General features: G+C 44.7%; 49 protein-coding genes and 4 tRNA genes (2 of these 53 cut by a window edge). 35 read left to right on the plus strand and 18 right to left on the minus strand.

Features of this window, described 5'->3' with window-relative positions:
• From AC23N5_RS15920 to AC23N5_RS15930, 3 genes are all read left to right on the plus strand, one after another.
• Positions 1–30, plus strand: partial view of a HupE/UreJ family protein gene (locus AC23N5_RS15920; protein ID WP_487756347.1) — the final stretch only. Its footprint begins 579 nt before the window's first position; 30 of the gene's 609 nt are visible here — the last part of the coding sequence; the start codon falls outside the window, past its left edge; it ends in the stop codon at positions 28–30.
• A gap of 90 nt (positions 31–120) precedes the next feature.
• Positions 121–2,505: a M1 family metallopeptidase gene (locus AC23N5_RS15925; protein WP_487756348.1), complete on the plus strand. Its 2,385-nt coding sequence runs from the start codon at positions 121–123 to the stop codon at positions 2,503–2,505.
• 151 nt (positions 2,506–2,656) lie between these two features.
• Entirely contained in the window at positions 2,657–4,033 is a 1,377-nt protein-coding gene (locus AC23N5_RS15930) for a thioredoxin-like domain-containing protein (RefSeq protein WP_487756349.1), read from the plus strand.
• Here the strand turns inward: AC23N5_RS15930 and AC23N5_RS15935 are convergent.
• Complete coding sequence (locus AC23N5_RS15935) at positions 4,015–4,686, minus strand: outer membrane beta-barrel protein (RefSeq protein ID WP_122933093.1); 672 nt, start codon at positions 4,684–4,686, stop codon at positions 4,015–4,017. The two genes, AC23N5_RS15930 and AC23N5_RS15935, sit on opposite strands and share 19 nt — an antisense overlap.
• A gap of 86 nt (positions 4,687–4,772) precedes the next feature.
• On the opposite strand from AC23N5_RS15935, the gene AC23N5_RS15940 reads away from it, so the two are divergent.
• On the plus strand, positions 4,773–6,815 hold the full coding sequence (locus AC23N5_RS15940; RefSeq protein WP_487756350.1) for an FAD-dependent oxidoreductase: 2,043 nt from the start codon (positions 4,773–4,775) through the stop codon (positions 6,813–6,815).
• 108 nt (positions 6,816–6,923) lie between these two features.
• Here the strand turns inward: AC23N5_RS15940 and AC23N5_RS15945 are convergent, their stop codons facing one another.
• Positions 6,924–8,156: a serpin family protein gene (locus AC23N5_RS15945; protein WP_487756351.1), complete on the minus strand. Its 1,233-nt coding sequence runs from the start codon at positions 8,154–8,156 to the stop codon at positions 6,924–6,926.
• A gap of 166 nt (positions 8,157–8,322) precedes the next feature.
• Here AC23N5_RS15945 and AC23N5_RS15950 point away from each other — a divergent pair, with 166 nt between their 5' ends.
• The 23 genes from AC23N5_RS15950 (at position 8,323) to AC23N5_RS16060 (ending at position 35,528) form a co-directional block, all read left to right on the plus strand.
• Positions 8,323–8,889 carry an RNA polymerase sigma factor gene (locus tag AC23N5_RS15950; protein ID WP_487756352.1) on the plus strand — a complete coding sequence of 189 codons (567 nt, stop codon included), beginning with the start codon at positions 8,323–8,325 and terminating at the stop codon, positions 8,887–8,889.
• Positions 8,890–8,901: 12 nt separating this feature from the next.
• Positions 8,902–9,729 (plus strand): hypothetical protein, encoded by an 828-nt coding sequence (locus tag AC23N5_RS15955; protein ID WP_487756353.1) that lies wholly within the window; start codon positions 8,902–8,904, stop codon positions 9,727–9,729.
• A 50-nt stretch (positions 9,730–9,779) separates the two neighbouring features.
• Positions 9,780–10,823: a hypothetical protein gene (locus tag AC23N5_RS15960; protein ID WP_487756354.1), complete on the plus strand. Its 1,044-nt coding sequence runs from the start codon at positions 9,780–9,782 to the stop codon at positions 10,821–10,823.
• Positions 10,824–11,001: 178 nt separating this feature from the next.
• Positions 11,002–11,084: transfer RNA gene (locus AC23N5_RS15965), tRNA-Tyr, on the plus strand.
• A 21-nt stretch (positions 11,085–11,105) separates the two neighbouring features.
• Positions 11,106–11,178, plus strand: a tRNA-Gly gene (locus tag AC23N5_RS15970).
• Between the two features lie 152 nt (positions 11,179–11,330).
• Positions 11,331–11,402 (plus strand) — tRNA-Thr (locus AC23N5_RS15975).
• A gap of 146 nt (positions 11,403–11,548) precedes the next feature.
• Complete coding sequence (gene tuf, locus AC23N5_RS15980; RefSeq protein ID WP_028522379.1) at positions 11,549–12,733, plus strand: elongation factor Tu; 1,185 nt, start codon at positions 11,549–11,551, stop codon at positions 12,731–12,733.
• 201 nt (positions 12,734–12,934) lie between these two features.
• On the plus strand, positions 12,935–14,707 hold the full coding sequence (locus tag AC23N5_RS15985) for a sensor histidine kinase (protein WP_487756355.1): 1,773 nt from the start codon (positions 12,935–12,937) through the stop codon (positions 14,705–14,707).
• A gap of 37 nt (positions 14,708–14,744) precedes the next feature.
• Positions 14,745–15,953 carry a TCR/Tet family MFS transporter gene (locus AC23N5_RS15990; RefSeq protein WP_183978844.1) on the plus strand — a complete coding sequence of 403 codons (1,209 nt, stop codon included), beginning with the start codon at positions 14,745–14,747 and terminating at the stop codon, positions 15,951–15,953.
• Between the two features lie 75 nt (positions 15,954–16,028).
• A tRNA-Trp gene (locus tag AC23N5_RS15995) sits at positions 16,029–16,099 on the plus strand.
• A 15-nt stretch (positions 16,100–16,114) separates the two neighbouring features.
• Positions 16,115–16,306 (plus strand): preprotein translocase subunit SecE, encoded by a 192-nt coding sequence (secE, locus tag AC23N5_RS16000; RefSeq protein ID WP_122933100.1) that lies wholly within the window; start codon positions 16,115–16,117, stop codon positions 16,304–16,306.
• A 34-nt stretch (positions 16,307–16,340) separates the two neighbouring features.
• A complete protein-coding gene (gene nusG, locus AC23N5_RS16005) occupies positions 16,341–16,895 on the plus strand; it encodes a transcription termination/antitermination protein NusG (RefSeq protein ID WP_028522383.1) in 555 nt (184 codons plus the stop codon).
• Between the two features lie 99 nt (positions 16,896–16,994).
• Complete coding sequence (gene rplK / locus AC23N5_RS16010; RefSeq protein ID WP_028522384.1) at positions 16,995–17,438, plus strand: 50S ribosomal protein L11; 444 nt, start codon at positions 16,995–16,997, stop codon at positions 17,436–17,438.
• A gap of 31 nt (positions 17,439–17,469) precedes the next feature.
• Positions 17,470–18,168: a 50S ribosomal protein L1 gene (gene rplA, locus AC23N5_RS16015; protein ID WP_028522385.1), complete on the plus strand. Its 699-nt coding sequence runs from the start codon at positions 17,470–17,472 to the stop codon at positions 18,166–18,168.
• A 2-nt stretch (positions 18,169–18,170) separates the two neighbouring features.
• Entirely contained in the window at positions 18,171–18,704 is a 534-nt protein-coding gene (gene rplJ / locus AC23N5_RS16020) for a 50S ribosomal protein L10 (RefSeq protein WP_183978846.1), read from the plus strand.
• Between the two features lie 114 nt (positions 18,705–18,818).
• A complete protein-coding gene (rplL, locus tag AC23N5_RS16025) occupies positions 18,819–19,199 on the plus strand; it encodes a 50S ribosomal protein L7/L12 (RefSeq protein ID WP_487756356.1) in 381 nt (126 codons plus the stop codon).
• 340 nt (positions 19,200–19,539) lie between these two features.
• Positions 19,540–23,397 (plus strand): DNA-directed RNA polymerase subunit beta, encoded by a 3,858-nt coding sequence (gene rpoB / locus AC23N5_RS16030; protein ID WP_183978848.1) that lies wholly within the window; start codon positions 19,540–19,542, stop codon positions 23,395–23,397.
• A 109-nt stretch (positions 23,398–23,506) separates the two neighbouring features.
• Positions 23,507–27,838 carry a DNA-directed RNA polymerase subunit beta' gene (gene rpoC / locus AC23N5_RS16035; protein WP_487756357.1) on the plus strand — a complete coding sequence of 1,444 codons (4,332 nt, stop codon included), beginning with the start codon at positions 23,507–23,509 and terminating at the stop codon, positions 27,836–27,838.
• Positions 27,839–28,114: 276 nt separating this feature from the next.
• Positions 28,115–28,630, plus strand: coding sequence for a hypothetical protein (locus AC23N5_RS16040; RefSeq protein WP_487756358.1), 516 nt, complete (start codon positions 28,115–28,117; stop codon positions 28,628–28,630).
• Between the two features lie 191 nt (positions 28,631–28,821).
• Positions 28,822–29,313, plus strand: coding sequence for a hypothetical protein (locus AC23N5_RS16045; protein ID WP_487756359.1), 492 nt, complete (start codon positions 28,822–28,824; stop codon positions 29,311–29,313).
• A gap of 374 nt (positions 29,314–29,687) precedes the next feature.
• Entirely contained in the window at positions 29,688–31,997 is a 2,310-nt protein-coding gene (locus tag AC23N5_RS16050) for a glycoside hydrolase family 20 protein (RefSeq protein ID WP_487756360.1), read from the plus strand.
• A gap of 235 nt (positions 31,998–32,232) precedes the next feature.
• The gene (locus AC23N5_RS16055; protein WP_183978855.1) at positions 32,233–34,590 is read left to right on the plus strand and encodes a TonB-dependent receptor; all 2,358 of its coding nucleotides are present in this window, start codon (positions 32,233–32,235) and stop codon (positions 34,588–34,590) included.
• Between the two features lie 5 nt (positions 34,591–34,595).
• Positions 34,596–35,528, plus strand: a complete 933-nt coding sequence (locus AC23N5_RS16060; RefSeq protein WP_487756361.1) for a DUF4249 domain-containing protein — start codon at positions 34,596–34,598, stop codon at positions 35,526–35,528.
• A gap of 3 nt (positions 35,529–35,531) precedes the next feature.
• Here AC23N5_RS16060 and AC23N5_RS16065 read toward each other — a convergent pair whose 3' ends face one another.
• Entirely contained in the window at positions 35,532–36,989 is a 1,458-nt protein-coding gene (locus tag AC23N5_RS16065) for an ATP-binding cassette domain-containing protein (protein WP_487756362.1), read from the minus strand.
• A 74-nt stretch (positions 36,990–37,063) separates the two neighbouring features.
• Here AC23N5_RS16065 and AC23N5_RS16070 point away from each other — a divergent pair, with 74 nt between their 5' ends.
• Positions 37,064–38,278 (plus strand): acyl-CoA dehydrogenase family protein, encoded by a 1,215-nt coding sequence (locus AC23N5_RS16070; protein ID WP_487756363.1) that lies wholly within the window; start codon positions 37,064–37,066, stop codon positions 38,276–38,278.
• A 4-nt stretch (positions 38,279–38,282) separates the two neighbouring features.
• Here AC23N5_RS16070 and AC23N5_RS16075 read toward each other — a convergent pair whose 3' ends face one another.
• Both AC23N5_RS16075 and AC23N5_RS16080 read right to left on the minus strand, forming a co-directional pair.
• The gene (locus tag AC23N5_RS16075; protein WP_487756364.1) at positions 38,283–42,026 is read right to left on the minus strand and encodes a sensor histidine kinase; all 3,744 of its coding nucleotides are present in this window, start codon (positions 42,024–42,026) and stop codon (positions 38,283–38,285) included.
• 103 nt (positions 42,027–42,129) lie between these two features.
• Entirely contained in the window at positions 42,130–42,420 is a 291-nt protein-coding gene (locus tag AC23N5_RS16080; RefSeq protein ID WP_122934537.1) for a HesB/IscA family protein, read from the minus strand.
• A 99-nt stretch (positions 42,421–42,519) separates the two neighbouring features.
• Here AC23N5_RS16080 and AC23N5_RS16085 point away from each other — a divergent pair, with 99 nt between their 5' ends.
• Complete coding sequence (locus tag AC23N5_RS16085) at positions 42,520–43,044, plus strand: DUF7935 family protein (RefSeq protein ID WP_183978867.1); 525 nt, start codon at positions 42,520–42,522, stop codon at positions 43,042–43,044.
• Between the two features lie 68 nt (positions 43,045–43,112).
• Here the strand turns inward: AC23N5_RS16085 and AC23N5_RS16090 are convergent, their stop codons facing one another.
• The 10 genes from AC23N5_RS16090 to AC23N5_RS16135 form a co-directional block, all read right to left on the minus strand.
• A complete protein-coding gene (locus tag AC23N5_RS16090) occupies positions 43,113–44,300 on the minus strand; it encodes a T9SS type A sorting domain-containing protein (RefSeq protein ID WP_183978869.1) in 1,188 nt (395 codons plus the stop codon).
• Between the two features lie 110 nt (positions 44,301–44,410).
• Positions 44,411–45,856 carry an anthranilate synthase component I family protein gene (locus tag AC23N5_RS16095; protein WP_183978871.1) on the minus strand — a complete coding sequence of 482 codons (1,446 nt, stop codon included), beginning with the start codon at positions 45,854–45,856 and terminating at the stop codon, positions 44,411–44,413.
• A 216-nt stretch (positions 45,857–46,072) separates the two neighbouring features.
• Entirely contained in the window at positions 46,073–46,660 is a 588-nt protein-coding gene (locus AC23N5_RS16100) for an outer membrane beta-barrel protein (protein ID WP_487756365.1), read from the minus strand.
• 24 nt (positions 46,661–46,684) lie between these two features.
• Complete coding sequence (locus AC23N5_RS16105; protein WP_487756366.1) at positions 46,685–47,239, minus strand: YqgE/AlgH family protein; 555 nt, start codon at positions 47,237–47,239, stop codon at positions 46,685–46,687.
• Positions 47,240–47,299: 60 nt separating this feature from the next.
• Positions 47,300–48,016, minus strand: a complete 717-nt coding sequence (locus AC23N5_RS16110) for a Dph6-related ATP pyrophosphatase (RefSeq protein ID WP_487756367.1) — start codon at positions 48,014–48,016, stop codon at positions 47,300–47,302.
• Entirely contained in the window at positions 48,013–48,603 is a 591-nt protein-coding gene (locus AC23N5_RS16115; RefSeq protein WP_487756368.1) for a DUF6580 family putative transport protein, read from the minus strand. The genes AC23N5_RS16110 and AC23N5_RS16115 overlap by 4 nt, the downstream gene beginning before the upstream one ends.
• A gap of 116 nt (positions 48,604–48,719) precedes the next feature.
• Positions 48,720–48,941 (minus strand): DUF2795 domain-containing protein, encoded by a 222-nt coding sequence (locus AC23N5_RS16120; RefSeq protein ID WP_013927448.1) that lies wholly within the window; start codon positions 48,939–48,941, stop codon positions 48,720–48,722.
• 140 nt (positions 48,942–49,081) lie between these two features.
• Positions 49,082–49,579: an NADH-quinone oxidoreductase subunit C gene (locus AC23N5_RS16125; RefSeq protein ID WP_487756369.1), complete on the minus strand. Its 498-nt coding sequence runs from the start codon at positions 49,577–49,579 to the stop codon at positions 49,082–49,084.
• A gap of 20 nt (positions 49,580–49,599) precedes the next feature.
• Positions 49,600–50,124 carry an NADH-quinone oxidoreductase subunit NuoB gene (gene nuoB / locus AC23N5_RS16130; RefSeq protein WP_028522406.1) on the minus strand — a complete coding sequence of 175 codons (525 nt, stop codon included), beginning with the start codon at positions 50,122–50,124 and terminating at the stop codon, positions 49,600–49,602.
• 56 nt (positions 50,125–50,180) lie between these two features.
• A complete protein-coding gene (locus AC23N5_RS16135; protein ID WP_487756370.1) occupies positions 50,181–50,888 on the minus strand; it encodes a phosphatase in 708 nt (235 codons plus the stop codon).
• Positions 50,889–51,002: 114 nt separating this feature from the next.
• Here AC23N5_RS16135 and AC23N5_RS16140 point away from each other — a divergent pair, with 114 nt between their 5' ends.
• Positions 51,003–51,443 carry a DUF2147 domain-containing protein gene (locus AC23N5_RS16140; RefSeq protein WP_183978883.1) on the plus strand — a complete coding sequence of 147 codons (441 nt, stop codon included), beginning with the start codon at positions 51,003–51,005 and terminating at the stop codon, positions 51,441–51,443.
• A 60-nt stretch (positions 51,444–51,503) separates the two neighbouring features.
• A complete protein-coding gene (locus AC23N5_RS16145; RefSeq protein WP_183978885.1) occupies positions 51,504–52,070 on the plus strand; it encodes a precorrin-2 dehydrogenase/sirohydrochlorin ferrochelatase family protein in 567 nt (188 codons plus the stop codon).
• A 3-nt stretch (positions 52,071–52,073) separates the two neighbouring features.
• On the opposite strand, the gene AC23N5_RS16150 is transcribed toward AC23N5_RS16145, so the two are convergent.
• On the minus strand, positions 52,074–52,397 hold the full coding sequence (locus AC23N5_RS16150; protein ID WP_183978887.1) for a hypothetical protein: 324 nt from the start codon (positions 52,395–52,397) through the stop codon (positions 52,074–52,076).
• 76 nt (positions 52,398–52,473) lie between these two features.
• Between AC23N5_RS16150 and AC23N5_RS16155 the strand changes: the two genes are divergently transcribed.
• Positions 52,474–53,460, plus strand: a complete 987-nt coding sequence (locus AC23N5_RS16155) for a glycosyltransferase family 9 protein (RefSeq protein WP_183978888.1) — start codon at positions 52,474–52,476, stop codon at positions 53,458–53,460.
• Here the strand turns inward: AC23N5_RS16155 and AC23N5_RS16160 are convergent.
• Positions 53,438–53,938 (minus strand): GAF domain-containing protein, encoded by a 501-nt coding sequence (locus AC23N5_RS16160; protein WP_487756371.1) that lies wholly within the window; start codon positions 53,936–53,938, stop codon positions 53,438–53,440. The genes AC23N5_RS16155 and AC23N5_RS16160 overlap by 23 nt on opposite strands.
• Positions 53,939–53,995: 57 nt before the next feature.
• Between AC23N5_RS16160 and AC23N5_RS16165 the strand changes: the two genes are divergently transcribed.
• Genes AC23N5_RS16165 through AC23N5_RS16175 form a run of 3 tightly spaced genes read left to right on the plus strand, consistent with a single transcriptional unit; the run spans position 53,996 to position 57,615 of the window.
• Positions 53,996–56,332 (plus strand): efflux RND transporter permease subunit, encoded by a 2,337-nt coding sequence (locus tag AC23N5_RS16165; RefSeq protein ID WP_487756372.1) that lies wholly within the window; start codon positions 53,996–53,998, stop codon positions 56,330–56,332.
• A complete protein-coding gene (locus tag AC23N5_RS16170) occupies positions 56,329–56,571 on the plus strand; it encodes a DUF4834 domain-containing protein (RefSeq protein WP_183978892.1) in 243 nt (80 codons plus the stop codon). Before AC23N5_RS16165 ends, AC23N5_RS16170 begins: the two co-directional genes overlap by 4 nt.
• Positions 56,572–56,586: 15 nt before the next feature.
• On the plus strand, positions 56,587–57,615 hold the full coding sequence (locus tag AC23N5_RS16175; RefSeq protein WP_487756373.1) for a VWA domain-containing protein: 1,029 nt from the start codon (positions 56,587–56,589) through the stop codon (positions 57,613–57,615).
• Here AC23N5_RS16175 and AC23N5_RS16180 read toward each other — a convergent pair.
• A protein-coding gene (locus AC23N5_RS16180; protein WP_487756374.1) for a S8 family serine peptidase crosses the window boundary here: on the minus strand, positions 57,612–57,671 show its end. It continues 1,134 nt past the right edge of the window; 60 of the gene's 1,194 nt are visible here — the last part of the coding sequence; the start codon falls outside the window, past its right edge; it ends in the stop codon at positions 57,612–57,614. The genes AC23N5_RS16175 and AC23N5_RS16180 overlap by 4 nt on opposite strands.

The following is a 57,671-nucleotide window of genomic DNA, read 5'->3' on the forward strand; positions in this document are numbered from 1 at the left end:
CGTACGCTTATGGGGCTTCCAGTGGAATAATGTCGCAAAAAAGGCCGTACGCGTCTATGCCTTGACCTAATTTTGATTGATTTACCTTATTTTTACTATTCAACTAACAACCAAGTACCAATGAGAAAACAGTTTATTTTTTACTGGCTTATGCTCAGTACGGGCTTACTATTTGCCCAGCCCCCTGCTGCCAACTACCATGCCAATTCGCGTTTTGAGCAATTAGGCGCTCAACTCCCTACCCCAAATACGACTCGTACGGCTTCGGGAGCGCCTGGAAAAGATTTTTGGCAACAACGCGCCGACTACGACATCAAAGCGGAATTGGACGATGAACAACGCAAAATCACGGGAACTGAAACCATTACGTACCACAACTACTCACCCGATGAGTTGAAATTTGTGTGGTTGCAACTTGACCAAAATTTGTTTGCCAAAGGCTCAATCAATGCCCTTTCGCAGCACAATAGCATTCAGCCACAAATGTCGTCAAACGCTGTGCGTGGTTTAAATGCGCCAAGTTCAGTACGGACGAGCATTACTGGTGACAAAGAATATGATTTCAAAATCACGGCCGTGAAGGATGCAAAAACGGGTAAGCCGTTGGCATATACCATCAACAACACCATGATGCGCGTTGAGTTGCCTGCGAGCATCAAAACAGGGCAATCGTACGCGTTTTCGGTTGATTGGAATTACTTTATCAACGAATACTACGGCCGTGCGGGTTACGAGTTTTTTCCAAAAGATGGAAACTCTAACTACTTCATCGCGCACTGGTTTCCACGTATGTGCGTCTATGACGACGTAAACGGTTGGCAACACAAGCAGTTTTTGGGCCAAGGAGAATTTACCTTGACATTTGGTAATTACAAAGTGGCTTTGACAGTGCCTAACGACCATATCGTAGGAGCTACGGGAGAATTGCAAAACGCGGCTCAGGTCTTGACTTCGGAGCAACAAAAGCGTTTGGAACAAGCTAAAACAGCTACTCGCCCCGTGTTGATTGTGAGCCAAGAAGAAGCTGAAAAAGCAGAAAAAGGCAAGCCAACGGGTAAGAAAACGTGGGTTTTCAAGGCCGATAACGTCCGTGACTTTGCGTTTTCTACGAGCCGCAAATTCATTTGGGATGCGATGCAAATCGACCAAGCGGGCAAGAAAGTAATGTGTATGTCGCTTTATTCAAAAGAAGGAAACCCATTGTGGGGTAAATACTCGACGATGGTGGTAGCGCATACGATTAAGTCGTACTCAAAATACACAATTGACTACCCTTATCCAGTAGCGTACTCGTGCCACGCGAGCGGCGGCGGAATGGAGTATCCGATGATTTCGTTCAACGGTGGCCGCCCAGACCCCGATGGTACGTATTCGGAAGGGGTTAAGTATGGGATGATTGGGGTAATTATCCACGAAGTAGGCCACAACTTTTTCCCAATGATTGTCAACTCTGATGAGCGTCAGTGGGGATGGATGGACGAAGGTTTGAATACATTCGTGCAGTATTTGACTGAAAAAGAATGGGACAAAGACTATCCAACGCGTCGCGGTGAGCCTCAGTACATTACAGATTACATGAAGCAAGGAACCGAAAACTTGGTACCAATCATGACGAGCTCGGACAACATTATGCAATACGGGCCTAATGCCTACGCAAAACCTGCGACGGGCTTAAATATCTTGCGTGAAACCGTCATGGGTCGTGAGCTATTTGATTATGCGTTCAAAGAATACGCGCGTCGTTGGGCGTTTAAAAACCCGACTCCTGCCGATTTCTTCCGTACGATGGAAGATGCCTCAGGTGTGGATTTGGATTGGTTTTGGAAAGGCTGGTTCTACGGCGTTGAGCCTGTTGACCAAGATTTAGTGGAAGTTGAATGGTTTGCGCTTGACACGCAAAACCCTGAAATTACCAAAGCAAGCGCCAAAAAAGAAGCGGAAGACAAGCGTAATACCGTGGCTCGTCAGCGTGACAAAGATTTTATCAAAGAATCGGTGGTAGAGAAAAATCCTGACATGAAGGATTTCTACAACTCGTACGACCCATACAAAGTGACGGACGCTGATAAAAAGAAATACGAAACGTACTTGGCAAGCTTAACGGCCGATGAGCGCAAATTGGTCGAGTCAGGTATGAACTTCTATACGTTGAAAGTGAAGAACAAAGGTGGTTTACCAATGCCTGTGATTGTGAAGATGCAGTTTGAAGATGGTACGGATTCGGTAGCGCGCTTCCCAGCGGAAATCTGGCGTTTGAACGACCAACAAGTATCTAAAGTCGTAACGACGAAGAAAAAAGTGGTTCAGTGGACATTAGATCCCTACCGTGAGATTGCCGACATCGACGAAGAGAGCAACAGCTTCCCACGTCAGCCAGCACAACCAACGCGTTTCCAGATGTTTAAAGGCGGAGGTTTTCAACGTGGTGGTTCTAACCCAATGCGTGAAGCTCAGCAGGCGCAACCACCCAAAGCAGGTCAGCAAGGCGGCGCTAAAAACGACTAATATTTTTCAGATCTTAGACCTTCCAAGTTTTTGAAACTTGGAAAGTCTAGTCTAGTCAAACTCAAGCGGGGAATAGCGGGTTTTCAATAACCTGTTGTTCCCCGCTTTTTTGTGGCACAACATTTGCGTTTATTTTTCAAAACTCAAAAATATGCCGAATAAACGCTGGATTCTTTGTGCTTGTATTGTCATTCTGGCAAGTTGGAAACCTTCTTTTGCTCAAAAAAAACTACGAATTGAAGCTAAAATTGCCAATATAAAACCTATGCGGCTGATTTTAGCGCAGTATTTTGCAGGACAACAAATGCCTGTAGATACCGCTATTTTGGGCGCCGACGGCCGTGTAGTTTGGCAGACCGATGCCATTCCCGAAGGCGTTTGTCGGATTGTTGGGTTGGGAAAAGGGCTTGATATTTTTGTGACAGGCTCGCAACAGTTTTCCTTTGAAGCCGATTACAAAGACCTGATTGCTAGTATTCGTTTCAAAAACTCCCCCGAAAATACCCTGTTTTTTGATTACCAACGAGAACTACGGCGGCGCTACCAAGCGGCATTGGCAGAGCGTCAGCGGATGGGGATAAAAGAGGACTCAGACCCGCGCTGGAAAAATCGTTTTCAAGAACTCAATCAACAAGTGAAGAAGTTTGTTGACTCACTTTATCAAAAACACCCTACCTACTTGAGTACGCGTTTTTTGAAAAGTTACCAAGAACCTAACTTGCCCATTTTGCCCGTTCAGAAATTATCGGCCAAAGATTCTCTGTATTTGAGAAACTACGCGTGGGAGCATTTCTTTGATAACGCTTTTCTTTCCGATGAACGAATGGTTTATACCTCCACCGTTCCCGCGCGCTTTGAACGCTTTTTGAAAGCGCTGCCTCAATTTGAAAAAGAGCACCGCCGCAAGTTAGTAGAGGGGCTTATTCAGAAAACCAAAGGAACGACCGAACTTCGCAAATACATCATTGGAGGGCTTGCCCAAAGGGTTGAATTAACATCTAATCCAGATTTTGATCAGCTTTTTGAGCAAATTGTGGATAACTATGTGGAAAACGATACAAAATTGTGGGATGCGAGTACTTTGCAGCGATTAAAAGAACTAAAAACCATAAAGGCCAACGTTGCTATTGGAAACACATTTCCTAAAATACCTCTCTCGACGGTGGACGGAAAGGCGTTTCATTGGGAAGATATCCACAGCGATTACACCCTTCTTTTCTTTTTTGACCCAGGGTGCACACATTGCCGAGAGGCTACGCCAGCGTTGGTGACAATGGCCAAACAATACGCCAATAAAATGAATGTAGTAGCCATTACGCTCGACCCCAACGAGGCGCAATGGAAAACCTTTATTAACGAATTTCAAACGGAAAGCTTCCTCAACGTGAGAGATGCAAATCGTTCGATTGAGTTTCATAAACTAGGGGTCATAGAATACCCCACCATTTATCTGCTCGACCGAGACAAAAAAATAGTGGGGCGCTGGTTGAAAGTAGAAGAACTTCCGTCTTATCTGGTCAGTCGGTAAGAAGCCGTGAGTTGAAGGCCGCTAAAACGCTGTTGGAAACGGCTATCTCGCAATTGTGCTTCTCCAGGCACAGCATACGCAATGTACATATCGCTTACGCCTTGAATGCTGGCCAAATAACGTACGCCAATCGAAAGTTTATTCAGATTGAGCGCAACCCCTGCATGGTAGCCAAACGCATAGCTGCGATAGGGTGAAAAGGTAAGAGGGGTTGAAGAATATTGCGACAAGAAATTTTTGAGGTTGCTGTCGTCAAACAATTGCAACGAAATGAGCGGCCCGCCCGTAAATTCCAAACGTTTGTGCTTGTAGCCTAACGAAAGCGGAATATCCAACTGTCCGTATTGGATGGAAGTTTTATTCGTGCTTCCTGTCGATTCTATTTCACCTCCTTTAATAGAAAGTAAAGCCTCTGCTTGTAAAAAGACATCCTCTGTGCTACGTACATACGCACCTACTACGTAGCCTGCTTTGCTACTTCCTTGGGTGGTTATGGTTTCGGGTGTAGCCGAGCTTGACGTCGCTCGACGTCCAAGAAAATCATCTCCTCTGAGCTGCGAAATCTGTAATCCCGCTTTTAATCCCCACTCTGCTCGTTGGGCGTTTGCCCCCAAGGCCGTCAAAACACAAAAAGCGGCAAGTAATCGTTTCATAAAACTCCTTTTTATAGTTTTAAAATAGATAAGTAATTTTCTAGTTTCAAAGTTCACTATCTTTTGCCCATAAATCCAACAAACGAATGAAAAAACACCTATTGGTCTTACTTAGCGTTCTTATTCAGTGTGCGTATCAAAGCCATGCGCAAGAAGTAGATGTCTGTGTATATGGCGGAACTTCGGCGGGCGTCATTGCCGCTTATACTGCGGCTAAATCAGGAAAAAAAGTCCTTTTAATTGAGCCTAGTCGGCATTTAGGCGGCCTTAGTTCGGGTGGACTGGGTCAAACCGATATCGGAAATAAGTACGCAATTACGGGCGTGGCCCGCGATTTTTACCGTAAAATAGGCCAGCACTATGGTAAGTTTGAACAATGGACGTTTGAGCCACACGTGGCCGAGCAGTTATTTAATGACTACATCAAAAGCGCTAACGTGTCTGTTTGGCTCGAACATCGTTTAGTAAGAGTTCAAAAACAAGGAGAAAAAATTCAGGCCATTGAAGTAACTGCTTCCGAATCAAAAGGGGAAAAAGTACGTCTCGTAAAAGCTAAAATGTTTATCGACTGTACCTATGAAGGCGATTTGATGGCCCAAGCTGGAGTTAGTTACATCGTTGGACGTGAAGCCAATAGCCAATACAACGAAACGTGGAATGGCGTTCAAATGCACGACAAACACCAATTCCCCGAAGGCATTGACCCGTACAAAACCCCTGGTGATCCTTCAAGCGGATTGCTTTGGGGAATTTCCACGGCAGCGCTAGCCCCAACAGGTTCGGGTGATAAGCTATTGCAAGCCTATAATTTTCGGTTGTGTTTGACAAAAGACCCTGCCAATCGAATTCCGATTACCAAGCCAGCGCGCTATGATTCAACGATGTATGAATTGTTGTTGCGTCAAGTGGCCGTCGAGAAACCTGCGCACATCAACTGGGGGGTATTGCACATTGCCGATATGCCCAATTCAAAGACGGATATTAACAACAAAGGAGGTCTTTCAACGGATATGATTGGTATGAATCATTCGTTTGCCGAAGCGGATTTCCAAACCCGAAAAAAAATCATCAAAGAGCACGAAGACTATACCAAGGGCTTTTTGTATTTCGTAGGTCACGACCCTAGAATGCCCCAACATTTGCGCCAACAAATGCTCGAATGGGGATACCCCAAAGATGAGTACCTTGACAATAATCACTTTTCGCACCAAATCTACGTCCGTGAAGCGCGCCGAATGGTGGGAGAATACGTGATGACGCAGCATAATTGTGAAGGCCGAGAAATTGTAAAAGATGGTATCGGAATGGCGGCCTACACCATGGATTCGCACAACTGCCAGCGGATACTTTTCAAAAACCCTACCACGGGAAAAATGGAGGTTCGTAACGAGGGAGATGTGCAAGTGGGCGGTTTTCCCCCCTACCCGATTAGCTATCGGTCGTTGATTCCTCGCAAATCGGAATGCCAAAATTTGTTTGTCCCCGTATGCTTGTCAGCGACGCACATTGCTTATGGCTCTATTCGGATGGAACCTGTATTTATGGCACTTGGGCAAGCAGCGGCGGTGGCGGCAGTTCAGGCCATCAACAGTAAAAAAGCTGTTCAAGAAATAGACATTGAAACACTTCAAAGAACGCTAAAAATCAATCCACTCGTGGATGGTAGCCAGCCCGAAATTTTATTGGACAACGACGTTACTCCTAAAAATATTCAAGTTGTTGGTGATTGGCAAACCCTGAAAACGGGAAGTAAGTACGCTGCTTCGCAGTTGACAGACAACTCCCTTGGGAAAACAGTAAAATCAGTTCGATTTACGCCCGAAATCCCCCAAAATGGAGAATACGAACTTTACCTCTATAATCCCAATCCAACGGGGGGCGGAGGCAACCCAGGCGATGCCCAAAATCAGTCCAAAGCAAGTAAAACAACGCTAAAAGTAAAAGCAGGAAACCAAGAGCAAGAACGGGTCATTTCGACCCGCGAACAAGTGAGTGACTGGATTCGAGTAGGGAGTTTTTCGTTGGTCAAAGGAAACGGCAACTTTGTCGAAATAACCAACCAAAATGCGGATGGTATCGTTGTCGCAGATGCGGTATTGTTTGTTCCGAAGCACACAGTCAGACGATAGTCAGACTGTGCGATTCCTGCGTATCTGGTCTGACTATCGTGAAAGCAGTCAGACGGTAGTCAGACTGAAACGACTTCAATTGCTGGTCTGACTATCGTCTGACCAGGGCTACGACGGATCCAGCATTTTGCCCATAAACAAAATGGTATTAGACGTTTTTTCACTGATGACAAACATAAACGGACGGTCGGCGTGGTAGTAATTATTAGGCCCTACGGAGGTCAGTTCTATGCCAATGGTCGTGACAGCGGCAGCTTCCGTGCCTTTTTCATCGACGGCTACAAAAGTGTTTTGTTTCACAAATCCGACGTTTAAGCCACCCTTAGAACTAATTTTGGTCAAATCAGCGACACCAGGGATAAAAGCCGTAGGCATTCCCATGGTTTGAAGAATACTGTTTAGCTTTACTTCGTACTCTAAAGTAAACTTGGGTAATCCAATTTTAGCTTTTGGAATCTCTTTCATTGATTCTTGTAACTGTGACCACTCGTTGGCCGAAAAATTGGCAATCAAATTAGCGACTTGATTGCCATCTTTAGGAACAATCACCGTCATGGTATATTGGCCATTGCCGTAAGGAAGTTCATACGCAAAGTAAGTAGCACGAGTACCTACCCTTACATTGTCTTCCAAAAACATCATTTTCACGTTCTTGGTTTGGGTATCGGTCAGTTGGAACGGATAATCCGATGTTAGTTTTTCGGAGAAACTGGTTTTCCAATCACCCTTAAAATAGAGGGCATTCATCAAAAACATCACCATTTGTGGGTCGATGTTGTCCAGTACTTTTTTTATCTTTCCGTTCGTCTTGTCGCTGGCCCATTGGTTGAGCGGAGAAGCATCACTCCCCGTGTAAGAAGTGACGTCGGCCTTGAACCACGATTTCATGGTAGTTAGGAAATCCGTTTCGGGCTGAAAAGTATTTCGATACCACACCGAATTGGCCAAGCCGAGCGTCACTTTGGAGTCGGCCTGTGGCAATGCTTCCATCAGTTTTTGGTAAATTTGGTTGGCCTCAGTCGTTGATATTCCGCTGAGTTTAAGCGTTTGCTGGATTTCGTCGGCCGTTTTCCCGTTGGCGCCGTTGAGGAGCATCCCAAGGGCTGTGTGCAAGCTCAAGGGAGACACAAAAACGTTTTTGCTTTTTTGAGCGGCTTCATTGTTTAATGTTTTGAAAAACTCAAAAGCAAATTCGTTGGTTTGGTTAGAAAACTTCGATGGAATACCGATGGGAGTCACTTCGTCAGAATTGCTCGAAGAGGTGCAACCTAAGGCTGCCCAAAGTAAAAAAAGCGTGGCCGCAATGACCATGACACTTTGGAAAAATGAAGACGATTTCATGTTTGTTTCAGGGCTTAAGGCTCTTGTCATAGCAGTAGATTTTTTTGGTAAAAACTAGGACTATGACGCTGTTGAGGTAATAACGGTTGTAACCCAAAAAAAATTTTCAAACCCCATGCAACCTTTCTATTTGTTTTTTGCATCTACCCATTGAAACAGCCTAAACATGGTGAAAATATTACAACTATTCACAAACGAGGGCCAATTGGTCAAAGCCTTACAAAAAGGCGATCCCAAGGCGCAGCGGTATTTCTACGAGAAGTACTCCGCTCGAATGTTGGCAGTTTGTGTACGTTACCTGACCGATCAGATGGAAGCTGAGGATGTAATGATAGAGGGATTTATGAAGGTTTTTGAACGAATTGACCAATACAAAGGAGAAGGGAGTTTTGAGGGGTGGATGCGTCGCCTTATTACCAACGAAGCCCTGATGCGTTTGAGAACGCGGCGCCACATTGAAATCGACATTGATGCCCCCGAAGTACACCAACAGGTTCACTTTGAAGGGATTGAAAACAACCTAGAAGTGGAAGACTTGATGGCGATCTTGGCAAAGTTGCCTACGGGTTATCGGACGGTTTTCAACTTGTATGCCATCGAAGGGTATTCTCACGCCGAGATTGCCGAACAGTTAGGGATAAATGAAAGTACCTCAAAGTCCCAATTGCACCGTGCAAGGGCTTTGTTGCAACAAATGGTTTCTGAAGTAGAAGGTTTAAAATGGAAAGCTTAAAACACTAAAAATATGAAAAAGCATCCAGTTGATGAGTTGTTCTCGCGCAAACTTCGCGACGCTGAAATAACCCCTCGCGATGAAGCTTTTCAAAAGTTTCAACAAAGGTTACAAACCAAAGAGCGCCGAATAGGCTGGTGGCAGCAAGGCCCTTGGCTGGCAGCGGCTGGCGTGAGCTTATTGCTTATGGCAGGCGGCGGCTGGTGGCTGATGAGCCAGCAACCGAGTGAGTCAGATACGGTGGCATTGTCAAAGACACCTTCCCCCAAAATAGTTGCTCCTAATCCTCCTCAAAATGGTGAGCAAAAAGCGGTTATTGCACCGTCCACCAATGAATTGGCCAGTCTCGACAAAAAGGCCAAAGCGGGAAGTCGTTCAGAAAGCCAAGTTCCTACTTTTTCGTCGGCAACGGCACCCACCACGCCCAAGCGTGCTATCAAGACAAAAGAAGTAGTGGAGCCGTTGGTGCAAGAAACACAAGTAGCGCAAGTGGTAGAAACAACGCCTGCTAGTGAGCCTGTAAAACAAATGAAGTTAGAAGAACCTACCAAAACTGTAGCATTGGCAAGCGCCATAACGGCTAAGCCAACCGAAAAAACGGTCGTTCTTCAACTTCCTGAATTGGAAAAAACACTCGTTGCCGCCAATGACCCACAAACCAACGTTGCAGCAACGAATTCTTTAATAAATGATAATGATGTATTAGACAAACCTCGTAAATCGACAAGAATGGCGAAAGTATGGCAACAGCTTAAAAACGCCAAAAACGGAGAAAAAGTCGATTGGGATGAGGTCGGTTTTCATCCAAACAAGCTCGTTGCCAAAGCAATAGGTAAATAACCCAGTAACAATATCAGACCGTAATGACAACTTCAACAATTAATATAGCCATGAAAAATGTAATAACAGCCATCGTTTTAACCGTAGTGACTAGCATTGCTGCCTACGCCGAAAAGTACACCGTTCAGGGAGATACGCTCATTGTTCAGTTTGGGAACAATACCCGACTCATTGTTCAAGCCAAAGACAAGTCGGAGATTCGTAACCTAAAACAGTACGACCTCAATAAAATCATTCGCGATTTGGGAGCTACGCTGGATTCTAGTGGTAAGGAGACGTACATTTATATCAATGAACAAAACGGCCGTAAGTATCTAAAAGATACGGTATTAGTGGTGAGTCGTAAGGATGGTGAGATTAAAATTTCCATCAATGACTCATCTTCTAGTTCTTCGACAGAAAAGAAGGAAGAAAAGTACGAAAAAGACAATGAGCCGTCGTCTAGCCACGATGATGGTAAAATCACGAGAAGCGTTACTCGGCGTTACAAAAGCCCTCGAAATGGTTTTGATGTACTCGTCGGACTGAACACCTACGCTCAAAATACGCCGCTTGCTTACAATAAGGAAGATTATGACTTATTACCTTGGGGTTCGCGATTTGTAAGCTTGAGTTGGGTAAGAGGTGCGGCCATCAGCCGAGGAAAAGATGCCTCATTGGGGCTTGATTTGGGGGTAGATGTGGCGTGGTACAATCTGATGTTTGACGGAAACAATACCGTCCGTAAAGATGCCAATTCCATTAGCTTTCCTACGGTCTCAAAAGACCTGCATAAGTCCAAACTCACGGCGGCTTACGTCAACCTATCTTTGATGCCAACGCTGGCGATTCACCGAGGCCCTATTTCTTATTTGAGCGTTGGAATGTATGCGGGGTATCGGCTCGACAGCTACACCAAAACCCAAGAGACTAGAAAAGGACGCTCGGAGCGAATTCACTCCAACTACTACCTTAATAACTTTCGATATGGTTTCGGCGCTGAGTTAGGCATTCGCCATTTTCCTGACCTTTTTATGCAGTATGACTTAGGTGAACTGTTTCAAACTAGCAAAGGACCTGCCGTACGAATGATTAGTTTTGGTGTTCGTTTATAGTGCTAGCAATTAGGCAATTACGGTGCTTTTGAAGACAATTTAGAAGCACCGTAATTATTTTTCTTGAAAAAAAGTTTGTTTTTTTTTGCCTAAAAGTTTGAACTGAATTAAAAACAGCATACATTTGCGACTCCAAAAACGACAACAAAGTCTTTTGGAAGTTTTTTGAAAATAAGAAGGGGGTGTACCAGAGTGGCCAAATGGGGCAGACTGTAAATCTGCTGACGTACGTCTTCGGTGGTTCGAATCCATCCGCCCCCACCTTTTTACATAAGAATATCAGCGGGAGTAGCTCATTTGGTAGAGCGGTAGCCTTCCAAGCTTCAGGTGGCGGGTTCGAGCCCCGTCTCCCGCTCAAAATGGAGTCGTAACTTGAAAAGTTGCAAACATTTACCTCATAGGATTTTGTCGCTCCATAGCAAGTTAATTGTTACTTGTTAATTGTTAATTGGAAGTTTTAACTACAAATAACTGTTAACGAATAGCGATTAACTTTTTTGTTGAAAAGCCGTTATAGCTCAGGGGTAGAGCACTTCCTTGGTAAGGAAGAGGCCCGGGGTTCAAATCCCCGTAACGGCTCTGGCAGAAAAAATAGTTAACAATTAGGAGTTCTTTTCGCGGTAGTAGTGATAGCTATGGTCGTCATTTACCGTAAAACTCTGGACACTCAAGTTTTCTCTGTAAATCCATAATTAATACAAAACCAAATTTTAGTTAATAAAACAATGGCAAAAGAACAATTCGACCGGAGTAAACCTCACGTAAACGTAGGTACAATCGGTCACGTTGACCACGGTAAAACTACTTTGACTGCTGCTATCACCAAAGTTCTTTCAGAAAAAGGTTTGGCAGAAAAGAAAGATTTCTCGTCGATTGACTCCGCTCCAGAAGAAAAAGAGCGCGGTATCACTATCAACACTGCGCACGTAGAATATCAAACAGTAAACCGTCACTATGCTCACGTTGACTGCCCAGGTCACGCTGACTACGTGAAAAACATGGTAACTGGTGCTGCCCAAATGGACGGTGCCATCCTTGTAGTAGCTGCTACTGACGGTCCAATGCCACAAACTCGTGAGCACATCCTTCTTGCTCGTCAGGTAGGTGTACCTCAGTTGGTCGTTTTCATGAACAAAGTTGACATGGTTGACGATCCAGAGTTGTTGGAACTTGTTGAAATGGAAATCCGTGAATTGTTGTCATTCTATGAATTCGACGGCGATAACATTCCAGTTATTCAAGGTTCAGCTCTTGGTGGTTTGAACGGTGATGCGAAATGGGTTGCTACTATCGACGCATTGATGGAAGCTGTGGATAGCTTTATCCCAACTCCTGCTCGTGATACAGATAAGCCATTCTTGATGCCAGTTGAAGACGTGTTCACGATCACTGGTCGTGGTACTGTAGCAACAGGCCGTATCGAGCGTGGTATCATCAACTCTGGTGAGCCTGTAGAAATCTTGGGTATGGGAGCTGAAAACCTTAAGTCAACTGTGACTGGGGTTGAAATGTTCCGTAAAATCCTTGATCGTGGTGAAGCTGGTGACAACGTAGGTTTGCTCCTCCGTGGTATTGAAAAATCAGATATCCGTCGTGGTATGGTTATCTGTAAGCCAGGTTCGGTTAAGCCTCACGACAAATTCAAAGCTGAGGTTTATATCTTGTCAAAAGAAGAAGGTGGTCGTCACACACCATTCTTTAACAACTACCGTCCGCAGTTCTATTTCCGTACAACTGACGTAACAGGTATCATCACTTTGCCAGCTGGCGTTGAGATGGTTATGCCTGGTGATAACTTGACAATCACTGTTGAGCTTATCAACTCAATTGCAATGGAAAAAGGTCTTCGTTTCGCGATTCGTGAAGGTGGACGTACGGTAGGTGCTGGTCAGGTAACTGAAATCCTTTAATCCAAAAGGGATACACCAACTATAAAAAAGGGAAGCTCGCAAGGGCTTCCCTTTTTATTTTGTGATTAACTGAGTACATTGGCGTTCGTTTTCTCGGGTCAAATGATACCATTAAGGCTAGTTGTTGTTGGGATACTATTGGGGTGGATGTGTACGATTACCGTTCGTGCACAAGTTCCTGTATTATATCTTACTGATAAAATGGTAGATACAGAGCTATGGAAACATCCTGCGCTTGAGTATTTTGCCGATACTTCTCAAAAACTGACAGTTCAACAGCTACGAAAAGACACCTCTATTTTCTTCAAGCAACCCCTTGGCATTTCTGCTGATTTAGGTTTTAACGATCAAGATGTTTGGCTACGCTTTAAGGTAAAAAAACAAACAGATAGACAGATTCATTGGGTAATTTCAAATGATTATCCTATGGTGGAAGAGCTTGATGTGTTTGTTTTTAATGAGCAGACGGGAGAAGTTAATCACCAGACTTTAAAAGAAGCTATCCCGGGATATCAGCGAAATATCAATGTGCATCAGTGTGCCATTCCATTAGAGCTTGTACCCCATGTGTTGTATTCTGTCTATATTAAGTTACGTACAGGGGACGCAAAAAAAATCCAGTTCAGAGTTGCCGAAACATATTATTTTTACGAAACCTACCTTGATGAACTCTGGTTTTGGAGCGGGCATTTAGGGTTTGTAATTTGCATGATTGTTGTGCAATTGGTATTTCTACTGGTAACCAAGGAGCGAAATTTCTTGCTTTATCTCCTCTTTTTAATGGGATACTTATTGGTGGCCATTGTAGGAGGATACGGTATCATCGACCAGCTATTGTGGCCAAACCATGTTTGGATGAAAGGCTATAGTATTGTGATTGCGGTCGTTATTAGCAATTTTTTAGGGGTGTTGTTTTATGCTCATGCGCTTCATTTGCGCGTATTAGCCCCTACCCTCTACAAGCTGATGCGAATAGATGCGATTGCATCGGTGGTGCTAAGCGTTTGGATTTTCTTTTTTGAAGGACTTATTAGCCCCAACGTTTATTCCTGCGCTATCATCATTGTTTTTTTCTGCTTGGTTTCTATTTCCTGCATTGTGAGTTATCGGCGAGGCAATCCCTCGGCGATTTATTACCTTTTCGGGACGCTTTCTTATTTTATTGGGGTAATAGTTGTCTTGATGTGGACTTTGGCTTACTTGACGCCCAATCTGTTTGTTATCAACGCCATGCACATTGGAAGTATGTTTGAAATGGTGTTTTTTATGTGGGCATTGGCGGATGATTATCGCCGAACGCGCGAAGAGCGAGAACAATCGCAAAAAGAGCTAATTCATACACTACGAACTCAAAACGAAGAAATTTCGAAAGCTCAAATTAAAGGACAAACGCTCGAACGAAAACGGGTTGCGGCTGATTTACATGATTCGCTAGGGGGCACGCTCTCGGCAATTCGTTGGACACTGTCGTCGATTAACTCAGAGAGTTTGACGGAGCAGGAAAAACAGGTGTATGAGTCGTTGGTCGAAATGACCAATGAAGCACAGCAGCGGGTGCGGTTTTTGAGTCATAACCTCGTGCCCGAAAATTTAGAAGCAGATGGGTTAGCAATAAGCGTGGAGAAACTGACAGAAAAGCTTAACCGAAACAATAGAACGCGATTTAAAACCGAGATAAACCTCGATAAAAAATACGATAAACAAGTTGAATTTGAGTTATACAGCATTTCACTGGAGTTGATTAATAACATTATCAAGCATTCAAGAGCGAAAGAAGCGGTGGTGCGTCTTTATGAACAAGACAATCACTTACACCTTGACATTGAGGACGATGGCGTAGGAATGCAAGATTATAATCACCAAGGAAAAGGCTTAGGAAATATTCAAGAAAGAATTTCGTCGCTCAGAGGCACGTGGCAGATTGAATCCAACGGAAAAGGAACTCATGCGTCGGCGCAAGTGCCAATCTCCTGATTTTTTGCTACTTTTGTACCTTTGTTGTCCCCTTTATATGGCTGAAAAACGCAACTCTGCCCTTTTATTTATCTTTATAACGTTACTGATTGATGTAACAGGTATTGGGATAATTATTCCTGTATTTCCTAAATTGATTACCGAGCTCATTCATGGTGATTTATCCCAAGCCTCTTTATACGGGGGGTGGCTCACGTTTGCGTATTCGGTGATGCAGTTTATATTTTCCCCAATTTTGGGCGGTCTAAGCGATCAATACGGGCGTCGGCCTGTGTTATTGGCCTCTCTTTTCGGATTTGGAATAGATTATATCTTCTTAGGTTTTGCCCCGAGTATAGGATGGTTGTTTGTAGGACGCCTCATTGCTGGCGTTTTGGGGGCAAGTTTTACCACAGCAGGCGCGTACATTGCGGATGTAAGCCCACCTGAAAAAAGAGCTCAAAATTTTGGATTGATTGGTGCAGCTTTCGGCTTAGGGTTTATCATTGGCCCCATGCTTGGAGGGCTTCTTGGCCAGTATGGCGCCCGCGTTCCCTTTTTTGTATCGGCAGGCTTGGCACTTTTAAACTGGCTATACGGGTATTTTGTATTACCAGAGTCACTGCTTCCCGAAAACCGCCGTCCTTTTGATTGGAAGCGAGCCAATCCCGTGGGTTCATTGCGTCATTTAAAAAAGTACCCCATTATTTTTGGTTTGGTTATTCCACTGGTGTTGATATATATCGCAGGCTATGCCACGCAGAGTACCTGGACTTACTTTACCATGGAAAGATTTGGCTGGGATGAAAAATGGGTGGGGTATTCACTGGCATTTGTAGGAGTAATGGCTGCCCTTGTACAAGGTGGATTAACCCGCACGATTATCCCTCGTTTGGGCAATACAAAATCCATTTATTGGGGGTTAAGCGCCTATGGTATCAGCTTTTTTATGTACGCCTTTGCCAACCAAGGTTGGATGCTGTTTGCCATTACTATTTTAGCTGCCTTAGGAGGAATTGCAACACCTGCGCTTCAAGCCATTATGTCAAATGAGGTGCCTGCCAATGAGCAAGGAGAGCTCAGGGGAGCGCTTACGAGTTTGATGAGCTTAACGGCCGTTGTAGGCCCAGTTATGATGACGAGTTTGTTTGCGTACTTTACTACTTCGGCTGCCCCTATTATTTTTCCAGGCGCACCGTTTGCAATGGGTGGTGTTTTGACGCTTCTAAGTTTGGTTTTAGTGAAACAAATTTTATCACGTAAATGATTTTTTTTGTAAAAGGTTGCAATTGAAAAATTTGTTTCATACTTTTGCAGTCCGATTTCAAGAAGTATTATATACACGGGCATAGTTTAAAGGTAGAACTAAGGTCTCCAAAACCTTCGGTCTGGGTTCGAGTCCTGGTGCCCGTGCAACTTTTGCGCAAAATGAACTCAATTGTAGAATTTGTAAAAGCCTCATGGGACGAGGTTCGGCACAATGTCACTTGGCCCAAGCTTAATGACCTTCAATCTAGTACAACACTTGTACTCCTCGGCTCGCTTATTTTTGCGGCAGTGGTAGGTCTCATGGACTTCCTATTTGAGAACGCTCTCAATTTCATTTATCAGTCATTCTAGGGCTTTGCCCCGGTTATCCAAACGTTGAGCAGGTATGAGTAATCTGAATTGGTACGTTATCCGGGCTGTGTCTGGTCAAGAAAAGAAGATTAAATCTTATCTTGAAAATGAAATCGTCAGACAGGGCCTTCAAGAAGCTATTCCCGAAATTTTAATTCCGACGGAAAAAATTGTCGAAATGCGTAACGGTAAGAAACGCATCCGCGAGAAGAACTTTTTTCCTGGGTATATCATCATTTCGGCCGATTTAGCAAAAGGAGAAACACATCACCTTATTACGACAATGCCAGGTGTATTGGGCTTTTTGGGAAACACCAGTGGTAACTCAAAAATACCAGTGCCGTTGCGTCAGTCGGAAATCAATCGGATTTTAGGTAAGGTCGAAGATGCGGTAGAAGAAGTTGAAGCGCCAAAAGTAAGTTTCTTAAAAGGCGAGAGTGTTAAAATTACCGATGGGCCTTTCAGTGGCTTTATTGGAACAGTAGAAGAAATTTTTGACGACAAGAAGAAGCTCAATGTCGTTGTGAAAATATTCGGGCGTAGTACGCCCGTGGAGTTGGGTTACGCACAAGTCGAAAAAGAAAGCTGATTTTTCAGAATGTTGCCGGGAGTACGAGACAAAAAGCTTCCATGTTGTCTATCAGCCGTACGTCCGAACCGGTAACGCCAATTTAAACGTTTTAAAACGATGGCGAAAGAAGTAGCAGGTTACGTCAAACTGCAAGTGAAAGGTGGCCAAGCCAATCCTTCCCCCCCAATTGGACCAGCACTTGGTTCTAAGGGTTTGAACATCATGGAGTTCTGCAAGCAATTTAACGGTCGTACGCAGGACAAAATGGGTGTCATCTTACCCGTTGTAATTACGTACTACAAAGACAAATCATTTGAATTTGTTATCAAAACTCCACCAGCACCTATTTTGCTTTTGGAGGCTGCAAAAATTAAACTTGGTTCAGCTCAACCTAACCGTAAGAAAGTGGGTTCAGTTAGCTGGGATCAAGTAAAAACGATTGCTGAAACAAAGATGCCAGATTTGAATTGCTTTACGATCGAATCCGCAATGAAAATGATTGCAGGTACAGCACGTAGTATGGGGATTACAGTATCAGGTAAAGCCCCTTGGGATAACTAATCACGAAGCGGACGTAAAGACATTTTGAACAATGGCAAAGTTGACTAAAAAAAGAAAAGAAGCTTTAGCGAAATACGATGCTAAAATCGAGTATTCGTTCGAGAAAGCTGCAGAAATTCTGAAAGACATCACCTACACGAAGTTTGATGCTTCGGTAGATATTGATGTGCGTTTGGGTGTTGACCCCCGCAAAGCAGACCAAATGGTTCGTGGCGTGGTGGCTTTACCACACGGTACAGGTCGTGAAGTACGTGTATTGGTACTTTGTTCGCCTGATAAAGAAGCCGAAGCAAAAGAAGCTGGTGCTGACTTCGTTGGGTTGGATGAGTTTATTCAGAAAATCGAAAAAGGATGGACTGATGTGGACGTAATCATTACAATGCCAACTGTAATGGCCAAAATTGGTCGTTTGGGTAAAATCTTAGGTCCTCGTGGCTTGATGCCTAACCCTAAGTCAGGTACGGTAACGTTGGAAGTTGGTAAAGCAGTAAAAGAGGTAAAGGCAGGTAAAATTGATTTCAAGGTTGACAAGTTTGGTATTATCCATGCTAGTATCGGCCGCGTATCTTTTGGTCCTGATAAAATTGCCCAAAATGCTCAAGAGTTGATTGCGACTTTAATGAGGCTTAAACCTTCTTCGGCTAAAGGTACTTACGTAAAAAGCGTACACCTCTCAAGCACAATGAGTCCAGGTGTCATCATCGATAAAAGCACGATTGCAGGAATATAATTATGACACGCGAAGAAAAAGCCGTTATCATAGAGGAACTCAGCGACAAGTTCAAGGCGATTCCTTACTTCTATATTGTTGATGCCGCAGGCATGACAGTTGGAGAAACAAATAACTTACGCCGTAAGTGTTTTAACCAAGGAGTAGAGTATCGTGTTGTTAAAAACACGCTGATTGCAAAGGCACTTGAAACACTAGATACAGATTACACGTCATTTAACGAAAGCGTTTTGACTGGTTTCTCTGGCATCATGTTTCACCAAGAGTCAGGCAAAGTAGCAGCTAAATTGATTAAAGAATTTCGTAAAGAGTCAGGCAACGACAAATTGAAGCTTAAAGGTGCTTCGGTTGAGTACAGCCTTTTCATCGGCGAAAATCAATTAGACACGCTCTTGACCCTGAAATCAAGACAAGAATTAATCGGGGAAATCGTTGGCTTGTTGCAATCTCCTGCGAAAAATGTCGTATCGGCATTGCAAAGCGGAGGCGGCAAATTGGCTGGTATCCTCAAAACCCTTTCAGAACGCGAAGGGTAATTCAAGTACTACATTTGAACATTTGAGAAGTAGTCAATGGACCTTTTCAAATCTTCAAATTACTAAATTTTCAAATTCAAAAAAACTCGTAACAAATTTTAACATTACAATAAAATGGCAGATTTGAAAGCATTCGCAGAACAGCTTGTTAATCTTACAGTAAAGGAAGTAAATGAACTTGCTGCAATCTTGAAAGATGAGTACGGTATCGAACCAGCAGCAGCAGCTCCAGTAATGGTAGCAGCAAATGGCGGTGGTGATGCAGCTCCAGTTGTAGAAGAAAAAACAGCTTTTGATGTAATCTTGAAATCAGGCGGTGCTGCTAAATTGCAAGTTGTTAAACTTGTAAAAGACTTGACAGGTCTTGGCTTGAAAGAAGCTAAAGAATTGGTTGACGGCGCTCCAAAACCATTGAAAGAAGGTATTGCTAAAGACGAAGCAGAAGCTTTGAAAAAGCAATTGGAAGAAGCTGGTGCTGAAGTAGAAATCAAGTAATTTCTGCGCTTAGCGCTCCCAAAATAAACGGAAATAGGCCTGACCTTGTGTCAGGTCTTTTCCTGTTTAAGTAAGTACCGCTGTTTTAGCTATTGAAAACAGCAACAGTTAGTCGAAAATCAGAAATAATGCAGTTAATCTGACATCTAACTACAATAGCGTTTCTTCTTTAATGAGTTTCTGCCTGAAACACTTCGCTACTCGTAGGGGCGATGCACAGGGGCGAAATTCTAAAATCTACGAGGCAAGCTAAGTTTTTTGCAAACTAACTATTTGAGTCCTCGCGTTCAGTATCCTTAGAACGTCGCCTGGTTCTTATCCACCAAAAACTTGTAAAGCCTTGGTAACCAAACAAACTCCACGTAGAAGTTTTGCCCGGATTAAACCCGTTATTGATTATCCGGACTTCCTCGACGTACAGCTTCGCTCGTATCGCGAATTCGTTAATTTAGATACCGCCGCCGAAGAACGTCACAAAGAAGGGTTGTACAAAGTATTCCAAGAGAACTTCCCAATCTCTGATTCACGTGAAAACTTTGTCCTTGAATTCGTTGATTATGCACTAGATCCACCTAAATACTCTGTAAATGAGTGTATTTCACGTGGACTTACGTATTCGGTGCCATTGAAGGCAAAACTACGCCTAAAATGTAATGACGCCGATAACGAAGATTTTGAAACAATTGAGCAAGAAGTGTTCTTGGGAGCTATCCCGTACATGACTGAAAAAGGCTCTTTTGTAATTAATGGAGCTGAACGCGTTATCGTTTCTCAGCTACACCGTTCGCCAGGGGTGTTTTTCTCAATGAGCAAGCACACCAACGGTACTAAATTGTACTCGGCACGGATTATTCCTTTTAAAGGGTCTTGGATTGAATTTTCTACGGACGTTAATAACGTGATGTATGCGTACATCGACCGTAAGAAAAAGTTTCCAGTTACTACCCTCCTACGGGCGATTGGCTTCGGTTCTGACAAAGAAATCCTTGATTTGTTTGAACTTTCAGAAGAAATCCCTGCTACTTCTGCCAGCTTGAAAAAAGCCGTAGGCCGCCGCCTAGCTGCGCGGGTACTACGTACATGGACAGAAGACTTCGTGGATGAAGATACTGGTGAAGTAGTATCAATCAGCCGTAACGAAGTGTTGCTTGAGCGTGACTCTCTTATCACGGCCGGTGACTTAGACGTGATCCTTGATTCGGGGCAGAAATCAATTATTATGCACCGTGAGGACATGAACATGGCCGATTATAATATCATTTATAACACGTTGCAAAAAGACAGCTCTAACTCAGAAAAAGAGGCTGTTGAGCAAATCTATCGCCAATTGCGTAACGCCGAAGCGCCTGACGAACAAACCGCTCGTGAAGTAATTCAGAGCTTGTTCTTCTCAGATAAGCGTTATGACTTGGGGGATGTAGGTCGCTACCGTGTCAATAAAAAATTGCAATTGGATATTGCGATGTCAACGAAAGTATTGACGACGCAAGACATCGTTTCCATTGTAAAATACCTAATCGGTCTTATCAATGCCAAAGCCGTAGTCGATGATATCGACCACTTGTCAAACCGCCGTGTTCGTACGGTAGGTGAGCAATTATGGGCACAATTTGGTGTTGGTTTGGCACGTATGTCTCGTACCATCAAAGAACGTATGAACGTTCGCGATAACGAAGACTTCAAACCAATCGACTTGATTAATGCACGTACGTTGTCGTCGGTCATCAACTCGTTCTTTGGAACCAACCAGCTTTCGCAGTTCATGGACCAAACAAACCCACTGGCTGAAATCACGCACAAGCGTCGTATGTCAGCACTAGGGCCAGGTGGTTTGAGCCGCGAGCGTGCAGGTTTCGAGGTTCGTGACGTTCACTATACGCACTACGGACGTCTTTGTACGATTGAAACTCCTGAAGGACCAAACATCGGTTTGATTTCTTCGCTTTGCGTTTATGCAAAAACCAACAGCATGGGCTTCATCGAAACACCTTACCGCGTCATTAATGATGGTAAGTTGTCGAATGAACTTGTGTATTTGACCGCAGAAGAAGAAGATTCTAAATACATCGCCCAAGCCAATGCGTCGGTGGATGATAACGGAACCTTCTTGGTTGATAAAATCAAGACACGTTTTGAAGGTGACTTCCCAATGGTAGAGCCTGCGCAGGTGTCTTTGATGGATATTGCAGCAAACCAGATTGTATCGGTAGCGGCTTCCATGATTCCATTCTTGGAGCACGATGACGCCAACCGTGCCTTGATGGGTTCAAACATGCAACGTCAGGCGGTGCCATTGCTACGCCCACAGGCGCCAATCGTAGGGACAGGTTTGGAAGGCCGCGTAGCTCGCGACTCACGTGCTTTGGTGGTAGCCGAAGGCAACGGGGTAGTTGAGTTTGTGGATGCAACCAAAATTGTTATTCGTTACGAACGTTCGTACGAGCAGCGTTTGGTAAGCTTCGATAGCGACATCGTAACGTATGATTTGATTAAGTTCCGTCGTACTAACCAAGATACTTGTATCAACCTTAAACCGATGGTTTTGAAAGGCCAACCGGTAGAGAAAGGTCAAATCTTGAGCGAAGGATACGCGACTGAAGGGGGTGAATTGGCACTTGGACGTAACCTCCTCGTGGCCTTCATGCCTTGGCAAGGGTATAACTTTGAGGATGCGATTGTGATTTCTGAGCGGGTAGTACGCGAAGATATTTTTACTTCGATTCACATCGAAGAGTACGACCTTGAAGTACGTGATACAAAACGCGGTGAGGAAGAATTGACAGCGGAAATTCCGAACGTAAGTGAGGAAGCTGTTAAAAACCTCGACGAAAACGGTATCGTTCGCGTAGGAACGGAAGTAAAAGAAGGAGATATTTTGATTGGAAAGATTACGCCAAAAGGAGAATCTGATCCAACACCAGAAGAAAAACTCCTCCGTGCCATCTTTGGAGATAAAGCAGGCGATGTGAAGGATGCTTCACGCAAAGCACCTCCGTCGATGAAAGGGGTAGTCGTAGATACCAAACTTTTCTCTCGTCCAGGCCGCGATGAGCGCGTAAAACAAAAAGATGAGTTGAAAGTGTTGATGAAGAGCTACGGACGCGACTTGAGCAAACTCCGTGAAGTTCTTATCGACAAAATGGCAGAATTGCTTGATGGTAAAACGGGTGCTGGAGTGAAGCACAAGTTTGGCGAAGAAATCATGAGTAAAGGCGTGAAATTTAGCCGCGTAAACATCATCAACAATATCTTCCCAGATAAAAACCCGTACCGTGACGAAGGTGGCTACGTTGTTCCAGAAGAAGTAAACCTTTTGGGTGACCTAATCATCGAAGGCTGGACGGACGACCCAACGACCAACAAGCTGTTGTTTGAGATGGTGAAAAACTATCAAAAACGCCGCAACGAGATTTCGGGACGTTTCAAACGTGACCGCTTTACGTTGGAAGTTGGAGACGAATTACCTGCGGGTATCGTGAAATTGGCGAAAGTATATATCGCTAAGAAACGTAAACTCAAAGTGGGTGATAAAATGGCGGGTCGCCACGGTAACAAAGGGGTTGTGGCTAAAATCGTTCGCGATGAAGACATGCCTTTCTTGGCCGACGGAACACCAATGGACATCGTATTGAACCCTCTAGGGGTACCTTCGCGTATGAACATCGGTCAGATTTACGAAACCATCTTGGCATGGGCAGGTCGTAAATTAGGCCGCAAATACGCAACGCCAATCTTTGATGGTGCTACCGAAGATCAAGTAGTTTCTGAATTGAATGAAGCAGGAATTCCTGAATTTGGACGTACACCACTTTATGACGGGCAATCGGGTGATAAATTTGACCAAGCAGTTACAGTAGGTATCATGTACATGCTTAAACTGGGTCACTTGGTGGATGACAAAATGCACGCTCGTTCGATTGGACCATACTCACTTATTACGCAGCAACCATTGGGTGGTAAGGCACAGTTTGGTGGACAGCGTTTCGGAGAGATGGAGGTTTGGGCGCTTGAGGCGTTTGGAGCTTCTCACATCCTTCAAGAGATTTTGACAGTGAAGTCCGATGACGTAATTGGACGGGCAAAAGCGTACGAGGCAATCGTAAAAGGTGAAAACCTTCCGAAGCCAAATATTCCAGAATCATTCAACGTATTGATTCACGAATTACGCGGTCTTGCCCTCGAAATTACGATGGACTAATCAATGTTTGGGGTTTACTGTTTTGGATTTATGGTTGGTAATACAACGCTAAACTTGAGATAGTAAACTCTAAACCCTAAACAAAAATTTCACACAAATCATATCGAAAATGTCATTCAAGAAAAACAAGAAAATCAATAGTGACTTTTCGCGGATTACCATCAGTTTGGCTTCGCCAGAGTCTATTCTGGAAAGCTCATACGGTGAAGTAACGCAACCCGAAACCATCAACTATCGGACCTATAAGCCTGAGATGGGTGGACTTTTCTGCGAGCGTATCTTCGGACCCGTAAAAGACTGGGAATGCCACTGTGGTAAATATAAGCGTATTCGTTATAAGGGCATTATCTGTGACCGTTGTGGGGTGGAAGTAACGGAGAAAAAAGTACGTCGTGAACGTATGGGACACATCGAATTGGTGGTGCCTGTTGCTCACATTTGGTACTTCCGTAGCTTACCTAACAAAATTGGTTATTTGTTAGGCTTGTCAACCAAGAAATTGGACCAAATCATCTACTACGAACGTTACGTAGTAGTTCAACCAGGTGTGAAAGCAGAAGATGGAGTCAACAAAATGGACTTCTTGACTGAAGATGAATACTTGGATATTATGGATCGTCTTCCACGTGAGAATCAACTTCTTCCAGATACAGACCCGAACAAATTCATCGCTAAGATGGGGGCTGAAGGACTAGAGTTGTTGTTGTCACGTACGCAATTAGACGAACTTTCGTACGAATTGCGCCACAATGCCGCAAATGATACTTCGCAACAGCGTAAAGCAGAAGCGTTGAAGCGTTTGAAAGTCGTGGAAGCACTTCGCGACGCAAACACCCGCATCGAAAACCGTCCCGAATGGATGGTGATTCGGATGGTGCCAGTGATTCCACCAGAACTTCGTCCGCTTGTACCTTTGGATGGTGGACGTTTTGCTACGTCTGACCTTAACGACCTCTACCGTCGTGTAATCATTCGTAACAATCGTTTGAAGCGTCTGATTGAAATCAAAGCGCCAGAAGTAATCTTGCGTAACGAAAAACGGATGTTGCAAGAAGCGGTTGACTCGCTATTCGACAACAGCCGTAAAGTAAACGCGGTACGTTCGGAAGGTAACCGTGCCTTGAAATCACTTTCAGATATGTTGAAAGGAAAGCAAGGTCGTTTCCGTCAGAACTTGCTTGGTAAGCGGGTTGACTACTCAGGTCGTTCGGTAATTGTGGTAGGTCCAGAACTCAAACTTCACGAGTGTGGTCTTCCCAAAGACATGGCGGCAGAGTTGTTTAAGCCGTTTATTATTCGCAAGCTGATTGAGCGTGGTATTGTTAAGACAGTAAAATCGGCAAAGAAAATCGTTGACCGCAAAGACCCCGTTGTTTGGGACATCTTGGAAAACGTATTGAAAGGCCACCCTGTATTGCTTAACCGTGCTCCTACCCTTCACCGTTTGGGTATCCAAGCCTTCCAACCTAAGTTGATTGAAGGAAAAGCGATTCAGTTGCACCCATTGGTATGTACGGCCTTCAACGCCGACTTTGACGGTGACCAGATGGCGGTACACGTACCACTAGGTCAAGAGGCTATTTTGGAAGCATCGTTGTTGATGTTGTCGTCGCACAACATCTTGAACCCTGCCAACGGAGCGCCAATTACCGTACCTTCACAAGACATGGTATTGGGTCTTTATTACGTAACAAAAGGACGTAAATCGACCCCAGAAGTGCCTATCGCTGGAGAAGGAATGACATTCTACGGTGCTGAAGAAGTAATCATCGCCCTCAACGAAGGAAAAGTGTCTAAACATGCGCACATCAAGTGCCGTGTGACAGTTCGTAACGAGGATGGTTCGCTTGAGAAAAGATTGATTGAAACGGTTGCAGGACGTCTATTGTTCAACCAGTGCGTTCCTGAATCCGTAGGATATATCAATGAATTGTTGACGAAAAAGAAACTTCAACAAATCATTGGACACGTCTTCAAGATTGCGGGTAATGCACGTTGTGCGCAATTCTTGGACGACATCAAGCAACTTGGTTTCCAAACAGCCTTCAAAGGTGGTTTGTCAATCGGTTTGGGAGATATTAAAATCCCAGATGTGAAATGGCAGCTCATTGAAGGTGCAAAAGAAGAAGTTCAAGGTGTGATGGACAACTTCATGATGGGTCTTATCACCGAAAACGAGCGTTATAACCAAATCATTGACGTTTGGACACGTACCAACACGAAATTGGCCAATACGCTTTTGACCCAATTGGAGAACGACCAACAAGGCTTTAACTCCGTTTATATGATGATGCACTCGGGAGCCCGTGGTTCTCGCGAGCAGGTACGTCAGTTGGGAGGTATGCGTGGTTTGATGGCGAAACCTCAGAAAAACCTTGCTGGGGGCGTTGGAGAAATCATCGAAAACCCAATCCTTTCAAACTTTAAGGAAGGTCTCGACGTACTTGAGTACTTTATCTCTACCCACGGTGCGCGTAAAGGTTTGGCCGATACGGCCTTGAAAACAGCCGATGCGGGTTACTTGACACGTCGTTTGCACGATGTAGCTCAGGACGTGGTTGTGAACGAGGTTGACTGTGGAACATTGCGCGGTATCGAGATTTCGGCATTGAAAGACAATGAGGACATCGTTGAGCCATTGTCTGAGCGTATCTTGGGACGGGTTTCTGTACACGATGTACTTGACCCACTTTCGGGTGAGTTAATTTTGTCATCAGGCCAAGAAATCACCGAAGAAATCGCGGCTCGTATCGACGAAACGAGCATCGAAACCGTAGAAATTCGCTCAGTATTGACTTGCGAAACCCGCAGTGGGGTTTGTTCAAAATGCTACGGACGTAACTTGGCGTCGGGGCGCATGGCCGAAATCGGTGAGTCGGTGGGGGTTATTGCCTCACAGTCAATCGGTGAGCCAGGTACGCAGCTGACACTTCGTACGTTCCACGTTGGGGGTACTGCGCAAAACATCGCCGTAGAAGCCAACATCAGAGCGAAATTTGAAGGTAAGATTGAGTTTGAAGATATGCGTACCGTAGAGTCAACGGATGCTGAAGGAAATCCAGTAACGATTGTAATGGGTCGTTCGGGCGAAATTCGCATCGTCAGTGAGTCAAACGGACAGGTATTGATTGGTAATAACGTTCCTTACGGAGCTACATTGCTTGTGAAAGAAGGTGAGCGCGTTACCAAAGGCCACGAACTTTGTAACTGGGATCCTTACAACGCCGTAATCTTGTCAGAATTTAACGGTTCTGCTCAATACGAATCAATCGAAGAAGGTATCACTTTCCGCGAAGAAATCGACGAACAATCGGGCTTCCAGGAAATGGTAATCATCGAAACACGTGACCGTACCAAAAACCCAGGTATCTTGGTAAAAGGTAAGAGCCCGCTCTTGACCGACGCCGATGAGAAGATTTACAACTTGCCTGTAGGTGCGCGTTTGGTAATCAAAGATGGTTCAAATGTAAAAGCAGGTCAGCCTTTGGCGAAATTGCCACGTACACTCGGTAAAACGCGTGACATTACGGGTGGTTTGCCACGGGTAACGGAATTGTTTGAAGCACGTAACCCATCCAACCCAGCGGTAGTTTCTGAAATCGACGGGGTGGTTATCTACGGAATTGTAAAACGCGGTAACCGCGAAATCAATATCGAGTCGAAAGACGGTACGCGTAAGAAATACCTTGTGCCTTTGTCGAAACACATCTTGGTGCAAGATGGTGACTACGTGAAAGCGGGTGAACCACTTTCTGATGGTGCCATTACGCCAAGCGACATCTTGTCGATCAAAGGGCCAACGGCGGTACAAGAATACTTGGTAAACGAAATTCAGGAAGTTTACCGTCTCCAAGGGGTGAAAATCAACGATAAGCACATTGAGTGTATTGTACGCCAAATGATGCAGAAAGTTGAAATCATGGAAGCTGGAGATACCAACTTCTTGGAAATGCAACCTGTAGATAAGTGGACGTTCCGCGAAGAAAACGACCGTGTTCTTGACATGAAAGTGGTAGAGGATTCGGGTGATTCTGAAAACGTGAAGCCAGGGATGTTGATTTCGGCGCGCCGTTTGCGTGACGAAAACTCTACCCTCAAGCGTCGTGATCAGCGTTTGGTAGTGGCACGCGATGCCAAAGCAGCCGTTGCACAACCAACCTTGATGGGTATTACGCAGGCGTCGTTGGGTACCGAAAGCTTTATCTCAGCCGCGTCTTTCCAAGAGACGACCAAAGTGTTGAGCGAAGCGGCGGTACGTGGAAAACGCGATACCCTCGATGGCTTGAAAGAAAACGTAATTGTAGGTCACCTTATTCCAGCAGGAACGGGTGTACGTCGCTACCAGAAAAACATCATTGGTTCGAAAGAAGAACTCGAAACCGTGACCGAATCACGTGAGCGTAGCAGCTCGCGTCGTAGCAAACGTGAATTAGCAAACTAACAGGTTTCCCCGTGAGTTTATAAAAGAAAACGCCCCGACTTCGGTTGGGGCGTTTTTGTTTTGGGTCGCTTACACACTAATTTTTCGATTGCTGCCGTTTTTTAGTTGGATTGTTAACTTTAAGTCACTTCATTACAAAGCAATCAACATTTATTAAGCCCTCGCGAGGCAAAAAGCATGGGTATAAGCCTTAATCTTGCTTGGAGGTGTATGTTCTGACATTTAAGTGATTAGAATTGTTTAAATCAAATTTATATGCCTTAAACAGTGTCAAAAATGAAAACGTTGGTGCTCAGTATTATATTTTCAATTTCGTTGAGTCAAAGCTATAATAAACATAATCTGAAGGAACTTTCTTTCGCTATATCCAAAACCCAACTCAAGGATAAAATACGAAAAGGCGGCAAAGACTATTACCATGCAATACGTGTAAAATTAATTGGAATAGGTAAACTAAATAATTTTAGCAATAGTGATACTCTTTTCATCCTTGAAACGTACGACTATGAAAGTAGTATTTTCTATGGAAAAATATGGAATAGTAAAAATGAAGTCAACTATAAATATGAATTAGGGAAATTTGTTTTTACTGATGAAAAAATATTTACTAAAATTATGTGTAAATTGATAGAGAATTGGGACATTAAACGTATTAAAAAAGAAGAAAAAGAAAATTCAAGTATGATACCAAGTTTTATCATTACAGGTACAAGAGTAATTGATAAAGATAGTATTAGGAAAATAACTTGCATCAAGTTTAAAGAGTTTTTCTTGTTAGAAAGAGATAGGTGACTAATACTCTCCTAACCCATATCTGAGTCTTAAAGATTGGCCATAACTGCCTCAAATCGAGGTAAAGGTTTTTAATAAGTCCCTAATTCTTAGTAGAGACCTTTATGTTTCGTTGGGATTAGTAAATGAACATAGCTCATATCGAAAAGCTCTACTGAACTATAATACGATAATTGTAGGAGTGAAATCAAATGAGTAAGTATTTGGGAATGCTAATCGTTGGAGTCGTACATCTAATTGGTTATCCTATAAACCAAGAAAATAAGTTGAAATCAAAAGTGATAGTAACCTTGTTATGCCTAATTGGAATTAACGTTATATACGTACTTCTCAGGCCACAGTATAGTATAACACATTATGGATTTAAGAATTGTCCTAATACGACTTTGACCCGAATTGAATATAATAAGATAGGTGAAAGAGGGGTCATATTTGCTTATGGGAAAATAGAAGAAAAATCTATTCCGCAAAAAGAAAGTTTAATAGATAGTTTTTTAGGTGGTTTGGACTCTAACTATCAGGTTGTAGCAACCTGTACTAATAATCAAATAACTATTAATTATATATCAGGGTATTACAAGGAAACAAATAATAATGCAAGAATATTTCAAAAACGAGTAAAGACTGATACTTTTTATGAGCTTCAGACAAATAGAGACAATCTTTATATAGAAGGCTACTAATTATATCTCGCTAATTCATCTTAGAGTTCTGAAAAATAAAAACCAGAATCGTTGTGCGTCGCCTTCAAGACTACGTACTAAAAATAAACAGAGTGTCTGTGACACGGTGAGTGCCTGAAAAGTGCCTCAAAGCGAGGCAAAAGCAGCCCATAGTTCAAAAACTCAAGAATAGCCTTAACCGCTCTATCGCGTTGGTAGGTAGTGAAAATACAGCCTTCTAGTATCTACGCGTTTGTTGGTCAAATTCGCATAGGGTGTCAGAGCACTTTGGATAGGTAGGTCAGGGCGTTTTTGTTTTGGGCCGCTTACACACTAATTTTTCGATTGCTGCCGTTTTTTAGTTCCTTTGTTCCCCAAACGACGATTATTTACGTATGAAGAAATTACTTTTTGTTTTCTCTCTCGCTTTCATTTATTGTACCTCACTTTATGCCCAAGACAATAGCTACAACTTGGTGCCTTTTCCTGCGCAGTTCAACGGCGGCGACGGGCAGTTTGTGATCAATGGGCAGACCAAAATCATTGTCACTGCCAAAGATGCCTTACTGAAACCCATTGCGCAATCGTTGGCCAGTGCCCTTAAAACAGCCTCTAAATTGAATTTGGTGGTTGCGCCCGCCGCTCCCCCGACGGCGACCAACACCATTTTTATTCGTTTGAACAAAGCCTTGGGCTTAGGAAACGAAGGGTACAAATTGGTGGTAGGAAAAGAGCGCGTGATTCTGGAATCGGCGACGCCACAAGGGGCTTTTTACGGTTTACAAACCATCCTTCAACTGTTACCCACGGCGGTTTTTAGCCCTACGCCCGTCGAAAACGTCGCGTGGGCAATGCCTGTTTGCCAAATTCAAGACAAACCCCGCTTTGTCCACCGAGGATTGATGCTCGACGTAGCGCGTCATTTTATGCCTGCTTCGTTTGTCAAAAAATACATCGACCTACTAGCCCTGCACAAAATGAACGTATTGCACTGGCATTTGACCGATGACCAAGGCTGGCGCATTGAGATAAAGAAGTACCCCAAACTCACACAAGTGGGCTCAAAACGCAAGGAAACGCTTGTGGGGCACTACTCAGAAAATTACCCTCAGAAATACGACGGAAAAGAATACGGTGGGTTTTATACCCAAGCCGAAATCAAAGACATCGTGAAGTACGCTCAGTCGAAATACGTCACGATTATCCCCGAAATCGAACTGCCAGGGCACGCAACGGCGGCGTTGGCGGCTTATCCAGAGTTAGGATGTGAGCCTTCAAAAAACTACCAAGTGGGCACCAAATGGGGCGTGATGTACGACGTATTTTGCCCCACAGAAAAAACCTTTACCTTTTTGCAGGATGTGTTGACGGAAGTAATGGCGCTTTTCCCCAGTAAATACGTACACATTGGCGGTGACGAATGCCCGAAAGACGCGTGGAAGAAGAGTACGTTTTGCCAAGAATTGATTAAAAAACAAGGCTTGAAAGACGAACACGAGCTGCAAAGTTACTTCATAAAGCGCATTGAGAAGTTTGTCAACTCCAAAGGAAAAAGCATTATTGGTTGGGATGAGATTTTGGAAGGTGGCGTCGCGCCCAACGCGACTGTTATGAGCTGGAGAGGCACGTCAGGAGGCATCGAAGCGGCCAAGCAAAAGCACAATGTCATCATGACGCCGACGACCTACTATTACCTCGATTATTACCAAGGTAATCCTGCCAAAGAACCGTTGGCGATTGGTGGGTATTTGCCCATCGAAAAAGTATATGGCTACGACCCCGCCGACGGTTTTGATGAGGCGTCTAAAAAATACATTTTGGGGGTACAAGGAAACTTATGGACGGAATATGTGCCAACACCCGAACAAGTAGAATACATGACGTTTCCTCGGGCTACGGCCATTGCGGAATCGGCTTGGATGCCTTCGGGCGTCAAAAATTTTGAGGATTTTGCGATGCGTTTGAAAGAACATTTAAAGCGATTGGATTACATCAAAGTCAATTATTCAAAACGTATTTTAGACGTTCGGGCGGTGACGCAGTTCAACAACCAAGGGCAGTTGCAGGTGCGTTTGGATAAATTAGACTCGGACAGTAAAACCTACTACACTACCGACGGCAAGCAGCCTACGACCAGCTCGACGGAATACACCATGCCGATTACGTTGGACAAAATCACGACCATCAAGGCCATTACGACCGCTGGCGCTACTTTTGAGGAAAAGTTCTTTGTGCACCGCGCCAAAGGAAAACCTTACAAATACGCTGCTGCTCCTGCCGACTGGGCCGACCCTGATAAAAAGAAATTGACCGACGGGCAGGTGGCTCAAAGCCCTCAAAACAGCGCGGAATGGGTGCAGATGTCGGGTAAAGATTTGGAAATTACGATTGATTTGGGCGAGGTAAAACCCGTGACCAAAGTGTCGGCCAATTTCTTGAAACTGATTTTGTACAACATCTTCCCTCCTACTTCGGTGGAAATTGGTCTCTCGCGCGACGGCGAAAGTTTCAAAGAAGCCTTGGCGCAACCTGTGACGTACCAATTAGAAGGCGGATGGCAAATTTTACCCGTGGTTGCCGATTTCAAAACGGCTCGGGCGCGTTACATTCGAGTACGGGCTAAAAATGCAGGAAATGCCCCCGCAGGCCATCCAGAAGCAGGTCGCCCCACGACCATAGCGATGGACGAAGTGGTGGTAGATTAAAAAATTAAATAAATAGACATACTCAACAAGAAAGGCGCTGTACCCACAGCGCCTTTCTTGTTGGTGGGAGTATTCTTCCCGTTCACGCCACTTTTTTGGCACTTTGTCCCAATTTAGTCTTATTTTTTTAAACAAAAACGTAGGTTTGCCTCGTTTTTATAACGAAAAAGTACAAATGTAAACTTCTTCTTTTATCCATTAACAAGTAACGGTGGCTTGCCACTTATTGTCAGCTATGAAACATATCTTTAGTATTTTGCTGTGGCTTGGGATGGCCACGTGGGCGTACAGCCAAGAAAAACGAACGATTAGCGGGTACATCAAAGATGCCTCCAATGGTGAAAGTCTGATTGGGGTATCGGTCTATGTTCGAGAAATAGGGAACGGAACCGTGACCAACGACTACGGCTATTATGCCTTAAACCTGCCAACAGGCGTCTCTTACACGCTGGTTTTCAATTACATTGGCTACGAAAAAGTAGAGAAAAAAGTGACGCTTACTGACGATTTAAAGCTCAGTATCGAACTCAAGGACGAAAGTGTGAAGCTGCAAGAAGTCATTGTCAAAACCACGAAAGAAGACGAGAATGTCAAGAACATTGAGATGTCGGTCAATAAGGTGGAGATGAAGACCATTCGCCAAATGCCAGCCTTGCTCGGGGAAGTGGATTTGGTGCGAAGTATTCAATTGCTCCCTGGAGTGACGAGCGTGGGCGAAGGAGCCAGCGGGTTCAACGTCAGGGGTGGAAATATTGACCAAAACTTAGTCCTGCTCGACGAAGCACCTGTCTTCAACGCCTCGCACTTGTTTGGGTTTTTCTCGGTGTTTAACCCCGATGCGGTCAAAGACGTAAAACTCGTTAAAGGTGGGATTCCTGCGCAGTATGGCGGCCGTATTTCGTCGATTTTAGACGTGCGTTTGAAAGAAGGAAATGCCAAAAAACGCGAAATCAACGGCGGAATTGGGACGATTTTCTCCCGTTTGAGCTACGAACAGCCGTTTGCTAAAAGCAAAGGGTCGTTCATTGTGGCGGGGCGTCGTTCGTACATCGACGTGCTGGCGAAGCCGTTTTTGAACGGAGATTTAAAAAACTCACGCTTTTATTTCTATGACCTTACGGCCAAAGCCAATTACCGCATTGATGACAAAAATACGGTCTTTGCTTCGGGCTACTTCGGGCGCGATGTCTTTGGGGCGGACTTTGGTTTTGAGTGGGGAAACCAAACGGCAACGGTTCGCTGGAACCACGTTTTTAACAACAAATTGTTTATGAATGCCACCGCATTCTACTCAAATTATGACTATGGTTTAGAATCGGATCGTAACAATAAGAACAAAAGCGGGGATAAATTTAAGTGGAATTCGAGCATTAAGACGTGGAGTATGAAGCCCGATTTTACGTACTATCTTACGCCTAACAACACCGTTACTTTTGGTGGACAGTACATCAATTACAGCACCAAACCAGGCACAGCGACGGCGATTTCGAGTGGTGAAGAACGAAACATTAGCTTAGACCCACGTTATGCTGACGAGTCGTCTTTGTACATCGGAAATGACCAAAAACTCAACGAATGGTTGTCGTTTCAGTACGGAATTCGGTATTCGTATTTCCGAAATTTAGGGCCAGGGACGGCCTACGAGTTTTTGGAAGTGGTGAAAGGCGACCGAAAACTCCCCGTTTCGGAGAAAAAATACGAATCGGGCGTGATAAATACGTATGGCAATTGGGAGCCACGTTTTTCGACCAAAATAGAGGTAAGTCCTTCTACTTCCATCAAGGCGAGCTATAACCGAACAGCTCAGTATTTGCACCTATTGTCAAACACGGCAGCAAGTTCGCCGTTGGATGTGTGGACGTTGAGTTCAAAAATTATTAAGCCACAACTAGCCGACCAAGTGGCATTGGGTTGGTTTCAAAACTTTCAAGAAAACATGTACGAGGCTTCGTTGGAGGTCTATTACAAGAAGCTTCAAAACCAAATTGACTACGTAGCCAACTCCGATTTGTTGCTCAATACGTACCTCGAAGGTGACCTGCTTTTTGGTAACGGTCGGGCGTACGGAGCCGAGGTGTATGTGAAAAAAAATCGTGGCAAGCTGACGGGCTGGGTGAGTTATACCCTTGCGCGTACGGAACGTAAAATAGAAGGCATTAACAATGACAATTGGTTTCCTGCGCGTTTTGACAAAACCCATAACCTTTCGACGGTGGTATTGTATCAACTCAACGACCGTTTGAGCTTCTCGGCCAATTTTGCCTTCAATACGGGGACTCCTGCGACTTTCCCTACCAACCGCTTTGAATGGGGAGGCTGGACGTTGCCGCAAAATGTGGACAACAGCCGCAACGCTGCCCGCATCCCCGCTTACCATCGTCTCGATTTAGGTGCGACGCTTAAATCGAAGAAAAAACTCTTTGGCAAAGGCCAAGGCGAGTGGGTACTCAGTGTTTATAACGTCTATAATCGTCGTAATCCTTTCTCAATGTATGTGCGTCAAAATGAGGATAATAACCTCAAAACCGAAGCCGTTCGCTACGCGGTGATTGGCTCGGTGGTTCCTGCCATTACGTACAACTTTAAATTTTAATCGCCATGAAAAAGAATACGCTTCATACTTTTTTGACCTATACCAGCCTTGCATTTTTGACCGTAGCAACCCTCACGAGCTGCGAAGATGTGGTGGATTTGGACGTAAAATCAGGTGCCCCACAGCTAGTAGTCGATGGTTGGGTAACGAACCAACAAACCAGCCAAACCATTCGCCTGACCGAATCGGCGGGGTATTTTGATAACAGCCCCGCAAAACCAGTCCTCAACGCGACCGTGACCGTTACCGACGATAAAGGCGGGGTATTCTCTTTTGTTGACCTTAAAAAAGATGGAAACTACGTTTGGAAGCCAGTGGCTGCCAGCGATACCATCGGGCGGGTAGGACGAACTTACACGTTGCGCATCAAAATGGGAACCGAAGAATATACCGCCGTGAGCAAGCTCAATCGGGTTCCTAAAATTGACTCAGTGACCTATTTCTTTGACAAATTACCGATTGCTCCCGCGGATGATGCACCTCAAGAAGGCTATACGGCGGAGTTTTTTGCCCGTGATCCAGCGGGAGCGGGAGACTGCTACTGGATAAAGAGCTACAAAAACGGCAAGTATTTCAACAAAACGACCGAAATCACCATCGCGTACGATGCCGCGTTTAGCCCAGGCGCCAACAGCGATGGTTTGCGCTTTATTTTGCCCATTCGTCGGGCTATTTCGCCTGAGTTTTACAAAGAAAAAGACACCGTCAAAGTAGAGCTGTACAGCATTCCGTTGGAAGGGTACTATTTCTTAAACCAAGTAAGGGCTGAGTCGAACAACCAAGGACTGTTTGCAACGGCTCCGTCCAATATTTACAGCAACATACAAAATACCAATCCAACGGGACGCAAAGCGTTGGGCTTCTTTGGCGCGGCGGCGGTTAGTACGTTTACCGAAGTGATTGATGCCAAAAAAGCAAGACCCAAAGACGGCAATTAGGCCTTAACAGACAACGCCTTCGGAGAGGCGGAGGGTTTGGGTAACGCAGCTCGGGATTTCGTAAGGATAATGAGAAACGTAAATGAGCGTTTGCTCTTGCGAATCACAGACGGCGTTTACAACCTCCTTAAAATGCTCTACGGCTGCAAAATCTAGCCCTTGGCAGGGTTCGTCTAAAATCAGCAGCGGTGGATGTTTCACCAGCGCTCTGGCCAATAAAACGAGGCGTTGCTGGCCTTTGGAAAGGTTTTTAAATAATTTATCAAGTAACGAACCCACGTTGAGCCATTCGGCAACGGCGTGGGTTTGTTGTAGTTGGTCTTCCGTTAGTTTTCGGAAATACACCCCCGTAGCGTCAAAAAAGCCTGAAGCAATGGTTTTAAAAACGGTGGTTTCTTGGGGGAAATACAAATGAAGTTCGGGAGAAACGTGCCCAATTTTGTTTTTGACGTCCCACATCGACGGCCCACCTCGTTTGAGGTCAAACAAATCATAATCATTAGCAAAACGTTGAGGATTGTCGGCGGTTAAAATACTCAACAACGTCGATTTCCCCGACCCATTAGGGCCAACAAGCGCCCACTTCTCCCCTTTTTTGATTTGCCAATTGACGTTATCGAGCACTTTTTTACCACTGTAAGTAATGGTGATGTTGCGCAAGTTGACCGCCAACGAAAAATTATACGTTGGAGAAATCGGGACTACTTCGCGGGGCTGAAACGTAGCTTTGTCGGTTTCTGAAAGTGATTCTTCTTCCGAAATAATTCTCCCTTCTTTCAATCGAACCACGTGGGTGACGCTTTGGGGAATTTCGACGGAGGAGGTAACCAACACAATGGTAACGCCTGCTTCTTTGAGGTGCGCAAGGGCGTTTCTGAGTACTTCGCGCGAGTGGACGTCCAAGCCCGAAAAGGGGTTATCTAAAAGCAATAATTGCGGTTTTTTGAGCAGCGACCGCGCCAAAAGCATCCGCCGAGTTTCGCCGTTGGACAAGGTCACAAAGTGACGGTCGAGCAGGTGGTCGATGGAAAGCAACTGGCAAGTGGCCAGTAAATCGGCTTCGCTAATGGTGTTAGGCGGAAGCACCACCGAATGGTTGTCAACGGTTCCTACGGGCTTGAGTTGATTGGTCAGCACTTCACGAACGGTGGGTGCCACTTCCGCTTCGTGGCTATGAAAACGCTGCTGGTAATACTGCGCAGCGGATCTGATGATGCGATTGAAAGAGTAATCAGACGGAACCAGTTCGGCCACTTTTGAGAGTAACACATCGCCGTAATCGTGGGTCAATTTTCCGCGCCAAATGGGCCATTTTCCCGCCAAAACCTCTAATAATGTGGATTTTCCACTTCCATTTTCTCCAATGATGGCCCACTGTTCACCCGTTTGAATGGTGAGCGAAAGGTCGGATAAAACAACGGTGTCGTAGCGACGAACAAAAGCGTTTTGGAGTGTAATCATGAACTTTGTCAAAGTTTGGGACTTTGACAAAGTTAGTAGTCTAAATACTTTATATTTGCTTAAATCTATACTTTATGGAATCACTTTTTGTTACTGAGCGCATTAAAGAGCTCCTTCCGAAAATCAAAGCCTTCATTGAGAGTGAGTTATACCCACTCGAAACCCCCGAATACCTTGCCCATGACTTTTCGCACGTTGAGCCGATTCTTCAGAAAAAACGGCAGTTGGTCAAAAAAGCAGGTTTGTGGGGATTGCACTTGCCCGAAGAAGACGGCGGGCTAAACCTCACGCTCTGTGAATTTGGTCAAATCAGCGAAGTGCTGGCCAGTTCGCCTTTTGGGCATTTTGTGTTCAATACTCAAGCTCCCGACATTGGGAATACCGAACTAATGCACAAATACGCCCCCACGCATTTGAAAGAGCAGTACTTAAAGCCATTGATGGACGGCGATATCCGTAGTTGTTTTAGTATGACGGAGCCCGAATTTGCAGGGTCAAATCCTACGCGCATGGGTACGACGGCGGTCAAAGACGGGGATGATTACGTGATTAATGGCCACAAATGGTTTACCAGCAGTGCCGACGGCGCGGCTTTTGCCGTGGTGATGGCCGTAACCAATCCCGATGCTGCTCCGCACAAACGGGCCAGCCAAATCATCGTTCCGATGGATACCCCTGGGGTAAAACTGGTACGCAATATCCCCATCATGGGCCATGCGGGCGATAGCTGGGCGAGCCACGCCGAGATGCTCTACGAAAATGTTCGAGTGCCTCAGTCAAACCTAATTGGTGCCGAAGGGGCAGGGTTTTTATTGGCGCAAGAGCGCCTCGGCCCTGGTCGGATTCACCACTGTATGCGTTTTATCGGGATTGCCGAGCGAAGTTTTGATTTGATGTGCCGCTATGCCGCTAGTCGGGAAATGGAAGAGGGCGTTTTTTTGGGAGAAAAGCAGTTTATCCAGGGGTTTATTGCCGAAAGCAGGGCCGAAATCGACGCTGCACGTTTGCTAGTATTGCGTACGGCCAAGCACATTGACGAGCGCGGAGCAGCGGCCGTGCGGGACGAAATTTCGATGATTAAGTTCTTTACGGCCAACATGATGCTTCGGGTAATTGACCGCGCCATTCAGACTCACGGCGGGCTAGGCATGACCAGCGACGTACTGTTATCGTACTGGTACGCCCACGAGCGAGCGGCACGTATCTACGACGGAGCCGACGAAGTACACAAAACCGCCTTGGCAAGAGGTATTTTGAAAGGCTATGGCCTTGATACCCGAAAAAAATAACTCATTATTTTACTTCTGACAGCAGCGGGCTGTGGGTAAGCGGAAGCGATAAGAAAAAGGAGGTGCCGACTCCGTCTTCCGTTTCAAACCAAATAGTCCCTCCAGCGTGTTCTACGCCTCGTTTGGCAATGGCCAAACCGAGGCCAGAGCCGCCTTGTTTGGTGCTAAAGTTGGGTAAAAATACCTTCGGACGAATGGGTTCAGGAATCCCGTTCCCGTTGTCCTGCACTTCAATATAAACGTTGCCTTCGTCGGTACGGAGTCGTAGCGAAATCTCAGGACGGCGGCCTTCAGGCACGGACTGAATACCGTTGATGATGAGGTTGGTGATGATACGCCCAATGAGCTGTCGGTCGCCCATGACATTGACCCGCTGTACCCGAATATCTCGTTGCAGGGTGATTTTTGGGTCGTCAGAATACAAATCAGCGGCTTTGTTGAGAACCGAAGAAATTTCAAACAGCTCGTTCTTGGGCAACGGCATTTTAGCAAAATCCGAGAACGACGTCGCAATGTCACTGATGTTGTCGATTTGGTCGATGAGCGATTCAAACGTCCGCCGAATCCGCTCGCTTTGGGGCATATTTGGCGGCAAATCACGTAGCATCGTTCGCTGAAGTTGCTGAATCGTCAACTTCATCGGCGTCAGTGGGTTCTTGATTTCGTGCGCTACTTGCTTGGCCATTTCCCGCCAAGCCGATTGTTTTTCGTTTTTGGCCAACTCTTCTTTGCTTTCGCTGAGTTTTTTGAGCATATCGTTGTACGACTTCACCAACGTCCCGATTTCGTCGTCTGATTTCCAATCTACGGGCTCATTGAGCTGGTGTAAATTGATGCGACGAAACTTCTGCGTCATGATTCGGAGCGGTATTGTCAAAAGGTTAGATGCCCAGTAGGACAGCACCAAAAACACCAAAAACATAATGGCGAAAACGCTCAAAATCGTCGAGATAACCTCAATAATTTGGCGGTCTAACTCGGGTTTTGAATCAAAATGCGGAATACTAAGTACCCCAAGAGGTTTACTATTGCTACTTGCTCGTAGGGTTACGTAAGCGGTACGGTATTGTTTTTTTCCCAACGATTCGTCCAGCAAAACCTCATTTTCGCGGTCTTGTATCAGGTGAATATAGGCGTCAGGGTTAATCCACTTAGAGAGCAGCTTACTTTCGTAAATGAGCGGTTTGGTGGTCATGTACAACGTACCGTCGTTCGAGAAAAAATTGATGTCAACGTTGGCATCGCGGGCAATTTTTCCCAGCTCTTCTTCCATCGAGTCCTTGCTGCGAATGCCATCTAGCTGTTCCTCAAGGTAAGGGACAAAGTTGGTAGCAATGTTTTTGGTGCTGGAAAGGTACGAGCTTTCTTGGTTGTTGAAATAATTGGTACTAATGACACTCAACGTAATCAAAACAATCAAAATAAGCGGCAAGAAAAAGGCTACATTTAGTAAGATTTGGATTTTGGTCGTATAACTGATTTTCAGCCGTCGGAATCCATATTTGAGCGCATAAACGGCAATAATACAGATGACGTACAGCACCAAAACCAAGTACAAAAACGAAAAGTTGGAAGTCAGGCTTTTGAATGGATACGACTTTGACGATACCACCACATAGCGTTTGTTTTTGTCTCGGCTTCCTACGTGTTTGTAATCGTACAAAAGGAGTCCCGTATCAAAAAGTGTGGAATCATCTAACACCGTAAGGGGCATTTTACGGTCGTAATTGTAGCTGCCCGAGCTGTACATAAGCTCCTTTTGGGCGTCATAAATAGCGTAACTATATTGCCGTGTTTCGGGAGTTGGGACAAACTTTTTGTCCATCAACAACTCTGGATACACATTCTTGGGTTGGTCTTCGCGGGGGTTTAGATTGAGCACGACCCACCCTAGCAAGAGCGAATCTTGCCGAATGTCAATCAGGCTGAGGTATTGTTTTTTGAAGTTATTGACAAGGTCATTAATAAAAAACAAGGAAGGATAATTGGTCTGGTACTTCACTTGCCGATACGGGTGTGTGTAATCATCGAAGTTGAGGGCATCAAACGTATTATCAAGCGGCTGACCATCGGCTTTGAACGAAAGCACCTCAATGTCGTATTTGTCGAAATATTTATCTAAGTGAATACTTTTTACTTTTTGCTGAATCCGCTCGCGGGAGAGAATGGTATCACTGATAAATGTTTCCTGAATATCAACATCTTTACTGATGGCATCTTTGGCGCGGTCGAGCAAAAACTCGCCAAAAGGGTCGTTTTCAGCGATGATTTTTTGGCCAAATTCCTTCTTGTTCGTGATGTCTTTGCGGTCTTCTTCGGTATAAACAACGTAGGTCGTTACCAATGCCCAAAAGAATGCTCCCGTGAAATAATAAATGGTGGTTCGATACCGAAACGAATAGAGAATACGAGGAAACCGTGAGAAATAAAGTACAATAAAATAAATGGCGTGAATCCACAAAACCCAAGTAAGCTGGCCGCCAAAAAGCCATAAAAGCAGTACAAATACGCCACAACTCAGCAAAAAAATGAGCGTTCCTTGAACGCGATTTTTGGGGTTGAAGCGAATAAACAAACTGACAAATAAATGTGTTCCAAGGAAGTAAATACTTGAAATACAGATAAATATAATAATGCAGACAATCTTGAGAACCGAGAATGAAATGCTCAAGGTGATGTCGAGGGTAAACTGCGATTTTTCGTAGATGTTCTGTAGTTCAGAAAAACATCCGTAAAAGACCCCAAAGCTAAGAATGACAAATAGCCCAGACAACAATACTTTGGGAACGCCCGAAACACGAAGTAAACTTGAGTAAATTTTGGAACGAAAATAAAAATCTGCCAAATACAACACCAAGACAAAAACAACGATGGAGTTGAGTAGCAAGTCGCCCAAAGATGGAGCAATGGGCGATGAAGCGTAAAATTTAGGGTTAAAAATATCGTTCTCGTAAAACACAAACGGAACCCCAAAATACAGCATTCCAAGCCGTAAAAGCATCAAATACAGGGCGAGCAAAACAAAAGCGCGCTCATAATGACGCTCGCGGCTCCATCGGAGTATCCAACGGATGACGTAAATCCCCAAAAAGAAAATACACAATGCACCCCAAATAATGCTGTTGACAGGAGTCGTTTGGTTGTAGGTCTCAAATTTGGGGGGAGTAATTGAAAACAGGAAATGGGTGTTGTTGTCGAGGACGTTGCTGTAAATAGGCCCCAAGCGCGTCGAAATCTGCTGAGGGTCAATCGAAAATAGCTCGGTGTTGTAGCCCGACTGAAAGTAGTTGTTTTTGTTTTTATAGTGGCTGTATAAATTAATCACCGAAACGACATCAAGGCGGGTGTCATTCTGAACTAGCTGCCGCCGACTTACCAGAAACTTCCCTTGTTCAAAGGTAACTAGCTGGGTTTGGGCAATTTTACGAATTGATTCGTATTCGGGAATAAAACGATAGTCGGACCAAAAAACCAGTTGCCCATTTTGGAAGATGTAATAGGGGTATTTGGTTGGACGACGAAAGGCGGAGAATTGACGAGAACTGTTTTGGGAGGCAATCGTCATGATTTCTCCTAGTTCTTTGTGGGAGAGATCCAGTTCTTGTTTTACGCGTTCTTTGACAGCCGAAAAATATTTTTCCTCTGATGCTCCTAATGCGCCTCTTTCAAAGACAAAAAACGATAGCAATGCCAACAGAAAAGAAGCAAAGGCCAGAAAAGCAAAAATATGTCGTTTAACTTGCTGCACGAACGTTAAAGATAGGGTTTGAGTTTATCCACAACCCTCCCTAAAATCGTGCCAAAAGTTACTTTTATCAAGAAGTATTAATAACTATCTCGCTGTCAGCTAATTATTTTACGACCGTAAAGCCTGCCCCATTGTCAGTTTCTTCAAAATCGACTTCCGTGCCTATGACATACATTAAGTGGCGTTTGTCGATGATTACTTTGATGGCGTCAATGTCATACACTTGGTCGTGTTCGGTAGGCGTATCAAATCCTAATAAAAACTGCCCAACGCACCCGCCACCTTTCATTCCAACGCGCAGACCGTAGCTGTCAGGTATTTTATTGGCCGTAAGGGTGTCAATAATTTCGCGTTTTGCTGTCTCTGAAATCCGAATAGGTTGAGCGTTTGCCATGTTGTTTTGTACGTTTGTCGCTACCCGACGCACTATTTTGATGATACTTTGCGTTCTTTGCGGGAATAAACCTTGTGTAGGTAATCAAACAACAAATCAATGGAAATCGTCACCGACTTATTGAAAATTATTCTTCCATCGGCATTGGTACTGTATGCCATGTACCTAACTGTAACGGCATTTTTGAAAAAGCAATTGACCGAAAAAGAAGTAGAGTTACAGCGTAAAAACGTAGAAATTGCGTTGCCGATTCGTTTGCAAGCATACGAACGAATGTGTTTGTTTTTGGAGCGAATTACGCCCAATAACCTACTCATTCGCACCAACGGAGTAGCTACGCAAGCCATTGAATTTCAACAAATTCTTTTGCACGAAGTTCGGGAAGAATTTAACCATAACCTATCGCAACAGGTTTATATGAGTAATGATGCGTGGGAGCACGTGCGTTCGGCGCAACAAGAAGTAATCACGCTCATTAACCAAGCCGCCGCAGAAGTAAAACCAGACGCCGCGCCGATTGATTTATCGAAAAAGATTTTTGAAAAAATCGTTCAAGAAAACCGAAACCCAACGGCATTGGCGCTCAAGTTTGTCAAGGATGAAATTCAGCGGGAGTTTATGTAAAAGGAACACAACCTCTCGAAAGTTCAAAACAAAAACCTCTCGAAAGTTTAAAACTTTCGAGAGGTTAGCTAGCGAGTAACCCATAGTTTTTGAGAAACGCGGCCTCGGTCAGGCGTTTGGTACGTCATAAAATAAAGCCCATTCTCCAGAATTTTATGGGGGCGAATCGTAAGGCTATTGTTAGAAGTTGCCTGAATTTCAAACGGAATTTCTTGTCCCAACATCGTTATCAGTCGCAAACGGTCAAGCTCAAGATTATCAAACTGTAGGCGGACACTGCTCCCGTCCGATGGGTTTGGATAAATGACAAACTGCGTTGCCTCGGTTTGAGGGCTAACAGCTATAATTTTTGAATAATCCGACGTGCCGTCTTTGTCCACCTGTTTGAGTCGGTAATAATTGACGCCAGGGAGCGGAGCTTCATCCAAAAAGCTGTAATTTATAACTTGACGAGAGTCGCCTGCGGAGGTAAGTTTCCCAATCGTAGCAAATTCTTTTAAATCGGTACTTCGCTCCACGTTAAAATGGCTACTGTTGATTTCAAGCGCCGTTGCCCACGAAAGTCGTACCCGTTCAGCTTCTGCTTTTCCCCGAAAATACATCAATTGAACAGGGACAATATTTGACCACGATAGACTTGACAAGAAAATACTTTGGGTACTAAGCGAACCATTTCTTGCGTCACTTCCACTGCCGTAAGTGAGCGTAAAGCGTTTTACGCCGCTATTACGAAAATTGACCGTTGCGCGGGTCGTATCTAAGGGGTCGGTATTGAAACCAGATAATACTTTAATGTGTGGGGCTGTCCCGTTAGACAAAAAGGCAGTATTGGGGTTATAAGTAATCGTGGGTAAAATGCCCGCATTTTTGTCATCGTACGCTTCAATTGCCACGCGATCTTGGTAATTACTAAAGCTCAACTCGCGGTCAATTCCCAATAAAGCAAACGATAAATTTGTGACAGGGTCGCTAAAAGTGAACGAAATCGTAACGACCTGCGTACGGCTTCCGAGGTTCATACTCAACCACAGTCCCCGCGAGTCAGTGCGTGGGGTGTTATTGTTAAAACGGTTGGTTGACCCTTGAATGTTGGCTGTTACGGTTACGGCAGGTGTACCTAAGTTCGTAAAAGTATGTGACAACGACCCGTCGGGAAGCCATTTGGTGGTTTCTGATTCCGACGTTAGGTCAACAAAGCCCTGCCCAAACGAAAGTTGAGTGCAAAGTACCGCCAACAAAACCAATAAACCCCTCATAAATCGTAAACAGTTACACATTCTCGTTGTTATTTTGATTCTACAAAATATATACGTAAGAAATGAAACAAAGATAGTTAAACTTTGTAAAAAAGTTACATTAAGCTTTCTTACAATTCATTAGCAAACTCAATTGCCTTTCTCAAGGCGGCTAGCTTGTTGTTCACTTCTTGCATTTCAGAGGCAATATTTGACTTGGCTACAACTCCCATGCCAGCTTGGTAAAACAACGTATTGTTTTTACTCAAAAATGTACGAATCGTAATGCAGTGGTTGAAGTCTCCGTTGAAACTAATATGCCCAAGTGCACCGCCATAAATGCTACGATTGGTACGTTCGAGGCGATTGATGATGGTCATGGCGTTGTGTTTGGGTGCTCCCGAAAGCGTTCCTGCGGGGAATGTATCAGCCACAAGTTGAAGCGGATTTACCCCTTCACTCATCTTGCCCGTTACTTTTGAAACAAGGTGGATAACGTGCGAGAAAAACTGAGCTTCTTTGTAGGTTTCTACTTTTACTACGTCGCAGCTACGGCTCAAATCATTACGGGCAAGGTCAACGAGCATCACGTGTTCGGCCGTTTCTTTGGGGTCAGCGGCGAGTTGGCGGGCTAGTTCGGCGTCTTTTTCGTCGTCGCCTGTGCGGCGGAAAGTACCTGCGATGGGGTGGATTTCGGCGTGGCCGTTTTTGATAAAAATTTGTTTCTCGGGCGACGAACCAAATACTTTGTAGCCGCCAAAGTCGAAGAAAAACAAGTAGGGTGAAGGGTTAACCGAACGCAAAGCACGGTAAACGTTGAACTCGTCACCTTCAAATTTTTTGCTGAATCTTCTCGACGGAACAATCTGAAAAACGTCGCCGCGCAAGCAGTGGTTGATGCATTGTTGGATGATACCCTCCATTTCGGGGTCGGTTACGTTGCTCTGCTCACTTTCTTGGGCTTTAAAGCGGAAAGTAGCCATTTTAGGCGCTTTTACAATCATTTCGAGCGAGTCTAAGTCCATACCCATCGACTTGCTATGATTCGCGTCGTCGCGCGTTACGCCATAATCGTGTTCAAAAAGATATACTTCGTCTTTGAAGTGGTTGAAGGCAATCACAAACCGGTACACCCGATACACCATCTGCGGAATGGCATTGTCAGGGGTTTTTTCTTGAATCTCAATGTCTTCAAAATACTCAACCGAATCGTACGTAATATGCCCAAACAAGCCTCCGTTGATGAAAGGGTGCTCGTTTTTAGGGGCGTCGAAGCGGTGAATAAAATCATGCAACGTCTGCATGGCCTGTTTGCGATAAGGCAAGCGGAACGTTTCTTCACTGCCATCAGGAAAGGTTTGAGTGACAACGTCTTCGTCGATAACAAAAGAAGCAACGGGGTCGCAAGCGATGACGCTAAAGCCGTGTTCCATGCCGTGGTACTCGGCACTTTCGAGCATTACGGTATAAGGAAACTTATCGCGAAGTTTGAGATAAACGCCCACGGGCGTAAGCATGTCACCTAGCAATTTTCTGCTTTGGGTACTGATTTTGAAGGTAGTGTCGGTGGTTGTCATGTATCATTTGAGATTGAGGTGCATAAAAATAAAAAGCCCGCTGTTTGATGAACAGCGGGCTTTTTTGGGTAAAAAAGTGAGCATAGTGCTATCTGTTCATCTCGGAAAAGAAGAACGCCACCACCAGCTTGTATTTTTTACGTTTGGATTCATGTCACAAAAGTACAATCGTGTTTTAAAAAACCAAATTTTTATTTTGAGAGGTGTTGAGAACCCTTACTTTTTCTTGTAGAAGTTATAGATGACCGATACTTGCAACGTGCGGTTGTAGAGCGACTCGGTAGAAGTGCTCGAAATATTGGTAAAACCGTGTACGTAGCGAAGGTTGAGGCTAAAGTCTTCGGCCATGTCCATAAAATCAAAGCGAAGTCCAGAGCCTAAGCTAAACTCATTTTTACGAAGGGGAACAATCGTGTTTGGGTTGTGAAGCAAGTAGCTGATTTCGGGAGCTACTTCCAACGTAAGACCTTCGGTGATGGTATAGCCTACCGTTGGCACAAAACTTCCGTAGTTGAAGTTATTCCGAACTACCTGAAACTCACCTTTGAACGTTCCTCCGCGTACAGAAAGCTGTACTTCGGGCTGGAACACCCATTTTCTATCGGGCGTACGATAACGAAAAAACACGCCCAAATTAGGGTGTGATTGGCGTTTGAGGCTGTAAATAAAGTTTGGAGAATAGGTACTTCGCGCAATGTTCAAGCCTGCCTTTACCCCAAAATGTGGTTTAAGATAGAGCGTTTGGGCGGAAGCACCGAAGGTTAAAAACGCGAAAAAAAGTAATAATTTGTGTCTCAAATTCATTGTGATAGTTAATTAAATAGTCATCTAATTCAAGCTAGGGTCGGTTGGAAAATGTGATTTGACCCTATACTCGCCTCCCATTCGTCTCAAAACTGCTCTCCACAGCTGTTCGGAAGGAGTGGTAAATAAAAATGATGGATCGGCATCGGCCACAATCCACGCATTTTGGTTGATTTCTTCCTCCAGTTGCCCTCCCGACCAGCCTGAATACCCAATGAAAAAACGTATATCTTGCTCGGTTATTTTGCCAACGTTGAGAAGGCTTACAATTTGTTCAAAATCACCACTCCAGAAACAGTTCTCGCCTACTGGAATGGCGTCTTCAATAAACGGGAGTTGGTGTAAAAAATGCAAGGTGTTTTGCTCGACAGGCCCACCTAAGTACAACGGAAGGTTGTTGACAACGGGCTCGCGCAAAACGTCGTTTAAACTCAAATTGGTGGTTTGATTAAGGACTAGCCCAAACGTACCTTGCTCGTTGTGCTCGCACATAAACACAACACTTCGCTCAAAATTGGAGTCGCCTAAGAAGGGTTCTGCAATCAAAAGTTTTCCTGTAGTGGGCTTTTTTATTGGCACAATCTTCGTCTGTTTGTGAAATTAGACCTTTCAGAAGACAAAAATAAGGTTTTTTCTTGGCTACTGAATAGGCATTGGAGGAACTAAGTCGGTAAAAAAATAAGTAGTCGTGATGGTGGTGCCTTCGGCGGTGGTATAATGGTACGTTTTTTCGACCGTTTCTCCGATTTGAAAACGGATTGGTTCTGAAAAATAGGGAGCGTCAAAAACAAAGGTGTGAAACTCCCCATTTTCGCCGCAAGGGTCGATGTGTGAAGGTAAATCTTTGACAAAATCGGCATCCAATACCCGTCCGCAAAACGATTTGTCGAGCACATCGCCATTGACACTCACGACGATAGTTTGAAAACCGTTTGCCCAAAATTCGTTTAATAATTCGAGAGAAGCCCGTTTCCACAAGGGAAAAACGCCCGTCAGTCCCAGGGGCCGCAGTCGCTCTTCGCGGTGTTGCCGAAGGTCTTCTAAAAAAATATCACCAAAGACCGAATGCGTTATGCCCGATGCTACCAAAGGCGTTAATGTCTCAGCCATGCGGTGGTGGTATTCTTCCATCGAAACGGTTTCGGGCAGTCGAAGCTTGACGAGCGGTAGCCCTAGGGCTTGTGCTTGTTGGTCAAGAAGTTCTTCGCGCACACCGTGCATCGACACCCGCCCATACGCCTCATTGACGGTCGTCAGTAGCTGCGTTACGTCCATGGTGGGGTGTTGCAAAACGTGATAAAGAGACAAAGCAGAATCTTTGCCTCCCGACCAGTTTATGAGGGTTTTGTGTTTCATTTAACCACCGATAACTGTGGAAAACGAACTTTGAGTAATTCAAAGCCACCAAAGAAAATCGCACCGTAGGCAAGCGTACCTGCTAGGAAATTGCGCATGAAAGGAAAACCTTGTGCCAATGCTTGTTGTAGCCCTGCCCAGTCGCGACTGAGGGGAAGCTGTGTGCGAATGTCAGTTCCGCCGCTTAACCAGACCGTAAAATCAGATAAAACCCAATGAGTGACGGCTGCTGCAATGCTGGCTACGACAATGTTTTTGAGGCTTACCTTTTTTAAAAGTACGTTGCCAAGGAGGACAACCAACGCGAAAATGCCATATACCCAGTACCAGCCGTCGTAAATAAAACCATATTGGCCGCCATAAATCACGTTATTGATGACCATATCGCTAATAAAAAGGGTCAGAAGAGGGAAAAAGAAGGCTTTTCCGCGCTGCGAAAAATAAGCACCTGCAAATAGCCCCATGGCCCCAATGGGCGTGAAGTTGGCGACGGCGGAGGGCTGTGCTACGTTGATAATGCGAATCAACGCAAGGACAAGAATGAAGCACAGTAGGGTCGTAAAACGAGGATTGATTGATTGTTTCATAGTTTTTTGATAAATGGTATAGAAAAAAGGGAAACCCTCTCTTCGGCCTTATTAAAACAAGGCAAAAGAGAGGGTCAGCAAAGTCGCTCTTTAACTGAAGACTACAGAGAAATCGATCAGTATTCGTCTTCGTTGAAGAAGAAGTCGTCTTTGGTAGGGTAATCTGGCCAAATCTCCTCGATACTTTCGTAGGGTTGGCCATCGTCTTCAAGTTCTTGAAGGTTTTCGACTACTTCTAACGGTGCTCCTGTGCGAATAGCAAAGTCAATTAATTCATCTTTTGTAGCGGGCCAAGGCGCGTCTTCTAAATAGGAGGCTAGTTCCAATGTCCAATACATACTCTCTTCCTTTTATTGGTTCTAAAATAGGTTAATTATCCAGTCGAATTGTGAAAATCCAACGTTTTTGGGCTGGAAAATGTTGCGAAGGATAGTATTTTTTTTGAATATGTCAAGAAGTTTTTTTTAAGCCCTGATAATCAATAAATTACTTTTATGCCATGATAGAATTCTTGCGCTTGGTAGTCCTTCCGAAGCGGGTGTCCATGCCAATCGTTGGGAAGTAAGATGCGCCGCAAGTCGGGGTGGTTCTCAAAGAAAATTCCTACCAAATCGTACGTTTCCCGCTCGTGCCAATCGGCCGTTCGCCAAATGGAGGAGACCGAAGGTACCTTGGGCGGTGTGCCATCAGCAGGGCGCTCAACGGTGACTTTGATGGCTAAATTATGCTCATACGGAATCGACGTCAAATGATAAATCACTTCCATCGTGTTGGCGGCTGGGCCATTGTCGATGCCCGTAACACAAGCCAAATAATCAAAAAACAGGCGTTCGTCGTTGGCCAAAAACTGACACAGTTCGAACAACTGGTTTGCCTGAATTTGCACAATGGGTTGGTTGGCTTTTTGGTTGACGACAGAAAACGAATCTATCCCAAACTGTTCGGTCAGTACCTGCGTTATTTCTGAAAATGTCATGAGGGTAAGGCTCAATTAGGCTACACGTTTTCTTTTTCTATTTCGAGCAAAAGCGTAGGTGCAAGCGGGTGTTCGTTGCTAATTTTTTCCTGTAGTTTCAAAAAACCACCAATCAATGCCTCGGGGCGTGGTGGGCAGCCAGGTACATACACATCCACGGGGATGATTCTATCTACGCCTTTCACGACGTGGTAGCCATGCTCCCAATAAGGTCCGCCACAGTTGGAGCAGCTTCCCATCGAAATCACGTAGCGAGGCTCAGGCATTTGCTCGTAAAGGCGTCGGATGCGGTCGGCCATTTTGAACGTTACGGTGCCTGCCACAATCATCACGTCCGACTGGCGAGGCGAAGGCCGCGGAAAAATTCCGAAACGTTCCAAGTCGTAGTTGGACGCGTACGAGGCCATCATTTCGATGGCGCAACAGGCCAATCCAAATCCCATCGGCCAAAGCGACGAAAGCCGCGACCAATTGAGCAAGTCTTCGACGCTGGTGACAATCACCCCGCCATCTCCTGTTTTGAGTCTATTGTTTTGTAAATCCATGCTACGCGTTATCGGAGTGCTAAACTTTGACAAAGTTAGGTAAAACGTTGTGAAAGTTAGACGGACTGTGGTTCAAATTGGCCGTTGACAAGGGTGAAAAACTGACTTTGAATGGCTTGTCGCTCGGTGAGGTAATTGTTGTAATGAGGATAAAACCGCAACCGCTCATCGATGGTTTGGTCGTGGACTCCCTGCAAGCCAAGCAGCAACTCACAACCTTCGCGCACGGCAAAGTTTCCGCCGTCTTGGGCTGTGATGTAATCAACAAGCTTGTTTTTGATGACGTACTGCTGAAAAAGTGGGTTGCCTTTGTGGCGTATCAAAATTCGCACGCCACACTGCTCGGCGATGGACAAGTCGAGGGCGTCGTCAAAAAAGAAAGCTACTTCGCTGGCTTTCAGACCTCGGCTGCTCATAAAATGTTCGAGTGCTTCGATTTTATGTTTTATCCGAAAATAACAGGCATGGTAATGTTCTCGCTGCACAAGCTGAAACGACAACAAATTTCGCTCCCCCGAAATGACCGCCGTGTAAGGCATAGACGCTTGCGAAAGCCACCAGCCAAAACGCAAGAGGTTGGTTCCCATGGAGTCAACTTCGCTGAAATTGCTGCTGCCTTGTTCGTTTTTGGTGCCGTCGTTAAAGACGCCGTCCCAGTCAAAAATAAAAGCTTTGACCGACGATAGTTTTTCGGCCAATTCAGAAACTGGCGTAATAAATTCTCCCCCAAGTTGGGTAAAAATAGCGCTTATGTCAGAAGTCATAAATAAAAAAATACTACAAAAACTTTGTATAACAATATTTTGAGTCGGTGGTTGTATCTGTAATAAAAACCGAAGAACTTGCGTTCGTTATTCAAACTAAAATCCAAACTCGAAATGAAACAAGTAAAAGTAGTGCTTTTCATGACATTTTTGTCGCTTCAACTCTTCGCGCAAGGAAATCCAGATGCTTGTTTAGGAACGTGGTTGACGGGATCTAAAAAAGGACACGTCCAAATCTATAAACAAGGTGACAAGTATTTTGGTAAAATTATTTGGCTCAAAGAACCCAACGATGAAGCTACAGGCAAACCCAAGTTGGATAAAAATAACCCAGACGCACAAAAAAAATCGCGCCCTATCTTGGGCATGGTTAATTTGAACAACTTTGCTTATGATGGCAACAACGTGTGGGAAGGTGGTAAAATCTACGACCCTGAAAACGGAAAAGAGTACAGTTGTAAAATGAAATTGGTGAGCGCTAATCAGCTCGACGTAAGAGGGTTTATTGGCGTGTCGCTCATCGGACGTACCGATAATTGGACAAGAGTTAAATAACGAATGAACAATATCAAAGGGAAAGGTTGTTGCAAAAGAGCAACCTAAAACAACAAACTCGTGAATACGCTTTTTCCTGTTTTCTTGAAACTTGAACAACTTCACGTACTCATCGTAGGTGGTGGGTACGTGGGGTTGGAAAAACTAACGGCCGTGTTGGCCAATTCTCCCCAAACGCAAGTAACGCTCATTGCGCCCGAAATCCGCGAAGAAATTAACGAATTGGCGGCTTCGCACCCTAGCGTTGAATTGATTTATGACCGTTACGAACCACATTTTTTGGAAGGTCGCGATATTGTAATTGTTGGTACCAACGACAAAGCGGTCAATCACCAAGTACAACAAGACTGCAAAGCCCGTAAAATTTTGGTCAACGTAGCCGATACGCCCGAGTTGTGTGATTTTTACTTGAGTTCGGTCGTGAAAAAAGGGGATTTAAAGATTGCGATTTCGACTAATGGGAAATCGCCGACCTTCGCCAAGCGTTTTCGAGAGGTGTTAGAAGAGATTTTGCCCGATTCGCTGCAAGCAACGTTGGATAACTTGCAACAAATTAGAAACAAACTCAAAGGAGATTTTCAGGATAAGCTCGAAAAACTCAATGAAATCACCAACGTGATGAAATAATGTTTAAAACAGATTTAGCGAAAAAGCCTTGTCTTTGAAAACAAAGAAATAAAGCAACCCAAACAAGATGAGGTAGCTGATAATGAGCCACTTCTTCTTTTGTTCAAATTCCTCGTGGTGGTGGTAGTAGTCGTAATACATGGACGCGGAGAGGCCAAAAATCATGAAAAACCCACACATAACGGCGCAGTGGATGCGGTACGCCACAAATTCGTGGAGAAAACTTGCTCCCAACAATATGTAAAGAAGCCACAAACCAAAGCCTGTACGGTACAAATAGACGCTCAAACGGCGGTCGTTTTTGATGTCAAAAAGTTTATCTAACATAATTCGGAAGGCTGTTTTTTAGTAAAATTAGTTAGTTTTGTAGTAAAAGTCAAGTTTCTACGAACCCTATACGTTCATGCCATTAAAAGTCTTGGTGATTCGGTTTTCTTCCATTGGTGACATTGTGCTGACGACGCCCGTGGTACGATGCCTCAAAACGCAACGTCCTGATATTGAACTCCATTACGTGACCAAGGCTTCATATCGGTTTTTGATTGCCGACAATCCCTACATTGACAAAATTCACGTGTTAGAAGAAAGCCTTTGGGGGCTTATCGGGAAGCTACGGCAAGAGAAGTTTGATGTGGTCATCGACTTGCACAATAACCTCCGTACCCTCCAATTAAAAACGGCGTTGGGAGTCGAATCGTATAGTTTTAATAAGTTAAACTGGGAAAAATGGCTGTTTGTCAACCTCAAGGTGAAGGCCATGCCCAATGTCCACATCGTCGATCGGTACCTTGATGCCGTCCGAAAGTTGGGGGTCGTCAACGATGACCGAGGGCTCGATTATTTTATTCCTTACAAAGACATCATTGAACCCGATTGGCTGCCCCTCACGCACCAACATGGCTACGTCGCCTATGCCATCGGCGGGCAACACGAAACCAAAAAACTACCGTTGGAACGGATGATTGAGCTTTGTCAAAAAATTAATTATCCGATTGTGTTATTGGGGGGAAAAGAAGATGCCGAAAATGGAGAAGCGATTGAGCGGGCCTTGGGAAAAGAACGGGTGTATAATGCGTGCGGCAAATGCAATTTCAACCAGTCGGCGTCGCTGGTGCAGCAATCGAAATTGGTTTTTAGTCACGATACGGGCCTGATGCACGTGGCGGCGGCTTTCAAGAAAAAAGTGTATTCGATTTGGGGAAATACCGTACCCGAGTTTGGGATGTATCCTTACCAAACCAACTTTGTCATTCTGGAAAACCGCCAACTAGATTGTCGTCCGTGTTCTAAAATTGGCAATAAACGTTGCCCCAAAGGACATTTTAAGTGCATGAACGAGCTTTCGCTTCAGTTTGAAATCAAAGAGCTTAAACCACAGCAGCGGCCATAAGGCGGCCAATCAGCGCGGTGATTTTCTCCAAGCCTTCGGCGTCCACTTCTGAAAAATCATTGAGCTGGTCGCTGTCAACATCAAGCACCATTGCTACTTCGCTGTTGGCATCAAAAACGGGTAGAACAATTTCAGATTTTGAGGCCGAACTGCACGCAATGTGCCCAGGAAACTCTTCTACGTTGGGTACAATGATGGTTTCGCGGCGGGTATAACAAGCACCACACACGCCCCGATGATACTGGATGCGGGTGCAAGCAATGGGGCCTTGGAAAGGCCCAAGTACCAGTTGCCCGTTTTTAGAGAGATAAAAACCTACCCAAAAAAATTGAAATGCTTCTTTGAGTGCTGCCGTAATATTGGCAAGGTTGGCAATGAGGTCAGTTTCTCCTTCCACAAGAGCTTCGATTTGTGGATAAAGGTGCTCATAAATAAGAGCGCGGTCGGTTGTTTGCGGAAGATGAAGTGTTTCGGCCATCCGTTGATATTCTTTACATTTGTGGTTGTTCGACGTTTACTTTAACCCCCTATTGACGTGTTTTGGCAAGCCACCTCCCAATTTATTCTAAAGAATCGTACGGTACTACTGGGTTTGGTGGTGCTGCTGACAGGTTTTATGGGGTTTCAAGCCTCCAAAGTTCGACTTTCTTACGAATTGGCCAAAATTTTACCTGCCTCAGATCCAAATTTTCAGCTTTACGAGGCATTCAAAGCAAGGTACGGTGAAGATGGAAATGTGCTTGTGATGGGCGTAGCAACCGACCAAATGTTTCAGCGGGAAGTATTTAGCGATTGGTACGAACTCAATCAAACAATCAAAAAAATTGAAGGGGTGAAGGAGGTAGTTTCTAACGCCAGTTTGAGGGAAATTGTGCGCAACGATAGCCTGAAACGCTTTGATTTTGTCCCTATTGTCGTTCAAAAACCCCGTTTACAGTCGGAAGTTGACTCGATACGGCTCAAAATCAACCGACTGCCTTTTTACCAAGGCTTTATTGTCAGCGAAGACGGCAAGGCGCATTTGATGGCCGTAACCCTCGACCAGCACAAACTCAATGATGAAAGTCGAGGAGAATTGTTGGAGGCGATTTTAAAAGCAACGGCTGCCTTTGAGCAAAAGCATTCCTTAAAAGTGCATTTGTCGGGGTTGCCTTACATCCGTACCGAATTTTCGGCCAAAGTAAGCCGTGAAGTTGTCATGTTTACCATTTTAGCTGTGCTGGTAACGGGCTTGATTTTGATGTTTTTCTTTCGGTCGTGGTGGGTGATGCTGATTTCTTTGGGAGTGGTGCTGATGGGGGTTGTGTGTAGCGTAGGCTACATGGTGTTGTTTGGGTACGAAATTTCGCTGTTGACAGGGCTGATTCCCTCGCTCATGGTGGTGATTGGGGTGCCTAATTCCATTTTTTTGACCAACAAATACCACGAAGAGTTTGGCAAAACCAAAGACAAGTCGCAAGCTTTGGCAACGGCGGCGGAGAAAATTGGAGAAACCACCTTTTGGGCCAACATGACTACCTCCATTGGGTTTGGGGTTTTCTATTTGACGGGCAGTAAGTTGCTGGTAGAGTTTGGATTGATAGCGTCTCTGAGTGTGATGACAATGTACGTAATTTGTTTGGTGTTAATTACCATTTTGTACAGCTATCTTCCCGCTCCCAACGCCAAGCACCTTGCGCGTTTGGAAGGAAAATTTATCAGCCGTTTTCTTCAACAAGTCAATGATTTGGTAAAACACCGCCGTCGGTTCATTTACTTGACAGTGGGGGTTTTGGTGTTAGTATCGGCGTATGGGCTAAGTCGAATCACCGCCATCGGCTTCATTGTGGATGACTTACCCAAGAATGACCCTATTTTGACTGATTTACAATTTTTTGAACGCCATTTTCACGGAGTCATGCCTTTTGAAGTAAGCATTGACACGGGGCGGCCTGGGAGGGTATTTGCGCCGCAGACGTTGACCAAAATACGGCAGATGCAAAAAGAATTTGCGACGCATCCTGAGTTTACCAAGCCGCTGTCGTTGGTCGAAGCCATCAAGTTTATTTATCAAGCCTATCGTGGCGGAGACCCCAAGTATTTTGTGCTTCCAGGGGCGTTGGAGTTGAACAAGTTGGCCGAATATACGGGGGCAACCAAAGGGACGGAAGCTAATTTTGGAAGTTTTATTGATACGACGCGCCGTTATACGCGGGTGAGTTTTCAGGTGGCCGATATTGGCACCAAACGCATTGATGCCTTGTACGACCTGCTTCAACCCAGCATTGACAGCATTTTTAACATCAACCCCGAGACAGGGACGTGGGTTGACAAAGAAGACCGATACGAAGCAAAAATTACGGGCAACAGTGTCGTGTTTACCAAAGGCAATGATTATTTGCTCCAAAACCTCATCGAAAGTACGCTATTGGCCATTGGGTTGATTTCGGTACTGATGGTGGTTTTGTTTGGAAATTGGCGAATGATTTTGATTGCCATCATTCCTAGCTTGGTTCCGTTGGTGATTACGGCGGGCATTATGGGTTTTGCAGGAATTCACCTTAAACCCTCAACAACGCTTATTTTTAGCATTGCTTTTGGGCTTTCGTCCGATGGAACGATTTACTTTTTGACCAAATACAAAGACGAATTTCGTAACAAAGGCCGAACCGTTGCCGAGGCCGTTTCTCAAACAATTCAGTTTACGGGAATCAGTATGTTTTACACGGCTATTATACTCTTCGTAGGATTTGCTATTTTTACAGCTTCGACGTTTAAAGGCACAGTGGCGCTGGGAATTTTGGTTTCTATTACCTTGTTAATGGGAATGTTGTCCAATTTAATCCTTCTTCCTGCGTTTTTGTTGTGGATAAATAAAAAACTAGAACAATGAAAATACTTTTTAATATCATACTCATCTTCATTATGTTGGTGGCTTTTGTCCCTGCGTTCCGCCGCTTTTTGTTTTGGCTGTTGGTGGGGCGTCAGTTGGTCAAAGAACAACGTAAAAATACCCCAGCGGCCCAACAACGCCGCGAGGGGGAGATTAGGGTAGAGAAAAAACCTTCCAATTCAGGAACGTCGCGTTTTGAAGGTGGAGAATACGTGGATTACGAGGAAGTGAAAGACTAACCCTTTGGATGTATTATGTGGGACTGGCTTTCTTTGGAGTGGTTTACGTTGGCAAAACTACGCGCATTTTCGTGGACACATCCGTACTATTTGTACGGTATTTTGGCCATTCCCGTGGCATTTTGGCTCCGAAATGTGTTTCATGCAGGGGCGGTTCAGCGGCTAGGAATCACATTTGTCGATAAAGATGCACCTAGAAGCTGGTCGGTGGCGCTGCGGTATTTATTTCCTTTGACGGGTTTTCTTGCCCTAAGTTGTTTGCTGATAGCACTTGCGCGCCCACAACTCATCAACACCTTGACCGAACGAGATGCCGAAGTGATAGACATCATGTTGGCTTTGGATATTTCGGATTCGATGTTAGAAAAAGACTTGCCCCCCAACCGCTTGGCATCGGCCAAAAGCGTTGCCAAATCGTTTATTGGCGGTCGTTTACAAGACCGAGTGGGGTTGGTGGTGTTTGCGGGCGAAGCCTTTACGCTTTGTCCCCTTACCAATGATTACGAACTGATTTATGGGTTTTTGGAGGAAGTAGATCACCGCATGATTACGGTGGCTGGAACGGCCGTGGGGAGTGCTTTGGCGGTTTGTATCAACCGATTGCGGGAAAGCCTGGCGAAGTCAAAAGTGGTTATTTTATTGAGTGATGGCGAAAATACCGCAGGGAATCTCGACCCAACCACCGCCGCGCAACTTGCCAAAGCCTTTGGCATACGGGTTTATACCATTGCCGTTGGTAAACCATTTATTAGCAGGGCAGTACGCGATTCTGTAGGAACAAAGCTGGTGCATTCGGTAGCCGACGAGGCCATGCTCAAAACCATTTCTTCCACCACCAATGGCCATTTCTATCGAGCTACCGACAATACCACGCTTGCACAAGTGTTTCGCCAAATTGACCGATTGGAACGGGTTAATGTCAAAAATCGACGTTACCAAGAAGTCAAAGATTATTACCGAATTTACCTCAACTGGGCGATTACCTTCTTTTTATGCCTACTGCTGCTCAAGGCCACTTTCGTCGCCAATGTCTTGGAAGATTAATTGTTCACCACTGCGGTCGCTACCTGAGTTTTGCTTGCCCTGGCAATGGGGTCAGG

This window comes from Runella sp. R5_40, from assembly GCF_057652295.1.

Excerpts from the sequence above, each read along its gene's own strand:
- AC23N5_RS15925 (WP_487756348.1), top strand. The coding sequence starts at position 121 with ATGAGAAAACAGTTTATTTTTTACTGGCTTATGCTCAGTACGGGCTTA.
- AC23N5_RS15930 (WP_487756349.1), top strand. The coding sequence starts at position 2,657 with ATGCCGAATAAACGCTGGATTCTTTGTGCTTGTATTGTCATTCTGGCA.
- AC23N5_RS15935 (WP_122933093.1), bottom strand. The coding sequence starts at position 4,686 with ATGAAACGATTACTTGCCGCTTTTTGTGTTTTGACGGCCTTGGGGGCA.
- AC23N5_RS15940 (WP_487756350.1), top strand. The coding sequence starts at position 4,773 with ATGAAAAAACACCTATTGGTCTTACTTAGCGTTCTTATTCAGTGTGCG.
- AC23N5_RS15945 (WP_487756351.1), bottom strand. The coding sequence starts at position 8,156 with ATGAAATCGTCTTCATTTTTCCAAAGTGTCATGGTCATTGCGGCCACG.
- AC23N5_RS15950 (WP_487756352.1), top strand. The coding sequence starts at position 8,323 with ATGGTGAAAATATTACAACTATTCACAAACGAGGGCCAATTGGTCAAA.
- AC23N5_RS15955 (WP_487756353.1), top strand. The coding sequence starts at position 8,902 with ATGAAAAAGCATCCAGTTGATGAGTTGTTCTCGCGCAAACTTCGCGAC.
- AC23N5_RS15960 (WP_487756354.1), top strand. The coding sequence starts at position 9,780 with ATGAAAAATGTAATAACAGCCATCGTTTTAACCGTAGTGACTAGCATT.
- tuf (WP_028522379.1), top strand. The coding sequence starts at position 11,549 with ATGGCAAAAGAACAATTCGACCGGAGTAAACCTCACGTAAACGTAGGT.
- AC23N5_RS15985 (WP_487756355.1), top strand. The coding sequence starts at position 12,935 with ATGGTAGATACAGAGCTATGGAAACATCCTGCGCTTGAGTATTTTGCC.
- AC23N5_RS15990 (WP_183978844.1), top strand. The coding sequence starts at position 14,745 with ATGGCTGAAAAACGCAACTCTGCCCTTTTATTTATCTTTATAACGTTA.
- secE (WP_122933100.1), top strand. The coding sequence starts at position 16,115 with ATGAACTCAATTGTAGAATTTGTAAAAGCCTCATGGGACGAGGTTCGG.
- nusG (WP_028522383.1), top strand. The coding sequence starts at position 16,341 with ATGAGTAATCTGAATTGGTACGTTATCCGGGCTGTGTCTGGTCAAGAA.
- rplK (WP_028522384.1), top strand. The coding sequence starts at position 16,995 with ATGGCGAAAGAAGTAGCAGGTTACGTCAAACTGCAAGTGAAAGGTGGC.
- rplA (WP_028522385.1), top strand. The coding sequence starts at position 17,470 with ATGGCAAAGTTGACTAAAAAAAGAAAAGAAGCTTTAGCGAAATACGAT.
- rplJ (WP_183978846.1), top strand. The coding sequence starts at position 18,171 with ATGACACGCGAAGAAAAAGCCGTTATCATAGAGGAACTCAGCGACAAG.
- rplL (WP_487756356.1), top strand. The coding sequence starts at position 18,819 with ATGGCAGATTTGAAAGCATTCGCAGAACAGCTTGTTAATCTTACAGTA.
- rpoC (WP_487756357.1), top strand. The coding sequence starts at position 23,507 with ATGTCATTCAAGAAAAACAAGAAAATCAATAGTGACTTTTCGCGGATT.
- AC23N5_RS16040 (WP_487756358.1), top strand. The coding sequence starts at position 28,115 with ATGAAAACGTTGGTGCTCAGTATTATATTTTCAATTTCGTTGAGTCAA.
- AC23N5_RS16045 (WP_487756359.1), top strand. The coding sequence starts at position 28,822 with ATGAGTAAGTATTTGGGAATGCTAATCGTTGGAGTCGTACATCTAATT.
- AC23N5_RS16050 (WP_487756360.1), top strand. The coding sequence starts at position 29,688 with ATGAAGAAATTACTTTTTGTTTTCTCTCTCGCTTTCATTTATTGTACC.
- AC23N5_RS16055 (WP_183978855.1), top strand. The coding sequence starts at position 32,233 with ATGAAACATATCTTTAGTATTTTGCTGTGGCTTGGGATGGCCACGTGG.
- AC23N5_RS16060 (WP_487756361.1), top strand. The coding sequence starts at position 34,596 with ATGAAAAAGAATACGCTTCATACTTTTTTGACCTATACCAGCCTTGCA.
- AC23N5_RS16065 (WP_487756362.1), bottom strand. The coding sequence starts at position 36,989 with ATGATTACACTCCAAAACGCTTTTGTTCGTCGCTACGACACCGTTGTT.
- AC23N5_RS16070 (WP_487756363.1), top strand. The coding sequence starts at position 37,064 with ATGGAATCACTTTTTGTTACTGAGCGCATTAAAGAGCTCCTTCCGAAA.
- AC23N5_RS16080 (WP_122934537.1), bottom strand. The coding sequence starts at position 42,420 with ATGGCAAACGCTCAACCTATTCGGATTTCAGAGACAGCAAAACGCGAA.
- AC23N5_RS16085 (WP_183978867.1), top strand. The coding sequence starts at position 42,520 with ATGGAAATCGTCACCGACTTATTGAAAATTATTCTTCCATCGGCATTG.
- AC23N5_RS16090 (WP_183978869.1), bottom strand. The coding sequence starts at position 44,300 with ATGAGGGGTTTATTGGTTTTGTTGGCGGTACTTTGCACTCAACTTTCG.
- AC23N5_RS16095 (WP_183978871.1), bottom strand. The coding sequence starts at position 45,856 with ATGACAACCACCGACACTACCTTCAAAATCAGTACCCAAAGCAGAAAA.
- AC23N5_RS16100 (WP_487756365.1), bottom strand. The coding sequence starts at position 46,660 with ATGAATTTGAGACACAAATTATTACTTTTTTTCGCGTTTTTAACCTTC.
- AC23N5_RS16110 (WP_487756367.1), bottom strand. The coding sequence starts at position 48,016 with ATGAAACACAAAACCCTCATAAACTGGTCGGGAGGCAAAGATTCTGCT.
- AC23N5_RS16115 (WP_487756368.1), bottom strand. The coding sequence starts at position 48,603 with ATGAAACAATCAATCAATCCTCGTTTTACGACCCTACTGTGCTTCATT.
- AC23N5_RS16120 (WP_013927448.1), bottom strand. The coding sequence starts at position 48,941 with ATGTATTGGACATTGGAACTAGCCTCCTATTTAGAAGACGCGCCTTGG.
- AC23N5_RS16125 (WP_487756369.1), bottom strand. The coding sequence starts at position 49,579 with ATGACATTTTCAGAAATAACGCAGGTACTGACCGAACAGTTTGGGATA.
- nuoB (WP_028522406.1), bottom strand. The coding sequence starts at position 50,124 with ATGGATTTACAAAACAATAGACTCAAAACAGGAGATGGCGGGGTGATT.
- AC23N5_RS16135 (WP_487756370.1), bottom strand. The coding sequence starts at position 50,888 with ATGACTTCTGACATAAGCGCTATTTTTACCCAACTTGGGGGAGAATTT.
- AC23N5_RS16140 (WP_183978883.1), top strand. The coding sequence starts at position 51,003 with ATGAAACAAGTAAAAGTAGTGCTTTTCATGACATTTTTGTCGCTTCAA.
- AC23N5_RS16150 (WP_183978887.1), bottom strand. The coding sequence starts at position 52,397 with ATGTTAGATAAACTTTTTGACATCAAAAACGACCGCCGTTTGAGCGTC.
- AC23N5_RS16155 (WP_183978888.1), top strand. The coding sequence starts at position 52,474 with ATGCCATTAAAAGTCTTGGTGATTCGGTTTTCTTCCATTGGTGACATT.
- AC23N5_RS16160 (WP_487756371.1), bottom strand. The coding sequence starts at position 53,938 with ATGGCCGAAACACTTCATCTTCCGCAAACAACCGACCGCGCTCTTATT.
- AC23N5_RS16170 (WP_183978892.1), top strand. The coding sequence starts at position 56,329 with ATGAAAATACTTTTTAATATCATACTCATCTTCATTATGTTGGTGGCT.
- AC23N5_RS16175 (WP_487756373.1), top strand. The coding sequence starts at position 56,587 with ATGTGGGACTGGCTTTCTTTGGAGTGGTTTACGTTGGCAAAACTACGC.